The organism is Nocardioides sp. YR527 (assembly GCF_900101045.1).
Classification (GTDB): Bacteria; Actinomycetota; Actinomycetes; order Propionibacteriales; family Nocardioidaceae; genus Nocardioides.
Map to the genome: position 1 here is coordinate 1 of NZ_FNFN01000002.1, position 56,755 is coordinate 56,755.

Sequence of the window (56,755 nt, forward strand, 5' to 3'; positions counted from 1 at the left end):
GCTCGCCGGCGCCGCCGGCACCAAGGGCACCCTCGACCTCGAGACCGCCGACAAGCTCCTCGCCAAGATCGACGAGATCGCCGAGATCTTCTGGGAGACGAAGAAGGCGTGAGCCTCCTTCGTCTTCATCGACGGCCGAGCTTGCGAAGCCGTCGTAACAAGAAGGCCTGAGGAACGAAGGCCGACTTGCGAGAAGCCAGGTTTCGGCGAGCAGCCGGGGCCTGGCTTTCTCCATGCCCCACCCCCGCGAGGGCATAGACGTATGACAAGTACGTCACTAGTGTGACAAGTGTCACCGTCCCCCTCGCGGCGGCCTCGGGCCGCCGTCGGAGCTCTCGAGGAGCATGCATGCGTCACATTCGAAAGCGCGCGACACCCGTCCTGCTGGTCCTCGGTCTGGTCGGCTCGCTGACCGCGACCACACCCGCCCTCGCAGACCAGAAGACCGACCAGACCGTACGCGGTCCGGATGCGGCCGCGATCGCGAAGATCGTCGACCGCATCGAGGAGCCCTCGATCCCCGACCGCGACTACCAGATCACCGACTTCGGCGCCGTCGGAGACGGCACGACCGACGCGCTGCCCGCGATCAGGGCCGCGATCGAGAAGGCCTCGGCCGACGGCGGCGGCCGCGTCGTACTCCCCGAGGGCACCTGGCTCTCTGAGGGTCCGGTGCACCTGGCGAGCAACATCGACCTCCACGTCTCCGAGGGGGCGACGCTGCTGTTCGGGACCGACACGGACGACTACCTGCCGGTGGTGCGTACGCGCTGGGAGGGCACCGAGCTCGACGGCTACTCACCGCTGATCTACGGCAACGACGTGCACGATGTCGCCATCACCGGATCGGGCACCATCGACGGCAACGAGGACTCCGAGTTCCACGCCTGGAAGGAGCAGGAGAAGCCCGATCAGCTGCGGCTGCGCCAGATGGGCTTCGACGGCGTACCGGTCGAGGAGCGCGTCTTCGGGAAGGGTACGTTCCTGCGACCGAGCGCCATCCAGTTCTTCCACGCCGAGCGGGTGCTGCTGGAGGACTACCGGGTCACCAACTCACCGTTCTGGATCAACCACCTCGTCTACACCGACCAGGCGACCGTGCGCGGACTCGACGTCGACAGCCACCGGGCCAACAACGACGGCATCGATGTCGACTCCAGCACCAACGTCCTGATCGAGGAGAACCGCTTCCGGACCGGCGACGACTCCGTGGTCGTGAAGTCGGGACGGGACCTCGACGGACGCACCATCGCCCGTCCCAGCGAGAACGTCGTGATCCGCCGCAACGACATGGGCGGCGAGGACGGAATCGCCCTGGGCAGCGAGATGTCCGGTGGTATCAGGGGCGTCTACTTCACCGACAACGTGCTGCGTGACGGCGCCTCGGCGATCCGGTTCAAGGGCAACCTCGACCGCGGCGGCACGGTCGAGCACATCCGGGTGAGCGACATGGAGATCGGCGGCTTCGAGAACTTCATCTGGTTCCAGCTCGACTACCCCGGTGAGCTGGGCGGCAACTACCCACCGGTCTACCGCGACATCGTCTTCTCCGACATCACGGTCACCTCCGCCACGACCGGGCTCGAGATCCACGGTCCGGCCGACGCTCCCTTGAGCGATGTCACCCTGCGGGACGTCACCGTCGAGCAGGTCGAGACGCCGATGGTCCTGGAGAACGTCGAAGACCTGCGCTTCGACAACGTCCGGTTCGGCGACCAGTACGTCGACGGAGAGCTCGACTGGGTCTCCTGAACCGGTCCCCCACCCCGCCGGCCGCGCACCCCTTTCGAGGCTCGCGGCGGGCGGGTCGTCGGGTCGAGTCTGTACCCATCTTCTCGGAAGGAAGAACATGAGAACAGTCCGACAGGTCAGCGCCTTCGTGGGTCGATGGTTCGCCCTGATCGTCCTGGTCGCCGGCGCCATCGCCCTGGCCACGCCCAGCACCTTCGACGGGTGGGCGGCCCAGGTGCCGCTGCTCCTCCAGATCATCATGCTCGGGATGGGCATGACATTGCGCCCCGTCGACTTCGCGATCATCGGCCGACGGCCGTGGGCCCTGCTGCTGGGAGTCGCCACCCAGTTCACCGTGATGCCACTGCTCGGCTGGGGCATAGCGAACGCGCTCAGCCTCTCCGCGGTGCTCACCGCGGGCATGATCCTGGTCGGCTGTGCGCCCGGCGGCACCGCCTCCAACGTCATGGTGTTCCTGGCGCGCGGCGACACCGCGCTGTCGGTGGCGATGACCTCCGTGTCGACGCTGCTCGCTCCCGTACTGACGCCCCTTCTCGTCCTCTTCCTGATCGGGGAGGACCTGCCCGTCTCCGCGGGCGACCTGTTCGTCTCGATCGTGGAGATCGTGCTCGTCCCGGTCCTGCTCGGACTGGTGCTCCGACTGCTGCTGCCGCGTCTCATCGAGAAGGTCATCGATGTGCTTCCGCTGATCTCGGTCGCCGGCATCACCGGGGTCGTGCTCGCCGTCGTGGCCGGCAGCGCCGACACGCTGCTCTCGGTCGGCCTCCTGGTCGTCCTCGCCGTGGTGCTGCACAACGTCGCCGGCCTGGCCCTGGGGTACGCCGTCGGGCGGGTCTGCGGCATGCCCGTCTCGAGCCGGCGCGCGATCAGCATCGAGGTCGGCATGCAGAACTCCGGCCTCGCCGCTGCCCTCGCCACCGTCCACTTCTCACCCGCGGCCGCGCTGCCTGCCGCGATCTTCTCGGTGTGGCACAACGTGTCCGGCTCGATCCTGGCGAGCTACTGGTCCCGGCGCCCCATCGAACGCGACGACGTCACCCCACAGCCGGAGGCCGCACCAGCCGATCGTCGGGGATGACGGCGACGCCGAGGATCTCGATCATCGCCTCGGGCTGCCACAGCGCGGTGGTCCCGATCCCCGCCATCGCCGGGTAGACCGGGCCGGCGAGCTCGCGCCAGACTTCACCGATCTCCTTGCCGTGCGCCTGGTAGTCCGGGATGTCGGTCAGGAAGATCGTGATCGACACCAGGTCCTCGGGGATGCCGCCGACCTCCCGCAGCGTGGTCAGGACGTTGCCGAACGCCTGCCGGAACTGCTCGACGATTCCCCCGGGGACGATCTGCATGTTCTCGTCCAGCGCGGTCTGCCCGCCGAGATGGAGGGTGTTGCCACTGAGCGTGCCGTGCGAGTAGCCGCGCGGCGCGGGCAGCGCCGCGGGGTTGACGGCTACGGGCGTGAGGTCCGTGTTCATGATTCGACCGTAGGGCATCTATTGACATTCCTACAACGTTCGTGCAGAAAATGAAACACATCCTGAATCGAACGGACAGGACCTCACATGGACCCCACCTCCGACACCTCTGGTCTCGTCGTCCCGGTCGTGACCCGCGCCGGCTTCGAGCCCGACCTGACCGAGCAGAGCGAGGGCGCCACCCGGATCAGCGGCGTCAGCATCCAGCACACCCCCGCGACCAAGCTGTGGTTCGGCAAGGTGCACAACCTCGCCGGCTACCGCTCCGTCCCACACCACCACGGCGAGGCCGAGACCGGCGGCTACGTGCTGTCGGGTAGGGCCCGGATCTACTTCGGCGAGAAGTTCGAGGACTACCTCGACATGTCCGAGGGCGACTGGGTCTTCGTGCCGCCGTTCCTGCCGCACGTCGAGTGCAACCTCGACCGCAACCACCCGCTGACCTGGATGACCACCCGCACCCCCGAGAACATCGTCATCAACCTTCCTCAGGTCGACGACGCCGACCTACGCGACTGGGCCGACCGGCCATGACCGCCGACTCTCAGACGTTCACCGACGCCGTCACCCTCAAGGAGTGCGAGCCGGAGGTCTTCGACCTCGCCTTCACCGCCACCACCCAGCCGTGCCCGTGGCCGAAGGCGTACGGCGGCGACATGGTCGCGCAGGCGCTCGTCGCCGCGTCGCGAACCGTCACCGACGGCAAGGCGATGCACTCGATGCACTCCTACTTCATGCGCCCCGTCGACATCGGCGCCGAGGTCCGCTACGAGGTCGAGGTGCTGCGCGACGGTCGCGGCTACAGCACCCGCCAGGTCCGCGGCTTCCAGAACGGCAAGCCCGTGTACGTGTGCATGGCGAGCTTCGCCGCCGGCGAGCCGAGCGGCAGCTTCCAGGTGACGATGCCGGTCGACGTACCCGGTCCCGAGACGGTGCCGACCTCCGCGGCCTATCTCGCCGACCGCACCGGCGGGACGATGACCGAGACCTCCAAGGCGTACTGGTCCGGCGGGCGCAGCTTCGACATGCGACACGTGCCGGGTCCGGTCTATCTGACCGTAGAGGGCGAGCGGTCGCCGCACCAGGCCATCTGGGTCAAGCCGTACGACGCCCTCCGCCCCGTCGAGGGCCTGACCGACCAGCAGCGCGACACCGCGGCGCTCGCCTACGTCTGCGACTACACGATCCTGGAGCCGGCCCTGCGGGTGCTCGGCCTGGCCTGGGCCGACGAAGGGCTCGTGACCGCCAGCCTCGATCATGCGATGTGGTTCCACCGGCCGGTCCAGATGGACGACTGGCTGCTCTACGCGCAGGAGGCGGTCTCGGTCGAGGACGGCCGCGGCACCGGGATCGGCCGGTTCTTCACCACCGACGGCGTGCATGTCGCGACCGTCGTCCAGGAGGGCATGATCCGTGCGGCAGGGGCGTCGTCATGACCGGGCTCGCCCCGACGGGCCACCAGGACACGTTCGCCCGCGACCACCTGCCGCCGGCGGCGCAATGGCCGACGCTGGAGTTCACCACACCGCTGCTCGACTACCCCGAGCGCCTCAACGCGGCGACCGCGCTGATCGACGCCACCGTCGCGACCCATGGCCCGGACCGTCCTGCCCTCCGCACCCCCGACGGCACGGTGTGGACCTACGGTGAGCTGCTCACCCGCGCCAACCAGATCGCACACGTACTGGTCGACGACCTCGCTCTGGTCAGCGGCAACCGGGTGCTGCTGCGCTCCCCGAACAACCCGTGGACGGTGGCGGCCTGGCTGGGTGTGCTGAAGGCCGGCGGGATCGTGGTGACCACGATGGCCGCGCTGCGGGCGACCGAGCTCGGGCCGATCGTCGAGAGGACCCGGCCCGTGATGGCGCTCGTGGACCACCGGTTCGTCGAGGACGTCCACGCGGTCCGGGACACCGTCGCGCCCGACCTGACCGTGGTCGCCTACGGCGGAGATGCCGAGGACGACCTGACCCGGCGGATCCTGGCCAAGCCCGCCGACTTCACCGCGGTCGACACCGCGGCCGACGACGTTGCGCTCTTCGGACCGACCTCGGGGACGACCGGCGTCCCGAAGATCACCACCCACTTCCACCGCGACATCCTCTCGATCGACAACACCTTCGGCCGGGCGACGCTGCGGCTGGAGCCGAGCGACGTCGTGGCGTGCACAGCGCCGTTCGCGTTCACCTTCGGGCTCGGCATGCTGGTCGTCTTCACTCTGCGGGCCGGGGCCTGTGCCCTGCTCACCGAGGCCGCCTCGCCGGTCCAGCTCGCCGACCTGATCGCGGAGCACGGCGTCACGGTGCTCGCGACCGCGCCGACGGCGTACAAGCAGATCCTCAAGTCCGGTGCGATCGAGCAGCTCAAGGGGCTGCGCGTCGCCGTCACCGCGGGCGAGCACATGCCCCAGGTGACCTGGGAGGAGCTCGAGCGCGAGCTGGAGCTGCGGGTCATCGACGGCATCGGCGCCACCGAGATGCTGCACATCTTCATCTCCGCGGCCGGCGACGAGATCCGGCCCGGGGCGACCGGCAAGCCGGTGCCCGGCTACCGCGCCACCATCCTGGACGCCGAGGGCAACGAGGTCGGGCCGGGCGTCGAGGGGCGGCTCGCTGTGATCGGCCCGGTCGGCTGCCGCTACCTGGACGACGAGCGCCAACGCGGCTACATCGTGAACGGCTGGAACGTCACCGGCGACACCTTCGTCCGCGACGAGGACGGCTACTACTGGTACCGCTCGCGCACCGACAACATGATCGTCTCCTCGGGCTACAACATCGCCGGCCCCGAGGTGGAGGAGGCGCTGGGCACGCACCCGGACGTGGTCGAGGCGGGCGTGGTCGGTGGACCCGATGCGGACCGGGGCGCCATCGTCTGCGCCTTCGTGGTGCTCCGCGAGGGCGTCGACGGCGACACCGCGAAGGCCGAGGAGATCCAGCAGTACGTCAAGGGGCGGCTGGCTCCCTACAAGTACCCGCGCCACGTCCGGTTCGTCGCGTCCCTCCCCCGCAACACCAGCGGCAAGCTGCAGCACTTCAAGCTGCGCCAGATGATCGCGTCGGAGAGCGGGACATGAGGGCTGGGACATGAGGATCGCGATCGTCGGGGGCGGACCTGGCGGGCTCTACTTCGCCACGCTGATGAAGACCCTCGACCCCGGCCACGAGATCACCGTCTGGGAGCGCAACGCCCCCGACGACACGTTCGGCTTCGGCGTGGTCTTCTCCGACGAGACCCTCGGCAGCATCGAGGGCGCCGACCCGGTCGTGCACGACCGGATGGAGGAGCTGTTCGCCCGCTGGTCCGACATCGACGTCGGTCTGACCGACCGGCAGGGCGCTCGCCACTCGTTCACCGTCGGCGGGCAGGGCTTCGCCGCGATGTCACGCAAGGACCTGCTCCAGATCCTGCAGGAACGGGTCGCCGAGCTCGGGGTGGCCGTCCACTTCCGGACCGAGGCCCCGGACCCCGACGAGCTGCGGGCCTCCTACGACCTGGTGCTGGCCGCGGACGGGGTGAACTCAGCCGTCCGGACCAAGTACGCCGACCGGTTCGGCCCCAGCCTGGACCGCCGGCGGAACAAGTACATCTGGTTCGGCACCGACCTGGTCTTCGAGGCGTTCCAGTTCTTCGTCAAGCAGACGGAGTGGGGCACGATGCAGATCCACGGCTACCCCTTCTCCGCGCACGGATCGACGTTCATCGTCGAGATGCGTGAGGAGGCCTGGCGACGCGCCGGCCTGGACCACGACGAGGACGCCGTCGACCGGATCGCCGAGATCTTCGCCGACGAGCTCCGCGGGCACGCGATCCTGACCAACAACTCCCGGTGGATCAGCTTCCAGACCGTACGCAACGAGCACTGGTACGACGGCAACGTCGTGCTCCTCGGCGACGCGGCCCACACCGCTCACTTCTCGATCGGCTCCGGCACCAAGCTGGCCATGGAGGACGCCCTCGCCCTCGCTGCCTGCCTGCACGAGCACCCCTCCCTCGACGAGGCGCTCGAGGCGTACCAGACCGAACGGAAGCCGGTGGTGGAGTCGACCCAGCGGGCCGCCCAGGCCTCGCTGGAGTGGTTCGAGGACATCGACATGTACGCCGACCAGGACCCTGCCCAGTTCGTCTTCAACCTGCTCACCCGCTCACGCCGGATCACCTTCGAGAACCTGAAGGAGCGCGACGCCGACTTCGCGCACCGGATGGAGGCGGAGTTCGCCCGCCACCAGGGCAGCACCGAGGTGGTCCCGGCGATGTTCCAGCCGGTCCGGATCGGCGAGCTGGAGCTGAAGAACCGGGTCGTGCTCTCGCCGATGGACATGTACTCCGCGACCGACGGCGTCCCCGACGAGTTCCACCTGGTCCATCTCGGCTCGAAGGCACTCGGCGGCGCCGGCCTGGTGATGACCGAGATGACCTGCGTCTCCCCCGAGGCCCGCATCACCCTCGGCTGTCCGGGCATCTGGACCGACGCGCAGCGCGACGCGTGGCGAACCGTGACCGGCTTCGTGCACCGTCACTCCACCGCCAGGATCGGGATGCAGCTGGGCCACTCGGGCCGCAAGGGCTCCACGAAGCTGATGTGGGACGGCATGGACGAGCCGCTCGACCACGACAACTGGGAGGTCATCGGCCCCTCCCCGCTGCCCTACGGCGACGGCTGTCATGTCCCGCGCGAGGCGACCCGCGCCGACCTGGACAAGGTGGTCGCGGACTTCGTCTCGGCGGCGCGGCGCGCCGTCGACGCCGGCTTCGACCTGATCGAGGTCCACGCCGCGCACGGCTACCTGCTCAGCTCGTTCCTCTCCCCCATCGCCAACCACCGCGACGACGCCTATGGCGGACCCTTGGCCAACCGGCTCCGCTTCCCCCTGGAGGTCTTCGACGCGGTCCGCGCGACCGTGCCGGCCCACATTCCGGTGACCGTCCGGATCTCCGCGACCGACTGGATGCCCGACGGCAACACCGACGAGGACGCGGTCGAGATCGCCCGCGCCTTCGTCGAGCACGGAGCGGCCGCCATCGACGTCTCGTCGGGCCAGGTGAGCAAGGACGAGAAGCCCGCCTTCGGGCGCTCCTACCAGACCCCGTTCGCCGACAAGATCCGTCACCGGGTCGCCGAGCCCGCCGGAGCGAAGGTGATCGCCGTGGGCGCCATCTCCTCGTACGACGACGTCAACTCGATCCTGCTCGCGGGCCGTGCCGACCTCTGTGCGCTCGGCCGCACCCACCTGTTCGATCCCAGCTGGACGCTGCATGCCGCTGCCGAGCAGGACTACCACGGCGACGGCGCCGACTGGCCGGTCCCGTGGGCCGCCGGGCAGCGCAAGCCGCCGACGTCACGCAGCGACAAGATCCCCCCTCGGCTGCAGCTGCTCAGGACCGGCGAGACCGAGCATGTCCACCTGAGGTGGGCCCCCGGGACCGCAGCAGAACATCCGGCAGAATGCCCCAGGTGACTACGGCGGAGGCTGCCCCGGCAAGCCAGCAGAACCGACGGTCGCGCACCACCGTGGTGACGTTCCTCGGCGCGGTCGTGCGACCGCTCGGAGACTGGATGCCGATCGCCGGCGCGATCGACCTGCTCGCGCAGGTCGGACTCGACGCCCCCTCCGTACGCACCGCCGTCCACCGCCTCAAGGGGAACGGCTGGCTCGACTCCGAGACCCGCGCCGGCACCCGCGGCTACGCGCTCACCGAGACGGCCCTGACCACGCTCGCCGCCGGCGACGAGGTGATCTGGCACGCTCGTACGCCCGCGGACCTCGCCGACGGCTGGTGCATCGTGAACTTCGGCGTACCCGAGTCGATGCGCGCCAAGCGACACCAGCTGCGTGCCCACCTCTCCCACCTCGGCTTCGGCAACGTCGGTACCGCGCTGTGGATCGCGCCCGCGCGGATGCGCGACGCGGCCGAGCGGGCGGTCACCGAGCTCGAGCTCGAGTCCTACGCCGCGATCTTCGTCGGCGGCTACCACGGCACCCAGGACCTCACCGAGCTGCTCTACAGCAGCTGGGACCTCGAGGCGATCGACCAGAGCTACCGCGAATTCGTCGCGGCCCACAGCGATCTCGCCAGGCAGCTGCAGAACACCAACCTGTCAGGCCGGGACGCCTTCGTGACCTACCTCGACGTCGTCGGCCGGTGGCGCAAGCTCCCCTTCCGCGACCCGGGCCTGCCCCATGACGTACTCGCCCCGGACTGGAGCGCCCCCGCCGCGGTCTCGCTGTTCGAGCGGCTGGTCGACGCCCTCGAGAAGCCCGCGCTCGCGCATGCGAGCTCTCATTGGCCAGGAACGACCTGACAGCCTCCGGACGGTCTGTCGTCCCATCGACCCGGAGCGGTGCTCAGCGCGCGTCGCGCGCACCTTGGCGACGGGCGCCCTGCGCACGAGAGGACGCGTCGCGCTTGAGGCCTCCGGTAGTCCGCGTCGCTTCCCGCCGCGCGCTGGGCACAGGCGTGCCGCCGTCGTTCACGGGAGTTTCACGAGGTGGCCCGGCGCTGCTGGCGGCTCGCGCCGCGGCGAGCCGTTCGGCCCGCAGCTCCTGCGAGGCCTTCCTCGCCGCTGCACTGACCTGTCGACTGACCTGCGCCAGCACGGACTCGAAGACCTCTGCCTTGGCCCTGGCGCGCTGGTTCTGGTCGTAGGCCTTGCCGCGTCCGCCGACGCTCTCGACCGCGGCACTGGCGCCGCGGCGGTAGACCTTCAGGTGCTTGCTGCGCTCGCGTCTCACCCGCTCGTGCAGCTCGAGCAACTGGTCCTCGTCGAGCTCGCGCAGGGCAGCAGGGTCCGCCTCACGGACGAGAGCTGCTTCCTTCTCGGTCAGGGAATTCAGCAATGCCTTGTTCACAGGACCCTCCGGTGTCTTCACCGACGACTGCGCCGCCCCCGGTTGACGCACACGGCGCAAGCCCATGCTACGCCCGGCGCAGCGCCCCGGTCCGGTGTTCAGAACCCGCCCGAGGCGTGCCGTTCTCAGAGGAGCCCGAGCTCGGTGGCGTGGCGGCGTACCGCGTCGCTGTCGGCGGCGAGCACGAGCGGCACCTCGTCGCCCATGGTGCTCCACACGCGCTCGACCCGGCCGTCGTGAGGATCGAGCCGCACCTCGCGGATGTAGACGGCGAGGATCCGCCCGGGATGGCGGCGGACGGTGTCGGCATAGGTCTGCGGATCGTGCTCACCGGAGTCGCCCAGGAGGACGAACGGAAGGCCGGGGTGGAGCGCGAGGACCTCGTCGATGCGCCCGGTCTTGGACTCCCTGCCGTCGGCACCGCCGAGCAGGTCGCGCAGCAGCAGCGGGCCGCGGGGGAAGTCGCGGTGACGCAGGAAGGCATCCAGGAACGCATACAGGTTCCACGGGCTGGAGGAGATGTAGAAGACCGGGTTCGCGCGGGCGGCCAGGTCGCGGTAGAGCTCGGGCGCACCGGGGAACGGCGTACGCGTGAGCGCCGACCCGGTGAGCGTCTGACGCACCATCCGCCCGACGCGCTGGACCCCGGTCTCGAGGATCGTGTCGTCGATGTCGGAGATCACGCCGAACTGCGCCTCACCTGCGGGAACGCGGACCTCCACCGTGGCGCGGTGGTCGCCGGCCAGGCCGCGGTACTCGCCGGCCAGCTCGACGGTGCCGCGGGTCCACGGTGCCTTCAGCGTCTCCGGGTCGGGCCGCAGCCGTGCCACGAAGTAGCCCTCGTCGTCGGTGACCACGTCCACCGCGGCATCGCCCACGGTGATCCGCAGCGGCACACCCGGCAGCTCGTCGGTCACGAAGTGACGGACCATGCGGCGTACTGCGGGCCTCACCCCCTCGCCCTCCACCGCCTCCGACGGCGGTGGGTCGTCGACGACCCGGCCGCGTACGACGACCCCCTCGGCACCCCCGTGCCCGCCATAGCACTTGATCCGAAAGTCCGTCGGCACCCGCGATCCTGCCCGGCGGAGTCTCGCCGCGTCCCATCCGCGCTCCAACCCGAGCATCCATCGACGTGCAGACATGGCCACAGCCTAGGGTCCGCCACGTCAGGACGGCTCGCGGGTCAGGCGTGACTCATGACCTGCAGGTTGCGAGACGCTCCTGGTCGGGCATTGCCACGGCTTCCGTTGATCCTGTCGGTGAGAGACGGTCCGGGTCACATCACGGCGCCGACGAGGACCGCCGCTGCCGAGATGACGAGTGTCGCGATCACGAGCGGTCGCAGCTGCGCCGGGGACACCCGGCGGAAGAGTGCGTCGCCCAGCCGCCATCCGACCGGCAGCCCGGCCACGCCACCGAGGGAGAGCAGGAGGACCTCCGAGTCGATGTGACCGAGGACGAGGAAGGCAGCGACCGCGACGAGATCCTGACCGGCGAACACCGACTGCAGAGTCGCCCGGTAGCGCCGCGGCTCCCGGTTGACGAGTGCCATCACCAGGGGTGGGCCGTTCATCCCGGTGGACGTCAGCAGTACGCCGCTCACGATGCCGGCGACCGGCATGCCACGGCGGCCGACCTGCGGCCTGATCGCCATCAGCAGTACCAGGACCAGCATCACCACGGCGATACCGGCCGAGAGCCGGCGCTCATCGGCGACCCACAACAGCACCAACCCGACCGGCATCCCGATGATCCCGGTCAGGGTCAGCAGCAGGGCGTCGCGGCGGTCCACATGGGCACGCTCACGCAGCGCGACAGCCGTGGTGAGGATCCAGCTGACGATCGTCGCCACGACGACAGCGCGGGCAGGGTCCGTCACGAGGAGCAGGCCGGGAACGGCCGCGAGGACGGACCCGAACCCGGTCACCGCCTGCACGAGCGCAGCGATGACGAACACCAGCAACGCGATCCCGATGAGGGCGAGCAGGTCGGCCGACATCGGTTCTGCTCAGCCGGCGAGCGGCGCGTGCCGCGGCCACGGCGCGACCCGCTCGAGCTGGCCGGCCAGGGACAGCAGCAGCGGCTCGCCACCGAGGTCGATGAAGAAGTGGGCGCCGAGAGGAAGGCCGTCGGGATCGACCCCGGCGGGCACCGACATCGCCGCGCCCCCGGTCACGTTCACGAGGCTGGTGAACCCTGCCATCCCCGGGGCGACGGCGTACATCACCCGGGTGAACGGCTCGACCTGGGCGACCAGGTCGGCGCCCATCATCAGGACCGACCAGCGGGCGATCACTCGGCTCACCTCGGAAACCTTCGGCCCGACCTTCACCAGGTGACCTCATGGCATTGCGGGCTCATCTCGGTCTCGGTCTGCAGCGTGGCGTGCTCGATGCGGTGCCGGCTGGCCAGAAGTTGCTGAGCCTGGGTGCGGACGCCCTGTCCGTCGGCCTCGACCGCGAGCACCAGATGGGCGGTCGCGACGTTCATGCCGGAGGTGAGGGCCCAGATGTGGAGGTCGTGTACGTCATTCACCCCCGGAACGGCCTCGAGGTCGGCGACGACGTTCTCGAGAGCCAGGCCTTCGGGGACCTCCTGACCGAGGACCGCCAAGACCTGACGACCGAGGACGACCGCACGCACCGCGACGAACAGGCCGATGGCGACCGCGACGACGGCATCCCAGAGCGGGAGTCCGGTCGTGGCGACCAGGATGCCCGCCACGATGACGCCGACGCTTCCGGCGGCGTCGGCGATGACCTCGTAGTAGGCGCCCTTGACGTTGAGCGACTCGGCGGAACCCTCGCGCAGCAGGAGCATGGAGATCACGTTGACCGCGAGCCCGATCACGCCGACGACGAGCATCGGCCCGGTGGCGACCTCGACCTCCTCGCCGATCCGGCCCAGCGCCTCGACGACCACGTACGCCGCGACGCCGAGCATGATCAGGACGGTCAGCCCGGAGGCGAAGACCTCGGCCCGGTAGGAGCCGTAGGTGCGCCGGCCCGTGGTGTCCTTCCTGGTGGCGATCCGGGTCGCGACGAGCGCGGCACCGAGAGCGACGACGTCGGCCGCCATGTGGCCGGCGTCCGAGATCAGTGCGAGCGAGCCCGACAGGAGCCCGAAGACGAGCTCGACGACCATGAAGGCGGCGACCAGGAAGAAGGTCGCCATGAGTCGGCTCCGATACCGGCCGCCGACGTGCCCGGCGGCACCATGCCCATGACCGTGCCCGTGGCCCGCGCCCATCAGGCGGCTCCGTCCGAGTCGGCGGCAGCACACATGGCGGGGTCGGTGACGAGGACGACCTCCTGCAGGTCCCCCAGTGCGTGGACCAGCCGCCGGTCGGCGATCTCGTAGCGAGTGCGGCGACCCTCGGGCACCGCGACGACCAGGCCGCAGCCACGCAGGCAGGCGAGGTGGTTCGACATGGACTGCCGGCTCACCCCGAGCGAGTCGGCGAGCTCGGCAGGGTAGTCGTGCTGCTCACGCAGCCGCATCAGGATCCGTGCCCGCGTGGGGTCGGAGAGCGCATGCCCGAAACGGGCGAGCGCATCGATCGATCCGGGACTCACATCGGTGGTCATGCGCACGACAGTACATCAGATCATGAATTCAGCAATAGCTTGATCCGTCGCACCGCGGAGGACCCGGCACGCCATCTACTATCCATGATAGTAGGATCCACCGGGCTCGACCCACCATCGATCGCACAACCGAGAGAGAGCTTCGATGAAGCCGATCGCTTCCCTCTGCCTGGCGTTCGCCATGCTGACAGGACTCGCCGCTTGCGGGGAGGAGGCCACACCGACGACTCGCCCGAGCGACGGCGCCACCTCAGCCCCGGCGACCAGCACTCCCGAGTCGTCGGCGCATGCCGAGCCGCCGTCATCAGAGCGACCGGCCGAGCCCGCGGGCCCGGTGGTGGAGGTCGCCATCAAGGGCGACGAGGTCACCCCTGCGGGCAAGCGGATCAGCGCGCAGGCCGGGGTGCCGGTGACGTTCGTCATCACCTCCGATCGGGCCGGCGGGCTGCACGTGCACTCGAGCCCGGAGCAGACACCGGAGTTCGTCGACGGCACGACCACGCTCCAGGTGACCATCGAGCGCCCGGGCCTCATCGACGTCGAGGAGCACGAGTCCGGCGAGCTCGTCGTGCAGCTGGAAGTCCGCTGAACGATGCTTCCCACGCACGGCATCGGCGGGGCGCAGGACCTGCCGATCCCCGCGAGCTACGCCATCACCGGCGCCGGAGTCGCCCTGGTCATCAGCTTCGGGGTGCTCCTGGTGGCCTGGCGGCGACCTCGGTTCGACGGCGCCGGCGCCGGCCGCCCGCTGCCCGCCCCGCTCGCGGGCCTCATCGAGTCGACCTGGTTGTCGATCGTCGCCAGGGTGATCGGGATCGTCCTGGTCGGCTACGCCGCCTGGGCGATGATCTGGGGACCCGATCTCGCCCTGAACCCGATCTTCGGCATCGTGTACGTGCTGCTGTGGGTCGGCCTCGTCCCGGCATCACTCGTGCTCGGTCCGGTATGGCGCGCGATCAGCCCGCTGCGTACGTTCCATCGCGGCATCGCCAAGGTGGCCGGGACCTCACCTCGAGAAGGCCTGGTGACGCTGCCGTCATGGGTCGGATACTGGCCGGCGACGGTCGGCCTGTTCGCCTTCGTCTGGCTGGAGCTGGTCAACGAGCAGGCGAACTACCTGGCCACCGTCCAGACCTGGTTCGCGGTCTGGGCGGCGGCGCTGATCATCGGGGCCGCGGTCTTCGGGGACGTGTGGTTCGAGCGCGCGGATCCGTTCGAGGTGTACTCGACGCTGATCGCGCAGTTCTCACCAGTGGGCCGGCGCAGCGACGGGCAGCTCGTGTGGCAGTGGCCGCTCGTCCATCTCGACGCGTTCGCACCGAGCCCGAGCAGGGTCGCCGTCGTCGCCGTGCTGCTGGGCTCGACGGCGTACGACAGCTTCAGCCGCTCCCAGCACTGGGTCAGGTTCTCCCAGGCGGTGCTGATCGACATGACACTGCTCGGCACGCTGACGCTGCTGGCCTTCTGCGTCTTCGTCGGGGCGACCTTCTCACTGGGCACGATGGCGACCGCCGTCCCGCCCCATCTGCGGCGCACACGGCTGCCGGCCCTGTTCGCCCATTCGGTCGTGCCGATCATCGTCGGCTACGTGATCGCGCACTACCTCACGCTCCTGCTGGAGTTCGGCCAGCAGGTCCTCATCCAGCTCAGCGACCCGATGGTGATCGGCGCGAACCTGCTCGGCACCGCCGACTGGACCGCGGTCTACTTCCTCTCCGAGCAGCCCACGACCCTGGCGACGATCAAGGTCCTCGCCGTGCTCGCCGGTCACATCCTCGGCGTCATCGCCGCCCACGACCGTGCCGTCAGGCTGCTCCCGAGAGGCCATCAGGCGACCGGGCAGCTCGCCCTCCTGGTCGTGATGCTCGTCTACACCGTCGGCGGCCTCTACCTGCTGTTCAGCGGCTGACCCGACGAGGCGTCCAGGCGTCACCTACTATTCTCGCTAGTAGTAGTTCTCAGGAGGAGTGCACCCGTGTCCAAGCAGACCAAGATCACCGCCCTAGTCGCGGGTCTGGTGGTCGCCGCGATCGTGGCCCTGATCGTCGCCTCGTCGAAAGGCGAGGCAGAGCGCCCCGCTCGCACTGCGGACACCCCGGCCGAGGAGAACGCGCTGACGCGCCCCGATGCCCGGATCCTGGGCGAGAAGGGCTCCAGCGACGTGACCTTCGTCGAGTTCCTCGACTTCGAGTGCGAGGCGTGCGGGGCCGCGTACCCGATCGTCGAGGACGTACGGAAGAAGTACGCCGGCGAGGTCACCTTCGTCGTCCGCTACTTCCCGCTGCCCGGCCACTTCAACTCCGAGCGGGCAGCGCGAGCGGTCGAGTCCGCCGGCCGGCAGGGCCAGTTCGAGGCGATGTACAGCAAGATGTACGAGACCCAGGCGACCTGGGGCGAGGCACAGACGCCCCACGACGACCTCTTCCGCTCCTTCGCCGAGGAGATCGGCCTGGACATGAAGACGTACGACGCTGACTACGCCTCCGAGGAGGTCGCCGCACGAGTCCAGCGCGACATCGACGACGGCACCGAGCTCGGCGTGCAGGGGACGCCGACCTTCTTCGTCGACGGCGAGCCGTTCCAGCCGCAGACGGTGGAGGACTTCGACCGGGTCCTCGACGAGGCGCTCGCGCGGTGAACGACGCATCCTCGGCGAAGGAGGCCTCCCCTGCCGCGAGCATCGCGATGGGCTGGGGCCTGCTCCTCGGCGGCCTCGTCGGGCTCGTCGCGGCCGCGGCCCTCCTGATCGAGCGCTTCAAGCTCGCACAGGACTCCTCGTACACGCCGGTCTGCAGCCTGAACCCAGTCGTCAGCTGCGGGTCGGTGATGGAGTCGGCCCAGGCCGCGGTGCTGGGGTTCCCCAACCCGCTGATCGGCGTGGCCGCGTTTCCGGTGCTCATCACCACCGGCGCCACGATCCTCGCCGGGGCCCGGTTCCGAAGCTGGTTCTGGCTCGGGCTCCAGGCAGGCGTCACGGCAGGGCTGGCGTTCATCGCGTGGTTGGTCTTCCAGAGCCTCTACCGCATCGGCGCACTGTGCCCCTACTGCATGGTCGTGTGGATCGTGGTCATCCCGACCTTCTGGTACGTCACCCTGCACAACCTCCGCCATGGCGTCTTCGGGGAGCGGGCCGCCCGCAGCAAGGCTGCAGAGGTCGCGGACGTATGGCACGCCCCGATCCTCCTGGCGGCGTTCCTTGCGGTTCTCGCGCTCATCGTGGTCCGCTTCTGGGACTACTGGTCGACACTGATCTGAGCACCGCACGGCCACGTTCCCAATTGGTCAGCGTTCGCTGTATGGTCAGCGCATGCTGACCATTGCCTCGCGGATGGACGTGATGACCCGCCTGGGTCGTGCCATGTCCGATCCCACTCGCGCGCGCATCCTGACGGCGCTGCTGGAGGCCCCGGGCTATCCCGCCGAGCTCGCCCGGAGCCTGGAGCTGACGCGCACCAACGTGTCGAACCACCTCGCCTGCCTGCGCGGGTGTGGCCTCGTCGTGGCCGAGCCCGAAGGGCGTCAAACCCGCTACCAGATCGCGGACCCGCACCTGACCGCCGCACTGGAGTCGCTGGTGAAGGTGGTGCTCGCGGTCGACGAGGGCCTCGCCTGTGAGGACGCCGGCTGCGAGCTCGGCTGCTGCGCCGCGGAGGCGGACCGGTGAGCCGCCACTGCTGCGGACCCGAGGAGCCGTTGAAGCACGAGGAGCTGACACCGTGGTGGCGTGATCGCGGACTGTTGTGGCCCGCGGTGTCGGGGATCCTGCTCGCGCTGGGGTTCCTGGCCGACTGGTTCGGCCAGGACACTGTCGCCCTCGTCCTCGAGGGCGGCGCGCTGGCCGCAGGCGCCTGGACCTTCGTTCCCGGTGCGTTGCGCCGACTGCGCCGAGGCAAGCTCGGTGTCGGGCTGTTGATGACGATCGCCGCGGTCGGTGCGGTCGCACTGGGCCGGATCGGCGAAGCAGCGGCTCTGGCGTTCCTGTTCGCGATCGCCGAGGCACTGGAGGACCGGGCGATGGACCGCGCCCAGCACGGCCTGCGCGCCCTGCTCACCCTGATCCCCGACACGGCCAGGGTCGAGCGCGACGGCCAGGTGGAGACCGTCGAGGCCTTCGAGGTACGCCGCGACGACGTCCTGCTCATCGGCGCCGGCGAGCGGGTCTCGACCGACGGCATCGTGGTCGAGGGCAGCTCGAGCATCGACACCTCGACCGTCACCGGCGAGTCCATCCCCGTGGAGGTCGCCACCGGCGACCCCGTCCCGGCGGGAAGCGTCAACGGCGGCGGGACGCTCCGCATCGAGGCCACCGCCGACGGCCGCGACAACTCGCTGACGCAGATCGTTCGGCTCGTCGAGGAGGCGCACGCCCGCAAGGGGGACCGGGCCCGCCTCGCGGACCGGATCGCCCGGCCGCTCGTCCCGGCCGTTCTGGTGCTCGCCCTCGGAGTGGCACTGCTCGGATGGCTCCTCACCGGCGACCCGCTGGTGTGGGTGGAGCGTGCCCTGGTCGTCCTCGTCGCGGCCTCCCCGTGCGCGATGGCGATCGCGGTGCCCGTCACCGTGATCTCCGCGATCGGTTCGGCCAGCAAGCTCGGCGTCATCATCAAGTCCGGCCAGGCTTTCGAGCAGCTCGGCACGATCCGCGCGGTCGCACTGGACAAGACCGGCACGCTGACCCGCAACCAGCCCTCGGTCGTCGCGGTGACTGGAGCGAGCGGCTGGTCCGAGGACGACGTCCTGCGCCTCGCGGCCGCGGTCGAGGCGACCAGCACCCATCCGCTGGCCGAGGCCGTGCGTGCCGGCGGACCCGGCGTACGACCGGCTGCCGACGTGCAGGAGCTGGCCGGCCATGGCCTCCGGGGCATCGCCGAGGGACGCAGCGTACGGGTGGGAAGCCCGCGTTGGGTCTCCCCCGGGACGATCCTCGGCGAGGCGGCCGACTCGATGGCCGAACGAGGCATGAGCGTCATCGTCGTCGAGGCCGACGACGTCCCGGCGGGCGTCATCGGCGTCCGGGACGAGCTCAAACCCGAAGCCGCCGAGGCGATCGCGATGCTGCACCAGCGCGGCATCAGGTCGCTGATGCTCACCGGCGACAACGAGCGCACCGCGCGAGCCCTGGCCGCGCAGGTCGGGATCGATGACGTACGCGCCGAGGAGCTGCCCGCTGACAAGGCCGAGGCCATCGAGTCCTCCGTCGCCACGACTCCGACGGCGATGATCGGCGACGGCATCAACGATGCCCCGGCCCTGGCCGCCGCGACGGTGGGCATCGCGATGGGCGTCACCGGGTCGGCCGCCGCGGTGGAGTCGGCCGACGTCGCCTTCACCGGGACCGACCTGCGCCAGATCCCGCTCGCCTTCGATCACGCCAAGCGGGGTCGAGCCATCATGACCGGCAACATCGCGCTCGCCCTGGCCATCATCGTGGTCCTGGTCCCGCTCGCCCTGGTCGGCGTCCTCGGACTGGCCGAGGTCGTGCTGGTCCACGAGCTCGCGGAGGTGGTGGTCATCCTCAACGGGCTGCGTGCCGCGAGGGTGCGCGACCTGACGCCGCCGCGGGCGACCTCGACGGGCCAGCCGCGGTCTAGGGCGTCCGCAGCTACGATGGCGGTTCGTACGTGAAGGAGTGATGATGCGCGGCTTGGGCCCTCTCGAGGCGAAGATCATGCAGCGGATGTGGTCCGGCGACGCGCCACAGACGGTGCGCGCGGTGCACGACTCGCTGGCGGAGGACCGCAAGATCGCCTACACGACGGTGATGACCGTCATGGACAACCTGCACCACAAGGGGTTCCTCGGGCGCGAGCGGCAGGGGCGGGCCTACGTCTACTCGCCGGCGACGACGCGTGAGGAGCACACCGCCTCGCTGCTCGGCGAAGTGCTCGCCGACGGTGGAGACCGCGCGAATGTCCTGCTCCACTTCGTCGAGCACCTCGACGCCGACGAGCTGGAGGCGCTGCGCCGAGTGGTCACCGACCCCGACAGGTCGCCGCACCAGGACGGGGCGAGATGACCGGCGCGGTCGCGCTGCTCGCCTTCGCCGCGGCCTCGATGTACGCCGGGCAGCACCTGCTCCCTCGACTCGACGTGCTCCATCGGGCCCCCCGACTGGGTATCGCCCTGTGGCAGACGCTCGCCGCGGCGGCGATCGCGGCGCTCCTGCTCGGCATGGTCGCTCTCACCATGCCCGGACTGTCCGCCGCCGCGGCGATCGGGGAGGTCCTGCGCGCGTGCGTCATCGGGATCCAGCACCAGTACGCCTCCGTGACCGGCGCCATCCTGACGACGGCGAGCATCGTGCTCCTGGGCGTCGTCGGCGGACGTCTTGCCGTTGCCCTGTGGAGCCAGCGACGCCGAGACCTGCGCGCCCGGCGAGCTCACCTGGCCGGCCTCGAGCTGGTGGCCGAGCGCCCGGAGGAGGGCGTCGTGGTCCTCGACCAGGCGGCCGCGGCCGTCTACTGCGTACAGGGCGAACGCCGCGCCGGGACGTCGGACACCGTGGTCGTCACCCGAGGCGCGCTGCAGACCCTCACCGCCGCCCAGATGACCCTCGTCCTTCGGCACGAGCACGCCCACCTGAGCTCGCACCATGCTCGCCTGGTCGCTCGCGCTCATGCGCTGAGCCGGGCATTTCCGTTCATCGGGTTCTTCCGCGTCGCCCACGAGCAGATCGCCCTCCTCGCGGAGATGCACGCCGACGACGCCGTCGCCGTGGACGATCGCCGATCACTGGCCGAGGCGCTGTACGAGCTCGCCCTGGCCAATCGGCCCGCGCAGGCGTCGGTCGCTCTCGCCGCCACCGGCTCCGACGTCGTCCAGCGCGCGCAACGACTGGTCGGGCCGCACCAGCCGCTCCGACGGATCTCCATCGCAGCGCTGTCCGCAGCCATCGTCCTGGTCGCCTCGACCCCGGCCACCCTCGCCCTGGTGCCCGGCGGAGTCGGCGACGCACACCAGTGCTGCCTGAGCGCGGGCGACACTCGAGCGGCGGTGCTCAGCCCGCGCGGGGCGAATACATGATGACCGCGACGCCGACCAGGCAGATCAGCGCCCCAACGACGTCGAAACGGTCGGGCTTGAAGCCGTCGAGGACCATGCCCCAGGCGAGCGAGCCGGCGACGAAGACACCGCCGTACGCAGCCAGGATGCGTCCGAAGTTCGCATCCGGGTGGAGGGTGGCGACGAAGCCGTAGATGCCGAGGGCGATGACACCGGCGCCGATCCAGACCAGACCGCGCTGCTCGCGTACGCCCTGCCACACCAACCAGGCCCCGCCGATCTCGGCAACCGCGGCAACGAGGAACAGAGCGATCGACTTCAGTGTGTCCACGGCGTCATCCTGTCAAACCTCCCGCGGTCGCAGACACCGGATTGGCTCGCCTGAACGGCTCGGGGGACATCCGGGGGGAATCCAACCGCACTCAGCAGCAGGAGAAACAAGAAACCCCGCCTGAACCTCTGCGTTTCCGCAGTTCAGGCGGGGTTCTAGCTTGTGGAGCTGAGGGGATTCGAACCCCTGGCCTTCTCATGCCTCCGAGACCCTTCGGCCTCATCACATGATCGCTCGGATCACCTCGGCAAATCGTTGCCTTGACCTGCACCGATGCCCAACTTCAGTTGATGCTTCTTCTCGGACGATAACGCGCCACCTCGGCGAATTTCGAGGCCCAAAGTGCGGAGTTTCCGCGGAGCAGTTCGGTGTTTCGGCCACAAGGCGTACCGCAAAGTCGGTGAACTCTGCCGTAAGGGTCTGCCCGCAGTGACCTTGGGCCTTCATGTCGTCACGGATCGGCGGGTCTCTGTCCGGGCTCTTCGTGGACAGGAAGAAGACCTGGCCGAGCGAGTCATATTCAGAGGCCTACGTGTCCAACGCACCTGCGGCGATTCGAACCCCAAACCTTCTGTTCAAGATCACGAGGACCGACCTCTCAGCCGATCTCGTCCATCTTCGGTTCGGCTCGCAGCTTCTCTCGCTCTGACCAGCGGAACGCCGACACTCCGGGTTCCGTCATCGGTCAGACTACCCGACGTCTCGGCCACTATCGAGGTTTCTGGCAACGCCTTCGCAAGGCTGATGTGTCGAGCTTTCGTTGACCGCAGATCTCGGCGCGGCCGTCACGTACTGTTCGACCCGTCGACTGGCACAAGGCTCCGTCACTCGAGCCCTCGCGGCCCGTCTTAGGCCTTCGATGCTGCCGCCGCGATCCAGGTGGCGAAGGCTTCCGTCGCGACCTGCTCGCCAGCGATGATCCTGTGTCCGTACGTCGCGACTAGGCGATCGATATCGACGTTGTACTTCGGGTTCGCGACTCCGCTGAACCCCATGATCACGTGACGCTGAAAAGCGATGTCACGGGAACCCTTGTCAAACATGACCCACTTCAGGTTCTCAGGACTCGTCGCCACGATCGCGTCACCGAGAAACAGCGCCAAATCGTTGACTACCCCGTACCAGATCGGTAGCAACCGTCCCGTCGCCCCCTCAACCTCGCTTCTGAACCAGTTGTTCAGGGCATGCAGCCCATCTCCCTCGGATGACAATGCCACGCCGTTCCGTTCCAGCAACTGCCGCAGCACGGCGACTCGCTCGTCCTTTGCAGCCATCAGCCTCTGGAATGCAGAACGCGCTTCACGCTTCGTCGCTTCATGCAGCGGGCGCGTCACACCAGGGTCGAAGGGGGCGTACCCACCCCAGTTCACGCTCATTCAGTGTCCCGCCCAATTCAGCTCACTCGAAGCGTCCGGGCAGCCTCGACGAACAAGGCCGTATCGGTTCTGTCGAAGTAGGGCTCGAGCGAACCTAGCAGCGCCATCATCCCTCGCCGACCTCACGGAGCTTTTCGGCGAACTGGATGATGTCCAAGGTGAACTCGCGGCTTGGGTCCAGTTCGTCCTCGATCGTGGCTTGTCCGGCTTCGCCATCCAACCTGACGTTGTAGACGTCGTAGGTGAAGTACCGTTCGGACTCCCCCAACTCAGCAATGGCCTCGGCCAATTGCCGACGAACGAAGGCATCGGCTTCATGGGAAAGGAACTCTTCTAGAACCTTCAAGTCAGTCATGGCGCCACCGGGAATGCGGTCTTGATCAGGCCATCTCGGACGATGACCTCGATCCCCGTGACTGGGTTACCAGCCCTGTCGGTGCCGATCACCTTACCCAGGTCAGCAGTGATTCCGCGGTCTGTCGCGGTTCCAGTTCGAAGCGCTTGGTCGACGTAGCCCTTGATATCTCCAGCGCTCGTGTCTTCGGCGTAGCGACTTACGTTCTTGAATCCGGAGTTGTACGAATGGCGGTAGTTGATGTGCTCGATAGTCGACATGAGGCCCCCATGCTTGTAGGTGTCCGCGCCCCACTCTGCGGCGATCTTCTTGCCTGGCAGCGCCTTGATCCCATTTTCCGCGGCGTTTCCGGGTCTGAGGAGGAGCGCTCCCAAGCCAGCTGCTCCGGTCCCCACGGAGGCTCCCTCGGCTCCGGGGATCGATTCCAGACCGATGATTCCGCATATGGGCCCCGCGAGCATGCAGATCAGCACGAGATCGGTTGCGGCACCTGCAATGGCTTGGGCATAGATGACGTCCATGTCCGGCCTGCCGTCGGCAGTGACAGGGAATGGCCCGTTGTGGCATTGGCCCCAGCATGGGGTCGTGCCGGACCCCTCGAACATGTTGCCTAGCGGCTCGAACACTTCGTCGAGCCACGGGACGCCGAACCCAGCGCCTTCGTCGCCCTTGCTGCTCTTGGTCTCGATCGGATCCTTGGGCTGTGACGGTGCCGGGGGCGGTGGCGTGCTCAGACGTTCCCTAGTGATTGCCCGGTCCTTCTCGACATCGGGCTTCTTGTCGTCTCCGATGGAGTACAGGCCAGTCGGGTCACTGAAGGTGATCGGATTCTGGTTTGCATACGAGTACGCGTTCAGCGACGCCGGGTCCGCGAGATCCACGATCGGGTCAGTGGTGACGAACAGCCCCAGCACCGGGTCGTACGGTCGTGCGCCGACCTGGAGCAGGTCCACGCTCTCATCACGGGTCGATCCAACGAATCCCTTCTCCCCGGGGAACGTCGCCTCATCTGGGGCGGTGCCGCGGTCGGCACCGAAGGGACGCTGCCGGCGTTGCGGCAAAGACTCGTCCTGCGCGGTCGCGGCTGCGGCCTCGGCGTTCCCGAGGGCGTACTCAGGGGTGCCCTGGTCATCGACCGACCAGGTCGTCACATCGGCCGGGTTCATACCGGTCCGGGTCGCGATCAACTGGCCCGCGAACGTGTAGTCCCGCCGCGGTGCCACCTCACCGGTCTGCAGGCCGGCCCCGGTGTCCTTGGCGCTGTCATGGACCAGTTCCACGCCACCAGGCAGGTAAACCGTCGTGACTGTCCCCGCACCGGGTTTGGTGACCCGGCGCAGCACCCGCGCACCAGCGGTGTCGTAGACCGCAGACTGCGCCGATGCGGTCTCGCTGGCAGGGTCCACCCCTGCGAGGTGGTGCTCGGCATCCCACTCCAGGCGCTGCACATCACCCTTGACGGGTCGATCCAACAATTCGCCGGCGGCGCTGTAGGTGTATGTCCCCTCGATCGCTGCCAAGGCCGCATCCGCCGTCCCGGAGACCGTGTCGACCGCGACCGTGCCCGGTGCATGTGCGGGACCATCAGCGGGGTAGGAGTAGGTCGCCTTGGTGGTGCCATCAGCGGTGGTGTAGGCGTCGGTGATTCGGTTGTTGGTGGCGTCCTCGAACGTCCAGGCCTGGGTGAACCCATGCCCCGCGGGCAGGTTCCCTCCGGTCGGGGCGGTGTCGCCGCATGTCTGGGCGGTGCCTGACCAGGCCGTCTTGAGTCGGTTCAGGCCGTCGTACTTGTAGCACTCGGTCTCTTGCCAGGATGGATCCGTGGCTCCGGTGGTTTGCTTGTCGGTGCGAACGCTGGTCACGTTCCCGGCCAGGTTGTAGGCGTAGGTCTGGAGCTGGTCGAGCTCGGGGCGGGTCTGGCGGTCGATCTGCTGCTCGGTCAGGCGGCCGGAGCCGGGCTGGTAGCGGTAGGACTGCCAGGACATGTGCCCGTAGGTGTTGCCGAGCGCAAGCTGGTCGACTTGGCTGTAGGCCGAGTAGGCGGTGGCGATGACGTACTGGCCCATCGAGCCGCCCATTCGGATCGGGCGGCCGAGGTCGTCGTAGTCGTAGACGACCTTCTCGGCGGGCAGCACCGGTGCGGTCGCGCCGGTCGGGGTGATCGGGTAGTAGCTGGTCGCGGCGACCTGGCCGTCGAGTCGGTAGGACTGTTTGGTCCGGTAGCTGCCGGCGACCTCGTTCGGGACCAGGCCGGTCTTGGCGGCGAGGGTGACGTGGCTGTCGGTTGGCTGCCCGGTTGCGTTGTAGGCGTCGATGGCCTGGGTATAGAGCGCGGCGCCGTCGCGGTAGCGGGTGGTTGAGGTCAGCTGTCCCGTCTGGATCGTGTCGTAGACCCAACCAGCAACCTGCTTGCGGGTCCCGTCGCCGGCGACCTCCTCGAGCGCGGTCTGGCGACCCATCGCGTCGTAGCTGGTGCGCAGCTTCGTGCCGTTGGCGTCCACGGACTCGACCGGGCGACCGAGGTTGTCGTAGCTGGTGGAGGAGTCCCCGGCATCGGGGTCACTGGTGGTCAGGCGGTGGCCGAGCTCGTCGTAGGTGTAGGTCCAGGTGTTGTCCTTCTCGTCCTTGACCGTCTTGAGGAGGCCGGTGGGGGTGTAGCCGTAGCGGGTGACGACCTTGGTGGCGTCGGCGGCGCCGCTGTTCGCGCCGCCGTCGGTGTGCTTCCACTGCTGACTGGTGCGGCCGCGGGCATCAGCCACCACCGTGGTGGCGACGCCACCGGCCGGTGGGGTGGTGTGGGTCAGGTTGGCGTCGTAGGAGTACCGGGTCACCGGGTCGGCGGTGGTGCCGACCCAGTTCGCGGTCTGCGTCAGCGGCCGAGAGGCACCGTCGTAGGTGGTGATGATCGACTCGGGAGCCGCGTCGACCGGGTCCACGAACGTAGTGGTCGGGAGCCCGGAGGCCAGGACCTGGTTGTCGACCTGGCTGACCCGGCCGGCGGTGTCGTAGTTGGTGGTGGAGACGACTCGGCCCTTGGCGACCTTGTTCTTCTCATCGGTCCACCGGGTCTCGGCTTGGGTCTGTACCTGGCGTCCGAGAGAGTCGAACAGGGCGGTGCTGGTGACCTGGCCAGGCGCCGTCCCAGCGGTGCCGCCGGTGAGGGTCTTGGTGGTGATCGCGTTCATCTTCGCGCCACCCGCTCCGCGCAGCTGGTAGGTGTAGGCCAGGTCCGGGGTTGAGCTGGTGTTGCCGGGCAGCTTCACCGTGACCAGGCGACCGAGGCTGTCGTAATCGGCGGTCGTGGTCCCGCCGGACGGGTCGGTCACGGTGGTCGGGAGCCCCCACTTGGGGTCGTTGATGGTGGTGGTCTGGTGCCGAGCCAGCGGGCCGGCTCCGTCAGGGTCGGGGCTGGTGGAGACCACCTTGGTCGGGCTCCGGCCGGTATCGGGCGTGTAGACGATGGAGGTCGCTGCACCTGCGGCGTCGGTGACCGTCTTGACGCGACCGTTGGCGTCGTACGTGGTCTCTGCGGTGGTCTGCCAGGCGTCATCGACCAGGGCCTTGGTGGTGGTCACCAGCCCCTTGGCGGGTGCCTGGCCGACACCGCCGTTGTCGTAGGCCCACTGGGTGCCCTCGAGCAGGCCCGAGGCTGCGGGCGGCCCGCTGTCGCAGGCGCCTTCGGCCTTGCGGGACTGCGAGGGATAGCTGCTCAGCCCGTCGACGACGGAGCTGGGGTAGGTGGTGTAGAGGCAGGTCCGGTCGGTCGTGTCAGCGGATGCGGTGTCGCTGGTCTTGGTGTAAGCGTGGTCATCGCGCTTGACCTCGCGACCCAACGAGTCGTAGTCCATGGTGACCTTGACGTACCGGTCACCACCGCCGTCAGCGGTTGCGCGTGGGCTGGTGGTCAGAGTGCTGGCGGTCTGCACCCGTCGCGGATCACGATTGGCTGTGTGCCCGGCCACCGCGGGAAGGACGTCGTAGGTGGTGCTCTGCTTGGAGACCACCGTCTCGCCCGCGTAGGTCGTGGTCGAGGTCGGCAGACCGGCACGTGCTCTGGCCTCGGGGTCCAGTCCGGTTCCGTCCGAGCCCATGCCGCGGTCGAAGGTCGCGACCGTCTTGGTGCGGGGGTGGCCGGTTGTGTCGGCGCCGGCCTCACCGACGCGGGTGGTGACCTTCGCGTAGCCCCGCCACTGGTTCCATCGCTTCTTGCGGTCCAGGGCCAGCGGGTCATCCGAGCGCGCCCAGGCCCCGTCGGAGGCGCCGTCGCCGTCTGCGTCGCCGTAGGTGTAGCTGGTCAGGACCTGGAGCCCGATGCCAGGAGCTTGGGTGACCGCGGTGACGACGTACTTGTAGAACCAGTGCTTCTCTTCAGGGAAGGTGTCGTAGTGCGCCTCGTCGGGGAAACACCGTTGGGTGTTGGTCGCGGGGTTGGGGAAGGCGCCGTCGACCTTGCACGCCGGGGCGCTGTACTGGACGCCGAGGACCGAGCCGAGCTCATCGATGATGCTTGTGATCCGCGGCCGGTACATGGGCGGGAGGTTGTCGGTGGAGGTATCGACCCTGTTCTTCATCGGGGTCGACCGGAAGGTGACCGTGCCCGCCGGGTCGTCAATGCCTGGTGTGGCTGCGCCGGCATAATGGTTGATCGAGGACAGCCACAGCGTGACATGGTCACGGTCGTCCTCCTTCTTCGGGAACACGAACCCGAAGGTCCACTGGTCGACTGGCTCGAACCCGTCGTCGGGTCCGGTGCCCGTGTAGGTCTGGGTCAGCACTCGGGTGAGCTGTTTGGTGGAGAAGAATGTGGGTGAGAACTGGGTCTGCAAGTCGCAGTCGCCGGAATTGCAGACCATGTCGAAGGGGACGTCGGGCCACTGGTTGGCATTCTCTTCGTTCAGGGTGTTGCCGCTGCCCGGTGAGCAGTTGTAGGACTTGCGGCAACGCTCCGTGACGTCGAACAGGACCCGGGCTGGTGCGGCGCCGGTGTCACCGGCCTTGGTGCCGTAGGTGACCTTGGTGAGGTAGCCGCCGCGGTCATAGCCGGTCGCGACGCCACCGCGCTCCTCGTCGGGAACCGCGCCGATGTTCTCGTTGGCGCGATAACGGTTCGTCTCCTTGGCCCAGTGGTAGTTCACAGTGTTGCCGACGGGGTCAGTCACCTGGGTCAGGTTCCAGCGCCACACCGCGTCCTGGCCCGAGGCACCGAAGGTCTCGGCGTGGCCGGGCTCGCCGGAGTGGTTGCCATAGACGGGGACCCGCAGGGACGAGTTCGCGCCGGTGTCGGCGTCACTCTGCCCGAAGAGGTATCGGGTGCCGTCGGGGGTGGTGACCTGGAACCGCTCGAACTGGCCACCCTTGACCCCCAGCCGGGTGATCACCGAGCCGTCGTCGGTCCGCAGACGGAAGTCGTCCGAACCACCGGCTGGGTCTTTGACGAGCTCGCCGGCGTGGGCGCTCAGGGAGAGGTTCAGGGCCTCGCCGCGCCAGCACAGGTCTCCGGTGTCGCGCTGGGCGTTGTTCGCGGACGCACCGTTGTGGTCGGCCTGGTCCTCGGCGCACGGCGCGTAGGTGCGCTCGATGAACCCGGGCGCCATGTCCCAGCCGAGCCCGACCCAGGAGGCCTGGACGTTGCCCGACCCGACCACGCCATCGACCGCACCGGAGTCATAGGTCAGCCCCAGACCGGGCTCCATCCCGGAAGCGACCGGCGGGGTCTGCAACGGGTAGGACCACGTGAACGAGCCGCTCGATCCGCCGCCAGACCACGACGCTGCAGTCCCTAGCGACGTCGCGGTCCAATCACCGAGCTCGCCGGTCGGAGTGGTCTCCGCCATCAGCACCACACCAGCCGTCGCCAGCTCGGCGGTGGCCTCAGACGCCCCGGCCGACTTGGCCTCGGCAGACTTCTCGGCCGCCTTCGGCTCGTTGGAGCCTTCCTCGACCGTCCCAGCCTCGGGCTCAGATGCTCCAGATTCAACGGGAGCCGACTCAACGGCCTCTGACTCGGTCGCCTCAGGCCCAGTCGAGCTGGCCTCGGGAGTGTCACCTGGCTGCTTGGGCTTATTGGGAGTCGCGAGGATCGGAGCAGGCTTGCTGAGGAGGTCGCCGGGGAGAGTGGCGGTCAGGCGGCCCTTGCTGTCCCGCGTCGTCTTCAGCCACGTCGAGGCCTGACAGGCCTTGTTTCTGGGAGTGGTCAGCACGCACGCGGGGTAGGCGACCAGCCGCAGCCGGCTCTCCCAGCCGCCGCCCACCGTCGCATCGGCCTCAACGTAGGCGGACACGTCCATCGCGACCTTGACCGACGCCACCTCCGGTTGTACCGCCGAGGGTGCGGCTCCCTCACCCGAAGCACCCATTTTCTCTGGTGTGACTCGAACGACCGGGCCCCACGCTCTGGCGCGGTCGCGTGCCGCGTCGGCCGGGGCGTCGTCGACCACTTCGACCTCGAGGTCCGAGGTCCCCCCGGTGTTACCGCTGGTGTCAGCGTCGTCGGTCTCTACCCATAGCGGGAGGTCGTCTGCCTGGGTCAGCTTCTCTGTCGGCGTCACCGTGGCGGTGCCAGCCGTGGTCTTCTCCGCCGAGGCGGTCTCCATCGTGACCGTCTCCGGAGCAGGATCCTCCTCCTCGACCGGGACCTGGACCTCGCCCGGGGACGCATCGGTCACCTCCCCGGTGTCCTCTGGCGTCAGACAGGGGGCGTCGAAGGTGGTAGCGCGTTGAGACTGTCCCGTCTCCTCGCCGCACACCACGTCCCCGACGAACCGGAGCTGGTCCGGCTCGACGACCGGGACCGAGGTGGTCAGACCAGTGGCGACCAAGACAGCAGCCGCGGCCAAGGTGGCCGCGCGACGCAGCATCACCACTGTCTCGCCGGTCTTGGCGGCGGAGTAGCGGAGGAAAGGATTGCTCATGCCAGGTGTCCTTGATCGATCCGAGACCCGAGAACCAAGTGATGCTTGAGTCGAGCGGCGTACAGGGTCATGGGGTGTTACGCACCTCGCGCGAGACCAGGAAGGCGCCGGTCGGGTCCAGTGGGCCGGAGTAGGCTCGGACCTCGTCGATGACGCCCTTGAAGTAGGCATCGGGGGTCGACGCGGCACCGGCCCCGACCCAGACCGGCATCAGGGTCTCGGTGGAGGGCTGATCGATGGTGGGCGACTCATCGGCGGCCGCTTGCACCGCAAATGGAGTAGCTGCTTCGATGCCGTCGATGTAGAGCCGCAACTGGGAGGGGTCCTTCTCATAGACCCCGACCAGGTGCACCCACTTGCCGGCATACCGGCCGATTGACCCGGTCGGGCCGTTCACGCTCTCCCACTTGTTGGTGGAGCCGCTCCCGGTCCTGACCGCAAACTGCCAGCCCTGGGATCGGTACTCCAGCGCGACCTTCTTAGCCGAGGTGTCCGGCAGCGAGAGCGAGGCCACCGTGAAGGCGCCGGTGTCGACCGCAGCCGGGTCGAGCTTGACCCACGCCGAGAGCGCGAACCCCTTGTCCGGGTTGACCGCATTCGCGTTCTCACCGCTGCTCTTCGCATACTGAGAAGTGCCGTTCAGCGCCAACGCCTTATCGCCGACAGCCCAAGTCTGGCTGCCCGACCCCACCGGGTCGTAATCACGGTCATGACCACCCACCCAAGTCGGCGATCCCGACAACGCGAGCGTCGTGGGCTGCTGCTCCGAGGGTGCCTCGTCATTGCCGTTGCCGTCCAGATGCCACTGATGCGAGGTCGAGGCACCCATCACCTTGAACCTCAACTGCTTCGGCACCGATGGGTTCCCGGCGATATCGGAAGCCGTCGCAGTGATCCAGTCCGGGCCCATATGACCAGTCCTAGTTACTGTCAGCTTCTCACTCAACGGGTCCAGCCTCTTGGAGATCGGCGTGGCTGAGGTCAAGAACCCGTAGTTGTAGTGGAGGACGTCTGAGGAGGGCGAGTCCATCGAGATTGTCACACCTTGCCCGTACGACCCCACCTTGGGAGCCTCAATCACCGGCGGATCGGGCTTGACGTTGTCGATCACCATCGTCAGCCACGACGACGCCGGCCCCTGGAATCCATATGAGTCGATCCCGTAAACCCACCAGGAATAGGTGCCGTCAGGCAGGTTCTCGGTCAGCGTGATCCCCGACTGGGTGGGCGGATCCGAGGGATGGAATGCATTCCGCCGGTCCACGACGATCTCTCCCGAGGAGTTCCTGACGACGAACCGCTGCTGAACCTGGTTCCCATCAGGATCTGTCGTCGTCGCCAGCAGCACTGGCTGCCGCACCCGCACGTAGTACTTGCTGTTGTACAGGACCGCGTCATCGGTCGAGGTGTTTCCGGTGAACCGTCCCGTCGGGACGTTGGGTGCTCGGTTGTAGGTCACCAGCAGCTTGGGGTAGGCGCCGTCGGAAGCGCCGTACTTACGCCAGGAGTACTCGTTGGTCTCGTCCTTGGCAAACATGCCCAGCCGCATCCGGTCATAGCCGTTGCTCAGGTCCGAGGCCAGACCCTTCTTGACGTCCCACTCGTTCTCGTAGTTCGTCGAGCAGTAGTCCTCATGTCCGCGGGCCTTGTAGTTGGTCGACTGGTAGCCGACCTTGGCCGGGCCTGGCCACCGGGTCCCGGAGTCGAACGCCTCCACGGTCCAGACCTCGATCCCGGCGCCCGTGGTGTTGCACGTGTGCTCGGGAGAGTGGAACTGCATGTGCAGGAAGGTGGCTTCCTGGATCTCGGTCCCCTGCAGGCTCTCGATGTCGAACTTGTAGAACGAACGAGCCTTCTTCGGCCCCGAGGACCAGCCGTCATACCCGGCGCGGCCCAGTGCCACATCCCCGTACCAGTGCTCGCCGGTCGACCAGTACATCCCCCACTCAGCACCCAGGTCTGCGCGCGTCAAGTTCGGGTCAAGAACGGCAGGAAACTGGGTCTCCTCCGCCAACAGCATCGACTTGTCCGAGCGCACATGGAGCTCAGCAGCGGTCTGGCCACTCTGCGCCTCGCCCTCCGTCGCGGTCGACTCGGACTCGAGTGTCATGGTCATCGCGGCCGACCGTGCCCCGTCGGGACGCTCCACCAAACGCCGGATCTCCTCCGCGGTCGGCGGGTCCGTCTCCGCAGAAGCCAGGTCAGGCTCAGCGGCCGAGCTCTTCGCCGCCGACCCCGACGCCTCAGCCACATCCCCGGCATCCCATTGCTCTGGATCGCTCGAGGCGAAGACCACCTCGCCGGTGCCGTTGGTGGCCTCCAAGCCACCCTCGCCGTCATCAGCAATATCAACACCGGACGCGGTGATATCGAAGTGGAAGTCAGCCACCTGCGGCAGCTCGGCCGCAGCACGGTCATGCAGCACCAGATACGTCTGGAACCCAGCAACACTCGCGCCGACCACCAGATCGACCTGACCACCCCACACGCCAGCAAAGGTCGCCAAGTTCCCGTCCACTCGCGGAACCGGAAGATCCCCATACTCAGCGGGCCAGGACAGAGCGATCTGCTCGCCACTCGGACCGGCCAGCTCCGCGAGCGGACCCGTCCCATCGGCGGTGATCGTGAACTCAGCCGGAGCTGTCACCGGCGCCAGCCGACCAGCACCATCAGGCTCGAGGGAGGCATCGACTTCATGCCAGCCGTCACTCTGGTGAACCCTCACAGGTCCCGGGCTGATCTCGGCAACCAGCCCCGTCTCCGGCACCGCGCGCACAATCTGAGTGGGCGTGGTCAGCGTGTCAACGACCGTCGGCTCCCCGGTCTCCTGCGCCTGAGCAACCGCCTCGGCCTCGGTCAACAGCCTCTCTGGCGGCGCCGGCGGCACGATCGACGACAGGCCCGCAGCCGGTGCCATCGCAGACGGCACCACGCAGATCCCTGCCGACAGCAGCAGTCCGAACGAAAGAGTCAGCGCAACACCATGAGCGCGACGAACCTTCAACGTGAGCTCCTCCCGAGCCGAGCATGACAACACTTGTCCGATTGCTGCCATCGGCTCCGAGGGCACGAAGGACACGCACGGCGACAATCGCACCGCGCCGAGCGCCACGGCAGGCAAGTTGATCCAACGTGTCGTCACCGTTGGCGCACTGTTACCTATACGGGTAAGGGCATAGTTACCGCGGGCTACGGCTAGCCCCCCGATCTGACTACGGAGTAAGAGAACGTTCGGAGGAAACAGTTGGCGCGGGCCCCGCGCGTCCGGAAACATCCAGTCAGGCTCTGCGGCCCACCGGCCCGAACCTCGCCCGATACCCAGATCGTCGCCGCGGCGCCACTTCGACGGCAGTCAACGAACGTCGATTGCCAAACTCAAAGGCGGCTTTGAACTGCAACAAAGCAACTTCTCAACCGGTCGGCACGCATGCTACGACCGTCAAAGCGGGTGGACGGAGGTCATGAACTCACCTCAACCGTGGGCAGGGTGAAGCTGCCGCCGGTGATCCGACCGACCATCGAGTACGCCGTGACCAGGCTGTCGACCGTGCGCTGGTATCGCACGTCCTCGAGAAGCTTATCGATCGCGATCCGCACGATGAGATCGTCGAGCAGCACGCGCATCGCGTCTGGTGAGTCCACGATCCAGTCGATGACCTCTTGGGCATCCTGCACCGAGATGCTCTCCTCGATCTTCTGCAGCAGCTCTGCTGTGGTCATCGGCCGCCGCGGCTGGTCCTGTGTCTGGGTCGATGACGGCGTAGGAGATGGCTTGGGTGTCCTCTGCCGCGGGTGGGCGCGTTTGCGGCACAAGGAACCGCAATACAGTCGCGGACGGCCTCGACCGCCGCTGCGCGGGAACTCCCGGCCACACTCCACACAGGTCTTGGTCTTTCGCGACTGGCTCACGTCGATCAGGTGCACACACCCCGCCTCGCGATTTTCCTCGATCTGCCAACCGTGTGAAATTGGCAAGGAAGGTGGGAGCGACTTCAACTACCGATCGACGACGCCTTTGATCGACGCCGCTGGTTCCTTCGGTCCGAAGCGTTCGCAGCGCTTCTGCATCCCGGCGCCGCTCATCCGTATCTGGTGAGTCGGAAAGCGTAGTCGCTCTCCGGCGAACAAGACCGGGCGATGAAACCGCACTCGTCTCGGGACGAGGTTGCAGACGTCGTGAGCATCGCCTGCCTCGACGATCATGGCGATTCCACGCGATCTGGGTCGTTACTGGGCTTGGGACTGCCGAGGAGACGGCTGCCGACCACGAAACTACCGCAACGTCTTTCGGGTGATTTCGGGGAGCATGCGTCTGACCTGCAAGGACGCAAATTGCTCCCCCATCCGCCTCCAGGCGAGTTCTGCCTGGACGTAAGCATCCAGGTAACCGCCATCGTCGATCATCGAACACGTGAAACTGATGCGGCCGCGGCGGAGCTGGGTGAGGGATGCACTCTACGGTGATGCCGTGGGCGCTGATGCGCCCCAGGCCGGAGAGCACGGTTCCGATGACTCACCGGAACCGCATCTGCCGCCGACGCCTGGACCAAGCACATCGCAGACCTACAGCCCTACGCTGCGCCATCGACGTCGTCGTCTGCAGCGGTGTCGATCTCGTCGAGGAGGTCCTCCTCGGACTCGACGGCGGGCTTGGCGAGCAAGGATCCATCGGCGTCTTCGGAACGGAGCGTGCGGTCGAGGAGTGCCGCCGGGGCGTGGTCGACGGTGAGGTCAGGCTCGATGTAGTAGCCCTCGGTGATCTTCGAGGACGTGTGCCCGAGGAAGGTCGCGGCGGTGTCGGTGCCGAGCCCGCGAGCTAGGACGGTGGCACCGGTGCGGCGGTACCAGCGCATGCTGATCCCGGTCCCGTCCAGGCCGGCGAGGACGACGAACTCCCGGAAGGTTCGGCGTACGTTGTAGGGGTTCATCGGGCCGCCGGTGCGATTGGCGAAGATGGTGCGTTCTCGGTCGGCGGCCCTGATCGTCTTCAAGCGGCGGCGGATCACCTTGGCGGCGAATGCTGGCACCGGGACATAGCGATCCGAGGCGTCGGTCTTCGGGTGCGTCTGGCGTACGACGCCCTTCTTCTTGCGGTAGACGACCGTGCCGGTGACGTGGGCGACCATGCCGCGCGGCCCGTCGGTGATGTCGCATGCCCGCAGGGCGAGGACCTCGCCGGGGCGCATCGCGGTGCCGAGGAGGACCTCGATGATGTCGCGGACCTGGCCGTCGCTCTTGGGGCCGGGCAGGCCCGGCTCGGTGCGCCAGGTAGCCGCAGCCTCTCGGAGCTTGGTGATCTGGACGAGGGTCAGTGCCTTGGGGGCACCCTTCGGCCGTGGCAGCGGGGAGGTGCCCTCGACCGGGTTCCGGGCGATGGCGTCGTGGCGCAGCGCGAAGGCGAACAGCAGGTTCAGCACCGTCCGGGAGTGGCTCGCCTGGGAGTAGGAGATGGCGAGCTCGGACTTGAGGAACCGCTCCACCCGACCGGTGGTGATCTCACCGAGGGTGTAGTGCTCCATCGCCGGACGCACGTGCAGGCGGAGCCGGTCCTGGTAGGCCTCGCGGGTGCGGTGGGCGAGGTCTTGGACCTCGAGGTCGTCCAACCACTCATCGGCGAGGACGTCGAAGGCGCTGTCCGGGCGTAGGCCCCCGGCAGCCCCGAACGCCGGGCGGCTGAGCAGGCGGTCCTTGAGGGCAGCGGTGGCCAGGTTGGAGGTGCGCCCGCGGACGCGGACCTGGCGCAGTCGACCGTCGGCGTCGCGCACCCGGGTCTCGGCGAGCCAACTGCCATGGTTGAAGCGGCGGGTGGTCACGGTGCCGTAGGTGCCGATCGTGGTGCGTGGGCGGCCGGCCATTACCGACCACCTCCCGGCCCCGGGTCGCTGGCGTGTTGCTGGTCGCAGTCCTCGAGCCGCGCGAGCCAGGACTCGATCTCACCGATCCGGAAGCGCAGCTCACGGCCGACCCGGAACCCTCGGGGTCCGCGGCCTTGGCTGCGGAGGTCGTAGATGGTCTGCGCCGGCACGTGCAGGTGCTCGCACAGCTCCGTCAGGGAGAGGACCGGCTCGATGCCGGACATGAAAGGCGTGGTCTCGCTGCTGGCGTTCGTGGTGTGAGTGGTCATGCCCTCAAGGTGCGCCAGCCGTGCCACGAGGCACCGAGACGGCCCGAGAGATCGCCCGGCCTCCGGGCACGGGCAACGCTCGACGAGGGCCAAAGTGCGGAATAAACGCGGAACCGCCATCCGATCATCCTTCTGCTCAGGATGTTGGACAGCGGTTCTGACCTGCGATTTCCTTGGTGGAGCTGAGGGGATTCGAACCCCTGGCCTTCTCATTGCGAACGAGACGCGCTACCAACTGCGCCACAGCCCCAAGCGATGAGAAACGTTAGCACCTCGTCGCGGGTGTTACCCAATCAGGAGCCCGTGGCGCGACCGCGTTCTGCCTCGGCGGCCTCGGCGGCGGCACGCTCGGCCTCCTCGGCCTGGCGGACGAGCTCGGAGTCGGCCGCGTTGCGGCCCGAGCTCCACACGCCGGTGGCGTCGAGGTCGATGGTGCGGACGGTGCGGCGCGGCGCGGCCTCCTTGGAGACGTACGTCGGCAGCGGGGTCTCCACCGGCTTCCAGGAACCGTCGGGGAGCACCTCGTCGGTCTCCGCGGGGTGCTCGACGACGGCCACCAGGTCGCCGGTGTCCTGGTCGATGTCGAAGGTGACCCGGGGCGGGGCGACGGGCTCCGGTTCGGGGAGGTCCTCGGGGAACGGGATCCGTGCCCAGACCTCCCGCTGGTGGCGGACGCTGAACCGGCAGGTAACCAGCCAGGCGACGACCAGGCCGGCCGGGATCGCGATCCAGACCGGACCGAAGACCCCGAAACCAGCAAGAGCGCCGACCACGGCCAAGCCGAGGACCAGCACCCCCAAGACGATCGAACGGCGCTTGGCCGCGGCGCGAGCCGCGCGGCGGCGTACGGCCATCGGGACGGGTCGCGGAACAGGCTCCGCGATCGCCCCGGCCTCCGCCTCAGGCTTCTTCGCCGACTTCTCGGTCACCAGATCGGTGGAGTCCTTGCTGGTGGCTTCTCGCCGAGCGAGGATCCGGCGGGACTTGGAGATGGCGGCGCTGGCCCGGCTCTTGGTCCCGTCCTCGGCCGTCGCCGTCTGTTCGAGCGCTTTGGGCACCAAGTACACCGCCCACGCCACGGCGAGGGCGACGAAGATGAGTGCGCTCGGGTCCACGTTAAGAAGCGTAGGAGCCATTACCAGCCCGTAGGCGGACGTGCAGTGGTGTGTCGCGTGTGACTTGTGTGATTTCAGCAGGACACGCCGAGTCAATGCCTCATTCAGGTGACAAACCGAGCCTGGCCAGCATTCCTTGGTGACATTCTTCAACCGTTATCGCGAAGATACGGTGATCTCTCCAGGCCCCGTCGATATGCAGAAATCGGGGCGCATATCCGATCTCGTCGATGCCCAATTTCTCCACGACACGGAGCGAGTTGGAGTTCTCCGGGCGGATGCAGATCTCGATCCGGTGCAGCAGCGCGGTGGTGAAGCAGTGGTCGATCACCAGCGCCACCGCCAGCGGCATCACGCCGCGGCCGGCGAAGCGCTGGTCGATCCAGTAGCCGATCGAGGCGAACTGCGCCGAGCCGCGAACGATGTTGTTGACCGTGACCTGACCAGCGAAAACACCGTCGACATCGATCGCGAACGGATAGGTCACGCCGCGCTTTGCCTGACGCCGAAGACGACGTACGAGGCTGGCGAACGTCGTGGGCCGCGCGCTCGACCCCGGGGGCACGGTCGCGTCCCACTGGTGGAGCCAGGCCGCCGAGCGGCGGCGCGCGTCGGTCCACTCCTTGGCGTCGGTGCGGTCAAGAGGGCGTAGGGTCACCGCGCCGTGGGAGAGGACGGCGGGCCAGCCGGGATCAGTCATCGGTGGTCCCAATCAATGATCACTGCCGACGGACTGTTCAACGGCGTGAGGCAACACCGGACGCAGCACGTCGATCGCGTCCTTCACGCCACCCCGGGACCCGGGAAGGTTCACCACCACGCACGCTCCGATCTGACCGGCCAGACCGCGGGACAGTAGCGCCGTCGGGATCCCTTTGGCCACTCCGGCCGCCCGGATTCCTTCGGCGATGCCGGGGATCTCACGGTCGAGCAGCGGACGGGTCACCTCGGGGGTGCGGTCGGTGGGGGTCAGCCCCGTGCCTCCGGTGGTGAGGACGACCCGCGCCCCTTCCCCGGCCGCCCGGGCGATCGCCTCGCCGACCGGGTCTCCGTCGCGGACGACCTCGGGCGGGCCGACCACGAAACCGAGCTCTTCCAAGAAGGTGACCAGCAGGGGTCCGGTAGTGTCCTCGTAGACACCGGCCGAGGCGCGGTTGGAGGCCACGACGACGGTCGCTCTGAGACTCATCGCTGGAAGGTACCCGACTTTCCGCCGGTCTTGGTCTCGACCCGGATATCGGTGATGACCGCCCGCTTGTCGACGGCCTTGATCATGTCCACCACGGTGAGGCCGGCGACCGCGACCGCGGTCAGTGCCTCCATCTCGACGCCGGTGCGGTCGGTGGTCTTCACGGTCACGGTGATCTCGACGGCGTCGTCGGCGACGCTCAGCTCGACCTTGACGCCGGAGACGGCCAGCGGGTGGCACAGCGGGATCAGGTCGGGGGTCTTCTTGGCGCCCATGATCCCCGCGATGCGGGCGACGGCGAGCGCATCCCCCTTGGGTACGCCCTCACCGCGGAGCAGCTCGATGACCTCGGCCGCCACCAGCACACGTCCGGATGCGGTCGCGGTGCGGGTCGTGACCGCCTTCTCGGAGACGTCGACCATCCGGGCCGCGCCGGTCTCGTCGACGTGGGTCAACCGGTCAGCCATCAGAACTCCACATCCAGCTCGATCACGTCCACCTCGGCGTCCTTGTCCAGCGAGGTCGTCTCCGGCGGGATGACGATCAGGCAGTTGGCGCCGGCGAGATCCCCGATCAGGTGGGACCCCGGGCCACCGATGGGCGAGACGCCGGCACGGGAGCCGTCGTACCAACCGCGGAGATACTGCTCCTTGCCCTTCGGGGAGCGCACCGCGTGGGTCAGGGCGGCGCGACGCGCCGGCCGGGCCTCCGGGGTCATGCCCATCAGCCGGCGCAGCGCCGGGAGCACGAAGAGCTCGAAGGAGACGAACGAGGAGACCGGGTTGCCGGGGAGACACAGGACCGGCACCCGCTCCTCGCCGATCCGGCCGAACCCCTGCGGCTTGCCCGGCTGCATGCTCACGGGGCCGAACCAGACACCCTCCGGGGTCAGCGCCTCCTTGACCACGTCGTAGTCGCCCATCGAGACGCCGCCGGAGGTGACCACCAGGTCGGCACGGACGAGCTGGTCGGAGAGCGCGGTCATGAACGCCCGCGGCTCGTCAGGGACGATCCCGACGCGGTACGCGATCGCGCCTGCCCGGCGGGCGGCGGCGGCCAGGAGGAAGGAGTTGCCGTCGTAGATCGAGTCGTGGCCCAGGGTCTCGCCGGGGTCGCGCAGCTCGGTGCCGGTCGAGAGCACCACGACCCTGGGGCGCGGGCGCACCGCAACCTGGGCACGGCCGACGGAGGCGATCAGGCCCAGGTGGCGCGGGCCGAGCACCGTGCCGGCGGGGATGAGCAGGTCGCCCTTGGCGACGTCCTCGCCCGCGTAGCGAACGTGCTGAGCCTCCTCCGGCGTCTGCCGGATCTCGACCTCGGCGACGCCGCGGTCGGTCCACTCGTACGGCACGACCGTGTCGGCACCCGTCGGCAGCGGGGCGCCCGTCATGATCTTCGCCGCCGCGCCCGGCGGGAGCGCCAGCAGCGAGGCCTGCCCGGCGCCGATCTCACCGAGCACCGGCAACCGCACCGGAGCCTCGGCCGAGGCCGTCGCGACATCGGCGTAACGGACCGCGTAACCGTCCATCGAGGAGTTGTCGAAGCCCGGCAGCGCGACCTCGGCATGGATGTCCTCGGCCACCGCCAGCCCGAGGCAGTCCATCAGGGGCTGCGGGTAGGCCGGCATCGGCTCGAGGTCGGCCAGGATTCGCTCGCGGTACTCGGCGGGGGTCACCCCGCCAACACTAGTCGGAGAGGATCGTGGCCGGCGCGACGCGTTCGGCGTTGGCGCCGTCGAGCGAGACCGCGCCGATGACCTGGACGCCCTTGCCGAAGGTCCAGTCGCCGTTGACGGTGAGCGAGGCCGCCTGGCGCAACGACGGCGCACCCTCGGGGAAACGCTCGTCGAAGTTCGCGACGTACTTGTAGTAGTCGCCGTCCAGGTCGATGAACGGCACCACGTCGGCGACCTGGTCGAGCACGAAGTTGTCGCCGATGTCGTAGACGTCGGAGCGGAGGACGAGGAGGTCGTTGGTCGTCTTGACCGGGACGAACCGGTCGCGACCGACCTCGATCAGCTGCGAGCCCTCGAAGACCTCGATCGCGGCCCCCATGGCGGTCTCGATCTGGACGACCTTGGGGGTCTTCGGGTCGGCGGGGTCGACGGTCTTCTCGTTGCGGATGAGCGGCAGGCCGAGGATGCCGTCGCGCTCGGAGAGGACCTTCTTGAGCGCCTTGAGGTCGAACCAGATGTTGTTGGTCGAGCAGTACTTGTGGCGGTTGAGGTCCTGCAGCGCCACCTTGTCCTCGTCGAGCGTCTGCGCCGTCTCACGCAGGATCAGGCGGCCGTCGGACTTGCGGCGCGCGAAGTGACCGCCCTTGCGGTCGCTCGCGGTGCGGCGTACGGCCTCGATGGCGAAGGGGGCACCGGACTTGGCGAACCAGCCGGCGACCTTCTCGTCGGGGACGGCGCCGAGGTTGTCGGAGTTGGAGACGAAGACCCGCTCGTAGCCCTGCTCGATGAGCAGGTCGAGGAGCCCGGTGTCGAGCAGGGCGGTGTAGATGTCGCCGTGGCCCGGCGGGCACCACTCGAGCTCGGGGTCCTTGGGCCACTCGACCGGGGTCAGGTCGTCGACGAGCAGGCGCGGCTCACGGTTCTGCAGGAACTCCAGCGGCAGACCCTCGACCGGCAGGTCCTGGTAGCGCTCGAGCGCGGCCAGGCTGTCCTCGGAGGTGCGGAAGGAGTTCATCAGCAGCAGCGGGAGACGTACGTCGTACTTCTCCCGCATGTGCAGGATCTGGCGGGCGATCACGTCCAGGAAGCTCAGACCCTTGCGTACGCACAGCAGCGACTTCGCGCGGTCCATGCCCATCGAGGTGCCGAGGCCACCGTTGAGCTTGATCACCGCGGTGGTGGAGATGGCGGCGTGCGCCTCCTCGTCACTGACCGCGGCGTCGCTGATCGACGGGATGTCGACCGGCTCGATGGTCCCCTCTGGGATCATCCCGGTCTCACCGTGCTCGAGCTGGCGGTAGTAATGTGCGAATGTCTGCACCGCGACGTCGTCGACGCCGGCATCGCGCATCTTCGCCATTGCCTTGGCCAAACCTGGGCTACCCATAGAGGAAAGCCTAGGCTGTCGTTGTGTCGGGTTCACACACCCCTCCGGGTTCTGATGGTCCAGCCCCCGCTGACTTCGTGGGGCGCAAGACTGCCTTACGTGACCAGTTGCTGACTACCCGGGGGCGCATCGGGCTCCCTCGGTTGGGTTCGCTCGCGCGCGCCCTATCGCAGGTGGTCACTGATATTCCAGACGTACGCAGCGCCGGAACGGTTGCTCTCTACGTCTCGATCGGCACCGAACCGGGCACCGGACCGCTCATCGACGCCCTCGAGGCTGCGGGGAAACGGGTCCTGCTGCCGTGTCTGCTACCGGACAACGACCTGGACTGGGCTTACTACGACGGAGAGCTGGTCCGGGCGCCGCGGGGTCTGCTGGAGCCCGGTGGGGAGCGGCTGGGCGTCTCCGCGGTCTCCACCGCCGATGTGGTGCTCGTCCCGGGCCTGGCGGTCGATGCGGACGGGTTCCGGATGGGACGGGGTGGTGGCTCCTACGACCGGGTCCTGGCTCGGGTGCCGGCCGGCACGCTCACCTGCGTGCTCCTCTACCCGTGGGAGATCGGGGTCTCGGTGCCGGTGGAGCCGCACGACCGAGCGGTGGGAGCGGCCGCGAGCGGGGAGGGAATGCGGCGCTTCTCCTAGGCGTTCGCTAATATTGGCAGTCGCGCCCGTCGAGTGCCAGATTCTGTTCTAGGAGAAACGTGCCCACCTATCAGTACGCCTGCACCGAGTGCGGCCACGCCTTCGACCAGTTCCAGAGCTTCAGCGACGCCTCGCTGACCGAGTGCCCCGAGTGCGGCGGCAAGCTGCGCAAGGTCTTCAGTGCCGCCGGCGTCGTCTTCAAGGGCTCCGGCTTCTACCGCACCGACTCCCGCTCCGGTTCGTCCTCGTCGACGTCCTCCACGTCCTCGACGACCTCGTCCTCGAGCAGCTCCACCCCGGCGCCCGCCTCCTCCGGCTCCTCGGACTGAGACCACCCCGCGCCAGCGGGTTATCCACAGGTTCATCCACAGCGTGACCGGCGCTGTGGATTGCGAGATGCGGGAATCGCGCGTGCGACTTAGCGTGCCCGCATGTTCACTCGAATCACGTCCTTCTCCCGCCGCGTACGCCGCGGGGTCCTCGCCCATCGACGCCTGCTGGCGTTCCTGCTGACCGCTGCGGCGGTCGCGATCGGGTTCTCGGCCACCCGACCGGACCCACCCGACACCTCGACGATGGCGGTGGCCTCCCGAGATCTGCCGGTCGGCACGGTTCTCACCGCCGCCGACCTCACCGACGTCTCGACCGACCCCGCCAACGTGCCCGTCGACATCGCCGAAGCGCCGCTCGGTGAGCGCCTCGCGGCACCCCTGCGGCGCGGCGAACCCGTCACCGACGTACGCCTCGTCGGCCCGGAGCTGACCGAGGGACACCCCGACCTGGTGGCCGTCCCGGTCCGGCTTCCCGACGCCGAGATGGCCGGGTTGCTCCGCGTCGGCGACACCGTGGACCTCTACGCCACCGACCCCGCCACCGCCGAGACCGCCCAGGTCACCACCGACACGCTGATCCTCAGCCTCCCTCAAGCCGCGGAGCCGAGCCGGGATGATTCCATGGCACAGGGAAAGACCGAAGGGTTTGGCGACGCGTTCACTTCGGCGGGGCGTCTGGTCATCGTCGGAGTCGCCGAGAAGAGCGTCGAGGACGTCACATCAGCAGGGGTGGGTGGCTACCTCACCTTCGCCTACTGACGGCCTACGCACGCCACATCCGGGGTCTCCTTCACCTCACACAATGAGCAACAGGAGAAAGCAAGACATGGACGGTTTCAAGAAATTCCTGCTCCAGGGCGACCTGATCAAGCTGGCCGTGGCCTTCATCATGGGCGCCGCCTTCGCGTCCGTGGTCACCGCGACGGTCGACGTCATCATGGACCTGCTCGGCAAGATCGGCGGCACGCCGGACTTCTCGAACTACGAGCCGGGCGGCGTCAGCCTCGGCGCGTGGCTGACCGCTTTCATCGCCTTCCTCATCATGGCCGCGGTCGTCTACTTCTTGATCGTGAAGCCCTACACCGCCGCCAAGGAGCGCTACTTCCCGGACCCCGAGCCCGGCGAGACCGAGATCGACATCCTCAAGCAGATCCGCGACAGCCTCAGCGCTCGCTGACGCACTCGCGCCAGAACGGATTGCCTCGGGCTCCGCTTCGGCAGGTGCCGTCTCACCCACCGTGGTGAGGCGGCACCTGCGATTTCAGCCAACGGTCCGACGCCGACTCCTCCGACTCCGCCGACGACTCCCGCTCGTCGCTGGTCGTCTCGGGAAGTACGTCACCGAAGATCCGCGCCAGCCGCTGCTTGCGCTTCCACTCCGGCTCCTCCGGCTCGTCCGGCCCTGCCGGCTCGGACGAGGTGTCCTCAGCCATCAGCAGAGACCTGCGCGCTCGCGTGCCGCCTTCGCCTCTTCGGCGATCTGGGCGAGCTCCTCCTCGGAAGCACCACTGCTGGCACCACCCGAGGCGGTGTCCGACTCGCCGGTCGCGGCCTCGTCGCCGGGTGACGTTTCCGCCGTCTCACCGTCGGTCGCGGTGTCGTCCGGAGCTGCGTCGCCGTCGCCCGAGCTCTCGCTCTTCTTGCCCGAGGCCTCGCCTGCGTCCAGAGCCCCGGCGGCGATCTTCTTGGTCAGCGGCTTGTCGTTCGCGATCGCCCTGAAGACGTTCTTCGCCTTCTCCTCGTCGAGGACGACGGTCGCTTCCGGGTTCTGAGGATCGGCGACCGTGGGGATGGTGAGGAACTTGATGTTCTCCATCCCGATGCTCTGGAAGCCAGCCCCGATCTTGGCCATCGTCTCGAGGTTGTCCTTGAGCCCTTCGTCCATGGTCAGGCCCTTGGTAGCGGCGTTCAGGAAGCTGAGCACCTTCGTCGGGCTGGTCAGGGTGTCGCCGGAGAGCAGCTTGGCCGCCATCGACCCGATGAACGCCTGTTGGCGCTTGGACCGATCGAGGTCACCACCATCCCCCAGGCCATGCCGCAAGCGCACGTAGTTGAGCGCTTGCTTGCCGGTCAGCTTCTGCTCACCAGCGTCGAAGTGAGCGCCGGTGTACTTGTCGTCGACCTCTTCAGGAAGGCATACGTCGACCCCGTCGATGGCATCGACCATGCCCTTGAAGCTCGCGAAGTCGACCACCACGAGGTGGTTGACGGTGATGTCGCACTTCTCGCCGCACATCTCGCTCGCCACGGACTCCAACTGCTCGACCGTGCAGGTCGGACCCGCGGTCGCGTAGGCAGCATTCCACCGCACGTACTCGGCTGGGGACGTCTCGCCGTCCTCGGTCTTGCAGGAGGGACGGTCCACCATCGTGTCGCGCGGGATGGAGACCCCGTAGGCGAACTTCCGGTTGGCGGACAGGTGCAGCAGGATGTTGGTGTCCGAACCACCACCGCTCTCGCCGTCGACGCCACATCCCTTGCAGTCACGACTGTCCGAACCCATCACGAGGATGTTGATCGGCTCCTTCGGGCCGACGTCAGCAGCCTCTTCGCCGAGGCTGACGGTGCTGATGTTCGACCGCAGACTGCGGTAGGTGTAGACCGTGAAGAGCCCGACGATCAGCGCCAGCACGAGCAGAGTCGAGCTGAGCACCTGCCACACGCTGATCCGCGGCTTGTCGCGGTCATCGCGCTCGTCCTCCGGATACGGGGCGTAGGGCTGCTGGTAGCCATCCTCGGGCGGATACTCGTCATAGGGCTCGTCGTCATAGCCGGCTGCATACGCAGCGCCCCGACGGCCCGGGGCGGGATAGGCCTCGTGGCGGGCCTCGTGCAGCTCGTCGCGCGAGGACGTACGCCCTCGGGGCCGGTCGGCCGGATCAGGCCGGGGCGCGACCGCGGTCGCGCCGGGGTCGTTCCAGTCGAACTCGCGAGCAGCCGGCGGAGCGAGCTGCTGGTCGGGGGCCTTGGGCGCGGGAGGAGCGGGGTGAGGATCCTGGCGGTACCACTCCTGCGCAGGCGCGACCGCGGTCTCCTCGGCGGAGGGAGCCGCGGCCGGCGGCGGAGGTATTCGGCGCGCGGGGCGCGGGGTCTCGCGTAGCGGCGGCGCTACGGCCGTCACGTCCGGGGCGTTCCACTCCTGCGGCACGGGCGGCGCAGGCGAGGGACCCGGGTTGCCACGGCCCAACGCCTGATAGCGCTCGGCCCGGGTCGGCTCTCTACGCACCGGTTCGGCGCGCGGCTGCTCGACGGCGGGCGGCTCCGGCAGCGCCGGCTCCTGACGAGCGGCCCGGCGGCCACCGCCCGATGATCCCGGCCCGGGAGGCGGCGGCGACACGAACTCGGACTGCGGACGCGCGGCCCGCCGGCCACCACCGGGCTCCGCCGACGGCTGGTCGGTCGGTACGTCGGCCACCCGAGCACCACGACCCGACGGAGTCCCCCCGGACTCGTCGTTCGCAGGCTCGTCGGCGCCGTACATCCACTCGAATCCGGACACGCCGGAGCCTGAATCCGCACCCCCACGTCGGGGAGGCATGGAGGAGTCAGGCATAGATCACCGTCATTCGTCGCTGGACTTCGGGGGGATTCGGGTTGAGTCGACGGTGACTCAACCTACGCGAGCGCACCAAGTTTGGCCCCTCACCGCATCGAACCCCAAACCGTAGTATTACCCGCCACCATGGCAAGATATCCGCGAATGCCCCAGTAGCTCAGTGGATAGAGCAGCCGCCTCCTAAGCGAAAGGTCGCAAGTTCGACTCTTGCCTGGGGCACCAGAAGACCTCAAGAGAACAGCTTCTGCAGCCGCCCGACGCCCTCGACGAGGTCGTCGTCGCCCAGCGCGTAGGAGAGCCGCAGGTAGCCCGGAGTGCCGAACGCCTCGCCCGGGACGACCGCGACCTCGGCCTCGTCGAGGATGTAGGCCGCCAGGTCGGCCGAGGTGTCGATGACCCGGCCGTCGTACGACTTCCCGAGCAGCCCCTTGACCGACGGGTAGACGTAGAACGCACCTTCCGGGGTCGGGCAGTAGACGCCGTCGATCTCGTTGAGCATCGCGACGATCGTCTGCCGGCGCCGGTCGAAGGCGACCTTCATCTCGTCGACCGCGGTCAGGTCACCGACGAGGGCCGCGATGGCGGCGCGCTGGGAGACGTTCGAGACGTTGGAGGTCGCGTGGCTCTGCAGGTTGGTCGCGGCCTTGACGAGGTCGGTGGGGCCGACCAGCCAGCCGACCCGCCAGCCCGTCATCGCGTACGTCTTGGCGACCCCGTTCACGATGACGCAGTGGTCCCGCAGCGAGGGACAGAGGACGGGCAGGGAGCCGGTCGAGACGCCGTCGTAGAGGAGGTGCTCGTAGATCTCGTCGGTCAGCACCCACAGCTCGTGCTCCTCGACCCAGGCGCCGATGGCCCGGATCTCGTCCGCGGTGTAGACGGCGCCGGTCGGGTTCGACGGGGAGACGAAGAGGAGCACCTTGGTGCGCTCGGTGCGCGCCGCCTCGAGCTGCTCGACGGTGACCTTGTAGTCCTGGGTCTCGTCGGCTACCACCTCGACGGCGACGCCCCCGGCGAGCTGGATCGACTCGGGGTAGGTGGTCCAGTAGGGCGCCGGGACGATCACCTCGTCGCCCGGGTCGAGCATGGTCGCGAAGGCCGAGTAGATGGCCTGCTTGCCGCCGTTGGAGACCAGGACCTGCGCCGGCGTGATCTCCAGCCCCGAGTCACGAAGGGTCTTCTCGACGATGGCCTGCTTGAGCTCCGGCAGACCCCCGGCGGGCGTGTAGCGGTGGTTCTTCGGGTCACGCGCGGCCTCGACGGCGGCGTCGACGACGTAGTCCGGGGTCGGGAAGTCGGGCTCGCCGGCGCCGAACCCGATGACCGGGCGGCCCTCCGCCTTGAGCGCCTTGGCCCTGGCGTCGACCTTGAGCGTGGCGGACTCGGCGATGGCGCCGATACGGGCGGAGACGCGGCGGTCACGAGGCGAAGTCATAGCGCAGATCCTAGGTCGGCCTCAGCCGGGCAGCTGAAGCCCGGCCATCAGCGCCTGGCGGCTGGCGCGTACGTGCTCCCGCATCACCCGCTCGGCGCTGTCGCCGTCCTTGGCGATGATGAGCTCGAGGACGAGGTGGTGCTCGCGGTCGGACTGGAGAGCCCGCCCGGGTTGGCTGAGCGAGGTCGTGACCAGGCGGGCGTAGGCGAGCTGGTTCATCAGGGTCCGGTAGTGGGACTCGAGCTTGCCGTTGTCGGCGCCGCGGATCAGCAGGTCGTGGAACTCGCCGACCAGTCGGGCGTAGGTGTCCCGGTCGTCGCGGGCGACCGCGGCGTCGGCCTCGCGGAGGTTCTCCTCCAGCGCGTCGACCTCGGGCACCCGGCCCCGCTGCGCCAGCAGCCGGGCGGCGGCCCCCTCGAGCAGCTCCTTCATCTCGAAGAGCTCGGTGATCTCCCGACGGGACGGCGTGGTGACGAAGGTGCCGACCCGCGGGCGCACCTCGACCAGACCTTCGGTCTGCAGCTGCTTGAGCGCCTCGCGCACCGGGGTGCGGCTCACCCCGAACTCCTCGGCGAGCGCGAGCTCGGACAGCGGCGCGCCCGGGTCGATCGCACCGGTGATGATGCGCTCACGGAGCCCCTCTATGACGCGGCCCTGCATCAGGCTCGACGTCCCGTTCGGACGTGCACTCATCCGACTCTCCCCCTGTGGTCGTCAGCCCAGGCTCGGCAGCGCCGAGCCGTCGAAGAACTGGCCGGAACTGTAAACCATCGCGGCCCGCTCGGAGGCCGTGGCGTGAAGGACGCGGCAGATGAACACGGTGTGCGTGCTGGCCTGCAGCCGCTCCCGGATCTCGACCTCCATCTGCGCGCTGCTGCGCTCGATGAGGGGGCTGCCGTGCGGCCCGGGGACCCAGTCGACCTGCGCGAACTTGTCCGGCGACTTGCCGGCGAACACGTTGACGACGTCGAGCTGGTCGACCGAGAGGATGTTGATCGCCAGGTGGTCGGTCGTATAGAGGCAGTCGTGCGTGGAGGACGTACGTTGCACGCAGATCATCACCGTCGGCGGATCGAGCGAGATGCTGGCGAACGCGTTGACCGCCAGGCCGCGAGGCGTCTCCTCGTCCATCGCCGTCACGACGGTGACACCGGTGACGAACTTCCGGTTGACCTGCTTCATGGTGTCGAGGTCGGGGCTTACGACGGTCATCTCAGTTGTCCTCTCCGACGTGGATGATGCCGAGGGCGGCCAGGAGCGCCCGCGGGTCCCAGGTGACGTGCTCCTCGACGATGAGGCCGTCCTCGAAGCGGGCGAAGGTCGCGCCGCTCACCACGACCTTCTTCCGGGTCGGCGGCACGCCCAGGAAGCCGTGCGTGTGGGTGCCGGTGCTGTGCCACCGGATCGCCGCCAGGTCGCCCTCGACGACGACGTCGTCGACGGTCGTGACCAGGTCGGGGAAGGAGGAGCGGGTCGTGAGGATCATCGCCTTGAGCGCCTCGAGGTCCTGTGCCTCGGTGTTTCCGCTGGTCACCCGGCGGTAGGAGGGTGCGATGAGCTCGTCGAGCGCGCCGACCTCCCCGTCGTCCCAGGCGGCACCCCAGGCCGTCACGATCGCCCGGCGGCGGGCTTCGGGGTCATGCATCGTGGTTCTCCTTCAGGTTGGAGCGGGCGGCCCTCCGGTCGGCGGAGAGCTCCTTGTAGAAGGCGACCGCAAGCCCGGCGATGATCACCAGGAACGGCAGCGAGGTGACGATCACGGTGTTCTGCAGCGCGCTCAGTCCGCCGGCCAGCATGAGGACGATGGCGGTGATGCCGGTGAGGACGCCCCACAGGATCAAGACCCAGCGGCGCGGGTCGAGCGAGCCCTTGGAGGTCATCATCGACAGGACGTACGTGTTGGCGTCGGCGCCCGAGACGAAGAACATGACCACCAGCAGGATCGCGATCGCCGAGGTGAGGCCGGCCAGCGGGAAGTGGTCGAGGGTCGCGAAGAAGGCGCTGTTGATGTCGGTCGCGGTCTGCTGGGCGATGTCACCGCCCTCGTAGAGGTCGATGTGGATCGCGGTGCCGCCGAAGACGGTGAACCAGGTGAAGAAGACGACGCTCGGGACCACCAGCACACCCACGATGAAGCCGCGGATCGTACGTCCCTTGGAGATGCGCGCGAGGAAGACGCCGACGAAGGCGCCCCAGGACACCCACCAGGCCATCATGAAGTAGGTCCACCACTGCATCCACTCCAGGCCGCCGAAGGCGGTGCCCTGCAGGCTCATCCGGAAGAAGTCGCTGGCCCACATGCCGATCGACTCGGTGTAGAGGTTGGCCACGAACACGGTCGGACCGACGACGAGGACGAAGACGAAGAGCGCCACGGCGAGGACCGAGCTGGCCTGGCTGAGGTATTTGATGCCCTTGCTGACCCCGGTGACCGCCGACATCGTGAAGACGGCGGTGACCACGGCGATGATCAGGACCTGACTGACCGAGGTGACGGGCATGCCGAAGAGGCGCGCCAGACCGTTGTTGACCTGCAGCGCCCCCAGGCCGAGCGAGGTGGTGGTCCCGAACAGGGTCGAGAAGACGGCGAGGACGTCGATCAGCTTGCCGATCGGCCCGTTCACCCGCTCGCCGAGCAGCGGGTAGAACAGCTGGCTGACCAGCGTCGGACGGCCCTTGCGGTAGGTCGAGTAGGCGATCGCGAGCCCGAAGATGGCGAAGATCGCCCAGGCCTGCAGACCCCAGTCGAAGTAGGAGTACTGCATCGCGCGCACCGCGGCCGCCGGGGTGTTGGGGTCAGCCAGGCCGTGCGGCGGGGTGGCGAGGTGCGAGATCGGCTCGGCGACGCCGTAGGACACCAGGCCGATGCCCATGACCGCGCTGAGGATCATCGCGAACCAGGTGATGGTGCTGAACTCCGGACGGTCGTGGTCCTTGCCCAGCCTGATGTCGCCGGCCGGGCTGAACGCCAGGAACACCAGGAAGATCAGGATCGCCAGCGTCACCACGAGGTAGGTCCAGCCGAACGTCGAGGTCACCCAGTTGAGCGAGTCGGCGGTGACGGCGTTGAGGTTGTCGGTGAACAGCACCGCCCAGGCCACGAAGACCGCCGAGACGCCCACGCTGGCCCAGAACACCGATCCCAGCCGGTTGGCCCTGCGGTCGTCGTTCCCTGCGGACGGGGGCGGCAGCTCGTCGACGGCAACTGCCGTCGCGGTATCGAGATGGTCGGTCATGGGGGACCTCCCCTTGTCAGAGTCGAAGTGTCGAAGTCGAGGGCCAGTCGCGATGCGCTCTGGCATACAAGAGGACGTTACGCACGTCACAAACCCGCTGTCAAGGGGTGGCATGCAAGCAGATGATTCCCTCTAGGCGGTTTACGTTTCCGCAGGTTAAGCACATGAGTCAGGCTCATTTCCCAGAGGCTCACCCGAACGGTCTTGACGTATGCAAGAGCGTCGTCCTATGGTCTGTTGTATGCAAGAGATTCCCTGGCTGCGCAAGCTGGTCACCTACCGCGACGAGGTCGTGCTCGAGGCCGGCCGCACTCCCGCCGTTCCCGCCCGGCGCGCCAGCGTCGCGGCCGTCATCAGCAACCCGTGGCTGGGCACCGGCCCGGAGCAGGACCTGAGCGAGGCGGTCGCGGAGATCGCGCCGACCCTCGCCCGCCTGCTGACCGACCGGCTCCTCGACTCCCTCGGCGGCGTCGACGCCGTCGAGGCGTTCGGCAAGGCCGCTCTGATCGGCTCCGCGGGCGAGATCGAGCACGGGGGCGCGCTGATCCACACGCCCTACTTCGGCAACCTGATGCGCGAGTTCCTCGGCGGCGAGTCGATCATCTGCTTCGCCGACACCCGTGCCGACGCCGGCCAGCCGCTCGTCGTCCCGCTGTGGCACAAGACCCACGCGGCGACCCGCAGCCACTACCAGACCGTCGACGTACGCGTCTCCGACGCACCCCGCGCCGGCGAGATCGTCGTCGTCGCGGCCGCCTCCACCGGTCCCCGGCCGCACCCGCGGATCGGCGACCGCTCCACCGACCCCGCCATCACGTCCCTCACCCTGGAAGGTGCCCCGTCATGAACGTCCGCAAGATCGTCACCGTCGTCGAAGAGATCCGCTCCGAGGGCGGCCGGCCGGTGTCGCCGCCCGCGAAGGTGGCGATCGTCGCCGCCGTCATCGACAACCCGTGGGCCGGTCAGGGCTTCGTCGAGGACCTCGGCCCCGGCATCGACGAGAACGCCTCCGACCTCGGTGCACTGATCGCCCCGCTCGTGATCGAGGCACTCGAGGAGGAGCCCGAGGCGTACGGGAAGGCGGCGATCGTCGGCCTGGACGGCGAGATCGAGCACGGCTCGGCGCTGATCCACACGCTGAAGTTCGGCGACCACTTCCGCAAGGCGGCCAACGCGACGACGCTGCTCCCGGCCGTCGAGAAGCGCGGCCCCGCGGGCGTGCTGTTCGACATCCCGCTCAAGCACATCACCGACGCGACCATCCGCTCCCACCACCAGACCGTCGAGGTCCGGATCCCCGACGCGCCTCACCCCGGCGAGATCGTCGTCGCGCTGGCCGCCGCCTCGCAGGGACGCCCGCAGCAGCGGCTCGCGGCGCTCTCGACCGAGCAGTGAGCTGACGACCGTGGCCCGCCCCACCGTGGTCCTCCTGCACGGAGTCGGTCTCGACCGCTCCGTGTGGGAGCCGCTCACCGAGCTGATCGGCGGGCGGTACGACGTCGTCGCGCTGGACCTGCCGGGCCACGGCAGCCGGCCGCCGGTGTCCGCCGGCATCACCCTGAGCGACCTCGCCGACGGTGTCGCCGAGTCGATCCCGGCCGGCGCGCACGTGGTCGGGTTCTCCCTGGGCGCCCTCGTCGCCCAGCACCTCGCCGTGCACCGCCCCGGCCTGGTCCGCACGCTGACCTGCGTGAGCTCGGTCTGCGACCGCACCCCCGACGAGCGGACCGCGGTGCTCGCCCGGCTGCGGGTCGCCGAGGCCGCGCTCGCGGCCAGCTCGGAGGCCTCGATCTCGCGTTGGTACGACGGCACCGACGTCCCCGACGCGATCGTTGCCCACACCCGCGAGGTCCTGCTCGCCAACGACGAGGAGTCCTTCCTCGCCTGCTACCGGGTGTTCGCCACCGCGGACGCCGAGATCGCGCCCCACCTCGGTTCGATCGCGGTCCCGACGCTGGCCATCACCGGCGCCGAGGACCCCGGCTCGACACCGGAGATGTCGCGCCGGCTCGCGGCCGCGGTGCCGGGGGCATCGGCCGTCATCGTGCCCGGCGCCCGCCACATGCTTCCCGTCCAGGACCCGGCGGCCCTCGCCGCCCACCTGACCGCCTTCATCGGAGAGTCCGCCCATGTCTGAGACCAAGCGCCATCACCACTTCATCGGCGGCGAGCACGTCGCCCCGAGCTCCGGCGAATACTTCCCCAGCATCAACCCCGCCACCCGCGGCGTGCTCTACGAGGCCGCGCGCGGCGGCGCCGAGGACATCGACCGTGCGGTACGGGCCGCCCGCGCCGCCTTCGAGGACCCGGCCTGGCGCGACCTGAGCCAGACGAAGCGGGGCCACCTGCTGCGCCGGCTCGGCGACCTGATCGGCGAGAACGCCGAGGAGCTCGCCCGGATGGAGTCGAGCGACAACGGCAAGCTCCTGCGCGAGATGCGCGGCCAGCTGGCCGGTCTGCCCGAGTATTACTACTACTACGCCGGACTGGCCGACAAGATCCAGGGTTCGACCATCCCGACCTCGGACCGCCGCGTACTCAACTACACGACGCGCGAGCCGCTCGGCGTGGTCGGCGCGATCACCCCGTGGAACTCGCCGCTGACGCTCACCACGAGCAAGCTCGCCCCGGCGCTCAGCGTCGGCAACACCGTGGTGATCAAGCCGTCCGAGTACACCTCCGCCACCGTGCTGCGCCTCGCCGAGCTCGTGCTCGAGGCCGGCTTCCCGCCCGGTGCGGTCAACGTGGTCACCGGCTTCGGCGCCGAGGCCGGCCAGGCGCTGGTCGACCACCGCGACATCGCGAAGATCTCCTTCACCGGGAGCACCGCCACCGGTGCCCGGATCGCCGCCAACACCGCCAGCCGGTTCATCGGGTCGACGCTGGAGCTGGGCGGCAAGTCCCCCAACATCGTCTTCGAGGACGCCAATGTCGCCAACGCTGCGATGGGCGTCGTGGCCGGGATCTTCGCCGCCGCTGGCCAGACCTGCATCGCCGGCAGCCGGGTCTTCGCCCACCGCTCCGTCTACGACGAGCTCCTCGAGCGCGTCACCGAGCGCGCGCGGACCATCAAGATCGGCGACCCACTGGACGAGGCGACCGAGCTCGGCCCGCTCGCCTTCGAGGACCAGCGCGACAAGGTCGCCGGCTACGTCGACCTCGGCCGCTCCGAGGGCGCCAAGGTCCTGACCGGCGGCAACTCCACCGACGCCGGCCTCGGCGGCTTCTTCTACGAGCCGACCGTCCTGGTCGACGTCGACAATGACATGCGCGTCGTACGCGAGGAGATCTTCGGTCCGGTCGCCGCGATCATGCCGTTCGAGACCGAGGAGGAGGTCCTCCGGCTTGCCAACGACACCGAGTACGGCCTGGCCGCCGGCGTCTGGACCAGCAACCTCTCCCGGGCCCACCGGGTCGCCGACCGGCTCGAGGCCGGCACCATCTGGATCAACACCTACCGCGCGATGTCGCCGATGTCGCCGCGCCAGGGGTTCAAGAACAGCGGTGTCGGCATCGAGCACGGCACCGAGACCATCAAGGAGTACACCCGCCTCAAGAGCGTGTGGGTGAACACCAGCGAGGACCCCGTCGCCGACCCGTTCGTGCTGCGGAGCTGAACGATGCCCAACGTCGACATCACCCTGGGCGCCGGCCGCTCCCCCGAGCAGCTGCGCGACCTGATCCACGAGGTGCACGGCGCGGTCCTCCGCACCACCGGCACCCGCCCCGAGCACGTCCGCGTCGTCGTACGCGAGGTCCCGCGGTCGCTGTGGGCGACCGGCGACGCGACCCTCGCCGAGATGGACGCAACCACCACCACCGAGATGAAGGAGCCGTCATGAGGTTCTCGTTGTTCGCACACATGGAGCGCTGGGACGAGCAGGTGACGCATCGCCAGCTGTTCGAGGACCTCACCGAGCTCACCCTGATGGCCGAGGCCGGTGGGTTCAGCACGGTGTGGATCGGCGAGCACCACGCCATGGAGTACACGATCTCCCCCAGCCCGATGCCGCTGCTGGCCTACCTGGCCGCGCGCACCTCGACCATCCGTCTCGGCGCGGGCACCATCATCGCGCCGTTCTGGAACCCGCTCCGGGTCGCCGGCGAGTGTGCGCTCCTCGACGTGATCAGCAACGGCCGGATGGAGGTCGGGCTGGCGCGCGGGGCGTACCAGATCGAGTTCGACCGGATGGCCGACGGGCTGGCCGCCTCCGACGGCGGCAAGCACCTGCGCGAGCTGGTCCCGGCGGTGCGCGAGCTGTGGCAGGGCGACTACGCCCACGACGGCGAGATCTGGCAGTTCCCGACCTCCACCAGCGTGCCGAAGCCGGTCCAGCAGCCGACCCCGCCGATGTGGATCGCCGCGCGGGACCCGGCCTCCCACGACTTCGCCGTCGCCAACGGCTGCAACGTCATGGTCACTCCGCTGATGAAGGGAGACGAGGAGGTCGCGGCGCTCAAGGACAAGTTCGACACCGCGGTCGCCGACCACCCCGAGGTCGAGCGCCCCGACCTGATGGTGCTGCGCCACACCCACGTCCACTCGGCCGATGACCCCGAGGGCTGGCGCCCGGCCGCGGCCGGCATCTCCCGCTTCTACCGCACCTTCGACGCGTGGTTCGGCAACAAGACCACCCCCGTCAACGGCTTCCTCGAGCCCAGCCCCGAGTCGAAGTTCGAGAGCCGTCCCGAGTTCGAGCTCGAGTCGCTGCACCGCACCGCGATGATCGGCACTCCGGAGGAGGTCATCGAGCGCCTGCGGACGTACGAGGAGCTGGGCATCGACGAGTTCAGCTTCTGGATCGACAACAGCCTCTCCCACGAGGAGAAGCGCGCCTCCCTCGAGCTGTTCATCAAGGAGGTCGTGCCGGCCTTCGCCTAGTCGTCAGCCGGCGTCGACGACCTCGAACCGGATCCCGGCAGCCTGCAGGCGCGCCAGGAGCGCATCGCCCATCGAGACCGCCGTGGTCACCGACCCGGCGGTCTCGGGCAGCGTGTCGAAGGCCAGGCAGAGCGCCGACTCGGCGAGCATCTTCGCCGTCTCGGTGTAGCCGGGGTCGCCGCCGGAGACCTTGGTGTGGATCTTCCGGCCGCCGGACTCGGCGACGAAGTCGACGGTGAACCACGACTTCTCCCGCCGGCCCTCGGAGGGGCCGGTGCCCTGCTTGACCCGCTCGCCGAGCTTGGCCCGCAGCGGCGGCACCTGCATCGCGAGGGCGAGGGCGCCGACGCCCACCACGCCGCCGACGGCGAACCTCAGGGTCTTGGTCCCGGCGAAGTGCGAGTAGGTGAAAGCCGGTCCGTACGCCTCCAGGGCCCGCCCGGAGCGGGCGACGATGAACGGGTCGATCGTCGGGAGCGGCAGCAGCCAGTAGCCCAGCTCGCGGTCGCGGCCGAGCGACGGCTTCGCGGCTCGAGACCTACGCCCCACCGGCCGCTCCTCGATCGCCCGGCGCTCGCGCGAGGCCGCCGCCATCTCCCGGGGCCGCGACATCTGCCCCAGGGCCGAGTGGAAGGTGCCGCCGGAGAAGGTGGCGTTGGAGCGGACGACGCCCTTCATCGTCAGCGGCCCGCTGATCTCGCCGCCGGCGGCGAGCTCGCGCACCGTGTAGAAGGCGCCGAGGTCGTGCGGGATCGAGTCGAACCCGCAGGCGTGCACGATCCGGGCGCCGTTGGCGCGGGCGGTGGCGTCGTACTTCACGAACATCCGGTCGACGAACTCGGGTTCTCCGGTCAGGTCGACATAGTCGGTGCCGGCCTCGGCGCAGGCCTTGACCAGCGGCTCGCCGTACTCCAGGTAGGGCCCGACGGTGGTGATCACGACGCGAGCACGAGCCGCGAGCGCGGCCAGCGACGAGGAATCGTGCACATCGGCCTGGAGGAGCTCGACGTCGGCGGAGCCGAGCGAGTCGCGGACGGCCTCGAGGCGCGACAGGGAGCGTCCCGCGAGCGCCCAGCGCAGTCCCTCGGGCGCGTGCTCGGCGAGATATCCGGCCACCAGACCGCCCGTGAATCCGGTCGCGCCGAACAGGACGATGTCGAGATCGCGGGAAGACGTCATAACCGCTACCTTTCCAGAAGCAACGAAATCCGAGACGGCACGGGTCTCTCAGTGATCAAATGTTGCATCAATAGGGATACTCTTGAGCGGTTTCTTTCGGCATCATCCCCAACAACGAGATGAGTGAGACGAGCCTGTGGGCGACGCGGTGATCAGCGTTCTGCTGGCCGACGGCCACGATGTCGTGCGTGTCGGCGTGCGTACGGTCCTGCTGCCCGAGCCCGATATCGAGGTCGTGGGTGAGGCCCGCACCGCCGCCGAGGCACGCATGCTGATCGCGACGCTCCGTCCCGACGTACTCATCATGGACGCCCACCTGCCCGACGCCTCCGGCGTGGCGCTGTGCCGCGAGGCGCTGGCGATG

The 56,755-nt window shown here is 68.6% G+C and carries 55 protein-coding genes and 2 tRNA genes (1 of these 57 cut by a window edge); 27 read left to right on the forward strand and 30 right to left on the reverse strand.

Annotated elements, in window-relative coordinates; all coding sequences use genetic code 11:
- Positions 1-348 precede the first annotated feature (348 nt).
- Together BLT25_RS04470 and BLT25_RS04475 are read left to right on the forward strand one after the other, a co-directional pair.
- Complete coding sequence (locus tag BLT25_RS04470) at positions 349-1,752, forward strand: glycoside hydrolase family 28 protein (protein WP_091042528.1); 1,404 nt, start codon at positions 349-351, stop codon at positions 1,750-1,752.
- A gap of 97 nt (positions 1,753-1,849) precedes the next feature.
- Complete coding sequence (locus BLT25_RS04475) at positions 1,850-2,830, forward strand: bile acid:sodium symporter family protein (RefSeq protein ID WP_091042531.1); 981 nt, start codon at positions 1,850-1,852, stop codon at positions 2,828-2,830.
- Here the strand turns inward: BLT25_RS04475 and BLT25_RS04480 are convergent.
- The gene (locus tag BLT25_RS04480) at positions 2,787-3,224 is read right to left on the reverse strand and encodes a RidA family protein (protein WP_091044260.1); all 438 of its coding nucleotides are present in this window, start codon (positions 3,222-3,224) and stop codon (positions 2,787-2,789) included. The genes BLT25_RS04475 and BLT25_RS04480 overlap by 44 nt on opposite strands.
- A gap of 87 nt (positions 3,225-3,311) precedes the next feature.
- On the opposite strand from BLT25_RS04480, the gene BLT25_RS04485 reads away from it, so the two are divergent.
- Genes BLT25_RS04485 through BLT25_RS04505 form a run of 5 tightly spaced genes read left to right on the forward strand, consistent with a single transcriptional unit; the run spans position 3,312 to position 9,528 of the window.
- Positions 3,312-3,758: a cupin domain-containing protein gene (locus tag BLT25_RS04485; protein WP_091042534.1), complete on the forward strand. Its 447-nt coding sequence runs from the start codon at positions 3,312-3,314 to the stop codon at positions 3,756-3,758.
- Positions 3,755-4,660, forward strand: coding sequence for an acyl-CoA thioesterase (locus tag BLT25_RS04490; RefSeq protein WP_091042536.1), 906 nt, complete (start codon positions 3,755-3,757; stop codon positions 4,658-4,660). The genes BLT25_RS04485 and BLT25_RS04490 overlap by 4 nt, the downstream gene beginning before the upstream one ends.
- Entirely contained in the window at positions 4,657-6,300 is a 1,644-nt protein-coding gene (locus BLT25_RS04495) for an AMP-binding protein (protein WP_091042537.1), read from the forward strand. Before BLT25_RS04490 ends, BLT25_RS04495 begins: the two co-directional genes overlap by 4 nt.
- A 10-nt stretch (positions 6,301-6,310) precedes the next feature.
- Positions 6,311-8,683 (forward strand): bifunctional salicylyl-CoA 5-hydroxylase/oxidoreductase, encoded by a 2,373-nt coding sequence (locus tag BLT25_RS04500; protein WP_091042540.1) that lies wholly within the window; start codon positions 6,311-6,313, stop codon positions 8,681-8,683.
- On the forward strand, positions 8,680-9,528 hold the full coding sequence (locus tag BLT25_RS04505; RefSeq protein WP_256328455.1) for a PaaX family transcriptional regulator: 849 nt from the start codon (positions 8,680-8,682) through the stop codon (positions 9,526-9,528). Before BLT25_RS04500 ends, BLT25_RS04505 begins: the two co-directional genes overlap by 4 nt.
- A gap of 43 nt (positions 9,529-9,571) precedes the next feature.
- Here the strand turns inward: BLT25_RS04505 and BLT25_RS04510 are convergent, their stop codons facing one another.
- The 6 genes from BLT25_RS04510 to BLT25_RS04535 all read right to left on the reverse strand — a co-directional run bounded on the left by BLT25_RS04510 (position 9,572) and on the right by BLT25_RS04535 (position 13,665).
- Positions 9,572-10,075: a hypothetical protein gene (locus tag BLT25_RS04510; protein ID WP_091042545.1), complete on the reverse strand. Its 504-nt coding sequence runs from the start codon at positions 10,073-10,075 to the stop codon at positions 9,572-9,574.
- A 125-nt stretch (positions 10,076-10,200) separates the two neighbouring features.
- Entirely contained in the window at positions 10,201-11,220 is a 1,020-nt protein-coding gene (locus tag BLT25_RS04515) for an App1 family protein (protein WP_091042547.1), read from the reverse strand.
- Between the two features lie 134 nt (positions 11,221-11,354).
- Positions 11,355-12,077, reverse strand: coding sequence for a sulfite exporter TauE/SafE family protein (locus tag BLT25_RS04520; protein WP_091042549.1), 723 nt, complete (start codon positions 12,075-12,077; stop codon positions 11,355-11,357).
- 9 nt (positions 12,078-12,086) lie between these two features.
- On the reverse strand, positions 12,087-12,383 hold the full coding sequence (locus BLT25_RS04525; RefSeq protein ID WP_143033631.1) for a hypothetical protein: 297 nt from the start codon (positions 12,381-12,383) through the stop codon (positions 12,087-12,089).
- Positions 12,384-12,406: 23 nt separating this feature from the next.
- Positions 12,407-13,252, reverse strand: coding sequence for a cation diffusion facilitator family transporter (locus BLT25_RS04530; protein WP_371113322.1), 846 nt, complete (start codon positions 13,250-13,252; stop codon positions 12,407-12,409).
- A 74-nt stretch (positions 13,253-13,326) separates the two neighbouring features.
- The gene (locus BLT25_RS04535; protein ID WP_091042557.1) at positions 13,327-13,665 is read right to left on the reverse strand and encodes an ArsR/SmtB family transcription factor; all 339 of its coding nucleotides are present in this window, start codon (positions 13,663-13,665) and stop codon (positions 13,327-13,329) included.
- A 145-nt stretch (positions 13,666-13,810) separates the two neighbouring features.
- On the opposite strand from BLT25_RS04535, the gene BLT25_RS04540 reads away from it, so the two are divergent.
- The 8 genes from BLT25_RS04540 to BLT25_RS04575 all read left to right on the forward strand — a co-directional run bounded on the left by BLT25_RS04540 (position 13,811) and on the right by BLT25_RS04575 (position 20,688).
- Positions 13,811-14,254, forward strand: coding sequence for a hypothetical protein (locus tag BLT25_RS04540; RefSeq protein ID WP_091042560.1), 444 nt, complete (start codon positions 13,811-13,813; stop codon positions 14,252-14,254).
- Positions 14,255-14,257: 3 nt separating this feature from the next.
- Positions 14,258-15,574, forward strand: coding sequence for a hypothetical protein (locus tag BLT25_RS04545; protein ID WP_091042562.1), 1,317 nt, complete (start codon positions 14,258-14,260; stop codon positions 15,572-15,574).
- A gap of 66 nt (positions 15,575-15,640) precedes the next feature.
- Positions 15,641-16,303, forward strand: a complete 663-nt coding sequence (locus BLT25_RS04550; RefSeq protein WP_091042565.1) for a DsbA family protein — start codon at positions 15,641-15,643, stop codon at positions 16,301-16,303.
- Positions 16,300-16,920: a vitamin K epoxide reductase family protein gene (locus BLT25_RS04555; protein WP_256328456.1), complete on the forward strand. Its 621-nt coding sequence runs from the start codon at positions 16,300-16,302 to the stop codon at positions 16,918-16,920. Before BLT25_RS04550 ends, BLT25_RS04555 begins: the two co-directional genes overlap by 4 nt.
- 52 nt (positions 16,921-16,972) lie before the next feature.
- On the forward strand, positions 16,973-17,329 hold the full coding sequence (locus tag BLT25_RS04560) for a Cd(II)/Pb(II)-sensing metalloregulatory transcriptional regulator CmtR (protein ID WP_091042568.1): 357 nt from the start codon (positions 16,973-16,975) through the stop codon (positions 17,327-17,329).
- The gene (locus BLT25_RS04565; RefSeq protein ID WP_091042570.1) at positions 17,326-19,290 is read left to right on the forward strand and encodes a heavy metal translocating P-type ATPase; all 1,965 of its coding nucleotides are present in this window, start codon (positions 17,326-17,328) and stop codon (positions 19,288-19,290) included. The genes BLT25_RS04560 and BLT25_RS04565 overlap by 4 nt, the downstream gene beginning before the upstream one ends.
- Before the next feature lie 10 nt (positions 19,291-19,300).
- Positions 19,301-19,681, forward strand: a complete 381-nt coding sequence (locus tag BLT25_RS04570) for a BlaI/MecI/CopY family transcriptional regulator (RefSeq protein WP_218131242.1) — start codon at positions 19,301-19,303, stop codon at positions 19,679-19,681.
- On the forward strand, positions 19,678-20,688 hold the full coding sequence (locus BLT25_RS04575; protein WP_091042574.1) for a M56 family metallopeptidase: 1,011 nt from the start codon (positions 19,678-19,680) through the stop codon (positions 20,686-20,688). The genes BLT25_RS04570 and BLT25_RS04575 overlap by 4 nt, the downstream gene beginning before the upstream one ends.
- Here BLT25_RS04575 and BLT25_RS04580 read toward each other — a convergent pair.
- The 15 genes from BLT25_RS04580 to BLT25_RS04650 form a co-directional block, all read right to left on the reverse strand.
- Positions 20,663-20,998 carry a YnfA family protein gene (locus BLT25_RS04580; protein WP_091042575.1) on the reverse strand — a complete coding sequence of 112 codons (336 nt, stop codon included), beginning with the start codon at positions 20,996-20,998 and terminating at the stop codon, positions 20,663-20,665. The two genes, BLT25_RS04575 and BLT25_RS04580, sit on opposite strands and share 26 nt — an antisense overlap.
- A gap of 848 nt (positions 20,999-21,846) precedes the next feature.
- Entirely contained in the window at positions 21,847-22,374 is a 528-nt protein-coding gene (locus tag BLT25_RS04585; protein ID WP_143033632.1) for a hypothetical protein, read from the reverse strand.
- A gap of 106 nt (positions 22,375-22,480) precedes the next feature.
- On the reverse strand, positions 22,481-22,729 hold the full coding sequence (locus tag BLT25_RS04590) for a hypothetical protein (RefSeq protein WP_091042580.1): 249 nt from the start codon (positions 22,727-22,729) through the stop codon (positions 22,481-22,483).
- A complete protein-coding gene (locus BLT25_RS04595; protein ID WP_143033633.1) occupies positions 22,726-29,640 on the reverse strand; it encodes an RHS repeat domain-containing protein in 6,915 nt (2,304 codons plus the stop codon). The genes BLT25_RS04590 and BLT25_RS04595 overlap by 4 nt, the downstream gene beginning before the upstream one ends.
- A gap of 67 nt (positions 29,641-29,707) precedes the next feature.
- Positions 29,708-32,752 carry a LamG-like jellyroll fold domain-containing protein gene (locus BLT25_RS04600; RefSeq protein ID WP_176883623.1) on the reverse strand — a complete coding sequence of 1,015 codons (3,045 nt, stop codon included), beginning with the start codon at positions 32,750-32,752 and terminating at the stop codon, positions 29,708-29,710.
- Between the two features lie 347 nt (positions 32,753-33,099).
- Positions 33,100-33,564, reverse strand: coding sequence for a hypothetical protein (locus BLT25_RS29385; RefSeq protein WP_143033634.1), 465 nt, complete (start codon positions 33,562-33,564; stop codon positions 33,100-33,102).
- Between the two features lie 647 nt (positions 33,565-34,211).
- On the reverse strand, positions 34,212-35,495 hold the full coding sequence (locus BLT25_RS04610) for a tyrosine-type recombinase/integrase (RefSeq protein WP_091042591.1): 1,284 nt from the start codon (positions 35,493-35,495) through the stop codon (positions 34,212-34,214).
- Positions 35,495-35,764, reverse strand: coding sequence for a helix-turn-helix transcriptional regulator (locus tag BLT25_RS29720; protein WP_176883625.1), 270 nt, complete (start codon positions 35,762-35,764; stop codon positions 35,495-35,497). The genes BLT25_RS04610 and BLT25_RS29720 overlap by 1 nt, the downstream gene beginning before the upstream one ends.
- Positions 35,765-35,938: 174 nt before the next feature.
- Positions 35,939-36,014: transfer RNA gene (locus BLT25_RS04620), tRNA-Ala, on the reverse strand.
- A gap of 43 nt (positions 36,015-36,057) precedes the next feature.
- Complete coding sequence (locus BLT25_RS04625; RefSeq protein WP_091042596.1) at positions 36,058-36,879, reverse strand: divisome protein SepX/GlpR; 822 nt, start codon at positions 36,877-36,879, stop codon at positions 36,058-36,060.
- Positions 36,880-36,979: 100 nt separating this feature from the next.
- Complete coding sequence (locus tag BLT25_RS04630; RefSeq protein ID WP_091042599.1) at positions 36,980-37,579, reverse strand: GNAT family N-acetyltransferase; 600 nt, start codon at positions 37,577-37,579, stop codon at positions 36,980-36,982.
- Between the two features lie 12 nt (positions 37,580-37,591).
- Positions 37,592-38,068: a MogA/MoaB family molybdenum cofactor biosynthesis protein gene (locus BLT25_RS04635; RefSeq protein WP_091042600.1), complete on the reverse strand. Its 477-nt coding sequence runs from the start codon at positions 38,066-38,068 to the stop codon at positions 37,592-37,594.
- Positions 38,065-38,535 carry a cyclic pyranopterin monophosphate synthase MoaC gene (moaC, locus tag BLT25_RS04640; protein WP_091042603.1) on the reverse strand — a complete coding sequence of 157 codons (471 nt, stop codon included), beginning with the start codon at positions 38,533-38,535 and terminating at the stop codon, positions 38,065-38,067. The genes BLT25_RS04635 and moaC overlap by 4 nt, the downstream gene beginning before the upstream one ends.
- Positions 38,535-39,743 carry a molybdotransferase-like divisome protein Glp gene (gene glp, locus BLT25_RS04645; protein WP_091042606.1) on the reverse strand — a complete coding sequence of 403 codons (1,209 nt, stop codon included), beginning with the start codon at positions 39,741-39,743 and terminating at the stop codon, positions 38,535-38,537. The genes moaC and glp overlap by 1 nt, the downstream gene beginning before the upstream one ends.
- A gap of 10 nt (positions 39,744-39,753) precedes the next feature.
- Entirely contained in the window at positions 39,754-41,130 is a 1,377-nt protein-coding gene (locus BLT25_RS04650) for a UTP--glucose-1-phosphate uridylyltransferase (RefSeq protein ID WP_176883628.1), read from the reverse strand.
- Positions 41,131-41,207: 77 nt separating this feature from the next.
- Here BLT25_RS04650 and BLT25_RS04655 point away from each other — a divergent pair, with 77 nt between their 5' ends.
- The 4 genes from BLT25_RS04655 to BLT25_RS04670 all read left to right on the forward strand — a co-directional run bounded on the left by BLT25_RS04655 (position 41,208) and on the right by BLT25_RS04670 (position 43,280).
- Positions 41,208-41,771, forward strand: a complete 564-nt coding sequence (locus BLT25_RS04655) for a 5-formyltetrahydrofolate cyclo-ligase (protein ID WP_091042610.1) — start codon at positions 41,208-41,210, stop codon at positions 41,769-41,771.
- A 59-nt stretch (positions 41,772-41,830) separates the two neighbouring features.
- Positions 41,831-42,100, forward strand: coding sequence for an FmdB family zinc ribbon protein (locus tag BLT25_RS04660; RefSeq protein ID WP_091042612.1), 270 nt, complete (start codon positions 41,831-41,833; stop codon positions 42,098-42,100).
- Positions 42,101-42,202: 102 nt separating this feature from the next.
- The gene (locus BLT25_RS04665) at positions 42,203-42,862 is read left to right on the forward strand and encodes an SAF domain-containing protein (RefSeq protein WP_091042614.1); all 660 of its coding nucleotides are present in this window, start codon (positions 42,203-42,205) and stop codon (positions 42,860-42,862) included.
- 67 nt (positions 42,863-42,929) lie between these two features.
- Positions 42,930-43,280, forward strand: coding sequence for an MscL family protein (locus BLT25_RS04670; protein WP_091042617.1), 351 nt, complete (start codon positions 42,930-42,932; stop codon positions 43,278-43,280).
- 52 nt (positions 43,281-43,332) lie between these two features.
- On the opposite strand, the gene BLT25_RS04675 is transcribed toward BLT25_RS04670, so the two are convergent.
- Entirely contained in the window at positions 43,333-43,536 is a 204-nt protein-coding gene (locus tag BLT25_RS04675) for a hypothetical protein (RefSeq protein WP_091042619.1), read from the reverse strand.
- Complete coding sequence (locus tag BLT25_RS04680; RefSeq protein ID WP_143033635.1) at positions 43,536-45,602, reverse strand: LCP family protein; 2,067 nt, start codon at positions 45,600-45,602, stop codon at positions 43,536-43,538. Before BLT25_RS04680 ends, BLT25_RS04675 begins: the two co-directional genes overlap by 1 nt.
- A 203-nt stretch (positions 45,603-45,805) precedes the next feature.
- Between BLT25_RS04680 and BLT25_RS04685 the strand changes: the two genes are divergently transcribed.
- Positions 45,806-45,881, forward strand: a tRNA-Arg gene (locus tag BLT25_RS04685).
- A 7-nt stretch (positions 45,882-45,888) separates the two neighbouring features.
- Here BLT25_RS04685 and BLT25_RS04690 read toward each other — a convergent pair.
- From BLT25_RS04690 to BLT25_RS04710, 5 genes are read right to left on the reverse strand one after another with little or no spacing between them, the layout of a single operon-like run.
- A complete protein-coding gene (locus tag BLT25_RS04690) occupies positions 45,889-47,094 on the reverse strand; it encodes a pyridoxal phosphate-dependent aminotransferase (protein ID WP_218131243.1) in 1,206 nt (401 codons plus the stop codon).
- A 21-nt stretch (positions 47,095-47,115) separates the two neighbouring features.
- Positions 47,116-47,787, reverse strand: a complete 672-nt coding sequence (locus tag BLT25_RS04695; RefSeq protein WP_218131244.1) for a GntR family transcriptional regulator — start codon at positions 47,785-47,787, stop codon at positions 47,116-47,118.
- Positions 47,788-47,808: 21 nt separating this feature from the next.
- A complete protein-coding gene (locus BLT25_RS04700) occupies positions 47,809-48,306 on the reverse strand; it encodes a flavin reductase family protein (RefSeq protein WP_091042628.1) in 498 nt (165 codons plus the stop codon).
- A gap of 1 nt (position 48,307) precedes the next feature.
- A complete protein-coding gene (locus tag BLT25_RS04705) occupies positions 48,308-48,739 on the reverse strand; it encodes an ester cyclase (protein ID WP_091042630.1) in 432 nt (143 codons plus the stop codon).
- Positions 48,732-50,330, reverse strand: a complete 1,599-nt coding sequence (locus BLT25_RS04710; protein WP_091042632.1) for a BCCT family transporter — start codon at positions 50,328-50,330, stop codon at positions 48,732-48,734. The genes BLT25_RS04705 and BLT25_RS04710 overlap by 8 nt, the downstream gene beginning before the upstream one ends.
- Positions 50,331-50,571: 241 nt before the next feature.
- On the opposite strand from BLT25_RS04710, the gene BLT25_RS04715 reads away from it, so the two are divergent.
- From BLT25_RS04715 to BLT25_RS04740, 6 genes are read left to right on the forward strand one after another with little or no spacing between them, the layout of a single operon-like run.
- The gene (locus BLT25_RS04715; RefSeq protein ID WP_176883630.1) at positions 50,572-51,177 is read left to right on the forward strand and encodes an amino acid synthesis family protein; all 606 of its coding nucleotides are present in this window, start codon (positions 50,572-50,574) and stop codon (positions 51,175-51,177) included.
- Positions 51,174-51,725 (forward strand): amino acid synthesis family protein, encoded by a 552-nt coding sequence (locus BLT25_RS04720; protein ID WP_091042637.1) that lies wholly within the window; start codon positions 51,174-51,176, stop codon positions 51,723-51,725. The genes BLT25_RS04715 and BLT25_RS04720 overlap by 4 nt, the downstream gene beginning before the upstream one ends.
- 10 nt (positions 51,726-51,735) lie before the next feature.
- Positions 51,736-52,467, forward strand: a complete 732-nt coding sequence (locus tag BLT25_RS04725; protein ID WP_091042638.1) for an alpha/beta fold hydrolase — start codon at positions 51,736-51,738, stop codon at positions 52,465-52,467.
- A complete protein-coding gene (locus BLT25_RS04730; protein WP_091042641.1) occupies positions 52,460-53,947 on the forward strand; it encodes an aldehyde dehydrogenase in 1,488 nt (495 codons plus the stop codon). The genes BLT25_RS04725 and BLT25_RS04730 overlap by 8 nt, the downstream gene beginning before the upstream one ends.
- Positions 53,948-53,950: 3 nt before the next feature.
- Positions 53,951-54,172 carry a tautomerase family protein gene (locus tag BLT25_RS04735; protein WP_091042642.1) on the forward strand — a complete coding sequence of 74 codons (222 nt, stop codon included), beginning with the start codon at positions 53,951-53,953 and terminating at the stop codon, positions 54,170-54,172.
- Positions 54,169-55,212, forward strand: coding sequence for an LLM class flavin-dependent oxidoreductase (locus BLT25_RS04740; protein ID WP_091042645.1), 1,044 nt, complete (start codon positions 54,169-54,171; stop codon positions 55,210-55,212). Before BLT25_RS04735 ends, BLT25_RS04740 begins: the two co-directional genes overlap by 4 nt.
- Before the next feature lie 3 nt (positions 55,213-55,215).
- Here BLT25_RS04740 and BLT25_RS04745 read toward each other — a convergent pair whose 3' ends face one another.
- A complete protein-coding gene (locus BLT25_RS04745; protein WP_091042646.1) occupies positions 55,216-56,391 on the reverse strand; it encodes a saccharopine dehydrogenase family protein in 1,176 nt (391 codons plus the stop codon).
- A 148-nt stretch (positions 56,392-56,539) separates the two neighbouring features.
- On the opposite strand from BLT25_RS04745, the gene BLT25_RS04750 reads away from it, so the two are divergent.
- Positions 56,540-56,755: the 5' portion of a response regulator transcription factor gene (locus BLT25_RS04750; RefSeq protein ID WP_091044266.1), read on the forward strand. Its footprint extends 546 nt past the window's final position; only the first 216 of its 762 coding nucleotides appear in the window; its start codon is at positions 56,540-56,542; its stop codon lies off the right edge, out of view.

Coding starts and splice junctions, on each gene's coding strand:
- BLT25_RS04530 (WP_371113322.1), bottom strand. CDS start 13,252: ATGGCGACCTTCTTCCTGGTCGCCGCCTTCATGGTCGTCGAGCTCGTC.
- BLT25_RS04480 (WP_091044260.1), bottom strand. CDS start 3,224: ATGAACACGGACCTCACGCCCGTAGCCGTCAACCCCGCGGCGCTGCCC.
- BLT25_RS04635 (WP_091042600.1), bottom strand. CDS start 38,068: ATGAGTCTCAGAGCGACCGTCGTCGTGGCCTCCAACCGCGCCTCGGCC.
- BLT25_RS04690 (WP_218131243.1), bottom strand. CDS start 47,094: ATGACTTCGCCTCGTGACCGCCGCGTCTCCGCCCGTATCGGCGCCATC.
- BLT25_RS04500 (WP_091042540.1), top strand. CDS start 6,311: ATGAGGATCGCGATCGTCGGGGGCGGACCTGGCGGGCTCTACTTCGCC.
- BLT25_RS04470 (WP_091042528.1), top strand. CDS start 349: ATGCGTCACATTCGAAAGCGCGCGACACCCGTCCTGCTGGTCCTCGGT.
- BLT25_RS04545 (WP_091042562.1), top strand. CDS start 14,258: ATGCTTCCCACGCACGGCATCGGCGGGGCGCAGGACCTGCCGATCCCC.
- BLT25_RS04485 (WP_091042534.1), top strand. CDS start 3,312: ATGGACCCCACCTCCGACACCTCTGGTCTCGTCGTCCCGGTCGTGACC.
- BLT25_RS04730 (WP_091042641.1), top strand. CDS start 52,460: ATGTCTGAGACCAAGCGCCATCACCACTTCATCGGCGGCGAGCACGTC.
- BLT25_RS04575 (WP_091042574.1), top strand. CDS start 19,678: ATGACCGGCGCGGTCGCGCTGCTCGCCTTCGCCGCGGCCTCGATGTAC.
- moaC (WP_091042603.1), bottom strand. CDS start 38,535: ATGGCTGACCGGTTGACCCACGTCGACGAGACCGGCGCGGCCCGGATG.
- BLT25_RS04590 (WP_091042580.1), bottom strand. CDS start 22,729: ATGACTGACTTGAAGGTTCTAGAAGAGTTCCTTTCCCATGAAGCCGAT.
- BLT25_RS04665 (WP_091042614.1), top strand. CDS start 42,203: ATGTTCACTCGAATCACGTCCTTCTCCCGCCGCGTACGCCGCGGGGTC.
- BLT25_RS04745 (WP_091042646.1), bottom strand. CDS start 56,391: ATGACGTCTTCCCGCGATCTCGACATCGTCCTGTTCGGCGCGACCGGA.
- BLT25_RS04515 (WP_091042547.1), bottom strand. CDS start 11,220: ATGTCTGCACGTCGATGGATGCTCGGGTTGGAGCGCGGATGGGACGCG.
- BLT25_RS04735 (WP_091042642.1), top strand. CDS start 53,951: ATGCCCAACGTCGACATCACCCTGGGCGCCGGCCGCTCCCCCGAGCAG.
- BLT25_RS29720 (WP_176883625.1), bottom strand. CDS start 35,764: ATGACCACTCACACCACGAACGCCAGCAGCGAGACCACGCCTTTCATG.
- BLT25_RS04700 (WP_091042628.1), bottom strand. CDS start 48,306: ATGACCGTCGTAAGCCCCGACCTCGACACCATGAAGCAGGTCAACCGG.
- BLT25_RS04675 (WP_091042619.1), bottom strand. CDS start 43,536: ATGGCTGAGGACACCTCGTCCGAGCCGGCAGGGCCGGACGAGCCGGAG.
- BLT25_RS04740 (WP_091042645.1), top strand. CDS start 54,169: ATGAGGTTCTCGTTGTTCGCACACATGGAGCGCTGGGACGAGCAGGTG.
- BLT25_RS04540 (WP_091042560.1), top strand. CDS start 13,811: ATGAAGCCGATCGCTTCCCTCTGCCTGGCGTTCGCCATGCTGACAGGA.
- BLT25_RS04495 (WP_091042537.1), top strand. CDS start 4,657: ATGACCGGGCTCGCCCCGACGGGCCACCAGGACACGTTCGCCCGCGAC.
- BLT25_RS04710 (WP_091042632.1), bottom strand. CDS start 50,330: ATGACCGACCATCTCGATACCGCGACGGCAGTTGCCGTCGACGAGCTG.
- BLT25_RS04490 (WP_091042536.1), top strand. CDS start 3,755: ATGACCGCCGACTCTCAGACGTTCACCGACGCCGTCACCCTCAAGGAG.
- BLT25_RS04560 (WP_091042568.1), top strand. CDS start 16,973: ATGCTGACCATTGCCTCGCGGATGGACGTGATGACCCGCCTGGGTCGT.
- BLT25_RS04630 (WP_091042599.1), bottom strand. CDS start 37,579: ATGACTGATCCCGGCTGGCCCGCCGTCCTCTCCCACGGCGCGGTGACC.
- BLT25_RS04670 (WP_091042617.1), top strand. CDS start 42,930: ATGGACGGTTTCAAGAAATTCCTGCTCCAGGGCGACCTGATCAAGCTG.
- BLT25_RS04650 (WP_176883628.1), bottom strand. CDS start 41,130: ATGGGTAGCCCAGGTTTGGCCAAGGCAATGGCGAAGATGCGCGATGCC.
- BLT25_RS04475 (WP_091042531.1), top strand. CDS start 1,850: ATGAGAACAGTCCGACAGGTCAGCGCCTTCGTGGGTCGATGGTTCGCC.
- BLT25_RS04585 (WP_143033632.1), bottom strand. CDS start 22,374: ATGAGCGTGAACTGGGGTGGGTACGCCCCCTTCGACCCTGGTGTGACG.
- BLT25_RS04595 (WP_143033633.1), bottom strand. CDS start 29,640: ATGAGCAATCCTTTCCTCCGCTACTCCGCCGCCAAGACCGGCGAGACA.
- BLT25_RS04720 (WP_091042637.1), top strand. CDS start 51,174: ATGAACGTCCGCAAGATCGTCACCGTCGTCGAAGAGATCCGCTCCGAG.
- BLT25_RS04570 (WP_218131242.1), top strand. CDS start 19,301: ATGCGCGGCTTGGGCCCTCTCGAGGCGAAGATCATGCAGCGGATGTGG.
- BLT25_RS04705 (WP_091042630.1), bottom strand. CDS start 48,739: ATGCATGACCCCGAAGCCCGCCGCCGGGCGATCGTGACGGCCTGGGGT.
- BLT25_RS04610 (WP_091042591.1), bottom strand. CDS start 35,495: ATGGCCGGCCGCCCACGCACCACGATCGGCACCTACGGCACCGTGACC.
- BLT25_RS04695 (WP_218131244.1), bottom strand. CDS start 47,787: ATGAGTGCACGTCCGAACGGGACGTCGAGCCTGATGCAGGGCCGCGTC.
- BLT25_RS04535 (WP_091042557.1), bottom strand. CDS start 13,665: ATGACCACCGATGTGAGTCCCGGATCGATCGATGCGCTCGCCCGTTTC.
- BLT25_RS04520 (WP_091042549.1), bottom strand. CDS start 12,077: ATGTCGGCCGACCTGCTCGCCCTCATCGGGATCGCGTTGCTGGTGTTC.
- BLT25_RS04715 (WP_176883630.1), top strand. CDS start 50,572: ATGCAAGAGATTCCCTGGCTGCGCAAGCTGGTCACCTACCGCGACGAG.